53 protein-coding genes and 5 tRNA genes (1 of these 58 only partly in view) are annotated in these 56,749 nt (G+C 72.0%); 14 read left to right on the top strand and 44 right to left on the bottom strand.

The genetic code is table 11. From position 1 onward, the window contains the following. From aroC to mltG (ACZ52R_RS13680), 3 genes are all read right to left on the bottom strand, one after another. Positions 1-753 carry the 5' portion of a chorismate synthase gene (gene aroC, locus ACZ52R_RS13690; protein ID WP_360498513.1) on the bottom strand. It extends 432 nt beyond the left edge of the window, so 753 of the gene's 1,185 nt are visible here — the first part of the coding sequence; it begins with the start codon at positions 751-753; its stop codon lies off the left edge, out of view. 207 nt (positions 754-960) lie between these two features. Next, positions 961-1,791, bottom strand: coding sequence for a shikimate dehydrogenase (locus tag ACZ52R_RS13685; RefSeq protein ID WP_465753486.1), 831 nt, complete (start codon positions 1,789-1,791; stop codon positions 961-963). Positions 1,792-1,825: 34 nt separating this feature from the next. After that, positions 1,826-3,418, bottom strand: coding sequence for an endolytic transglycosylase MltG (gene mltG / locus ACZ52R_RS13680; protein ID WP_465617084.1), 1,593 nt, complete (start codon positions 3,416-3,418; stop codon positions 1,826-1,828). Between mltG (ACZ52R_RS13680) and ACZ52R_RS13675 the strand changes: the two genes are divergently transcribed. After that, a complete protein-coding gene (locus tag ACZ52R_RS13675; protein WP_465617082.1) occupies positions 3,404-3,721 on the top strand; it encodes a hypothetical protein in 318 nt (105 codons plus the stop codon). The two genes, mltG (ACZ52R_RS13680) and ACZ52R_RS13675, sit on opposite strands and share 15 nt — an antisense overlap. Before the next feature lie 185 nt (positions 3,722-3,906). Here the strand turns inward: ACZ52R_RS13675 and mltG (ACZ52R_RS13670) are convergent, their stop codons facing one another. From mltG (ACZ52R_RS13670) to ACZ52R_RS13650, 5 genes are all read right to left on the bottom strand, one after another. Then, positions 3,907-5,202, bottom strand: a complete 1,296-nt coding sequence (mltG, locus tag ACZ52R_RS13670) for an endolytic transglycosylase MltG (RefSeq protein WP_465617080.1) — start codon at positions 5,200-5,202, stop codon at positions 3,907-3,909. A gap of 138 nt (positions 5,203-5,340) precedes the next feature. Continuing rightward, the gene (ruvX, locus tag ACZ52R_RS13665) at positions 5,341-5,820 is read right to left on the bottom strand and encodes a Holliday junction resolvase RuvX (protein WP_360498505.1); all 480 of its coding nucleotides are present in this window, start codon (positions 5,818-5,820) and stop codon (positions 5,341-5,343) included. Next, positions 5,820-8,489: an alanine--tRNA ligase gene (gene alaS / locus ACZ52R_RS13660; RefSeq protein WP_465617078.1), complete on the bottom strand. Its 2,670-nt coding sequence runs from the start codon at positions 8,487-8,489 to the stop codon at positions 5,820-5,822. The genes ruvX and alaS overlap by 1 nt, the downstream gene beginning before the upstream one ends. Continuing rightward, positions 8,489-8,914 (bottom strand): DUF6167 family protein, encoded by a 426-nt coding sequence (locus ACZ52R_RS13655; RefSeq protein WP_465617076.1) that lies wholly within the window; start codon positions 8,912-8,914, stop codon positions 8,489-8,491. The genes alaS and ACZ52R_RS13655 overlap by 1 nt, the downstream gene beginning before the upstream one ends. 4 nt (positions 8,915-8,918) lie before the next feature. Further along, positions 8,919-9,398 (bottom strand): DUF948 domain-containing protein, encoded by a 480-nt coding sequence (locus ACZ52R_RS13650; protein ID WP_360498499.1) that lies wholly within the window; start codon positions 9,396-9,398, stop codon positions 8,919-8,921. A gap of 222 nt (positions 9,399-9,620) precedes the next feature. Here ACZ52R_RS13650 and ACZ52R_RS13645 point away from each other — a divergent pair, with 222 nt between their 5' ends. Both ACZ52R_RS13645 and ACZ52R_RS13640 read left to right on the top strand, forming a co-directional pair. Then, positions 9,621-11,849, top strand: a complete 2,229-nt coding sequence (locus tag ACZ52R_RS13645) for an ATP-binding protein (RefSeq protein ID WP_465617074.1) — start codon at positions 9,621-9,623, stop codon at positions 11,847-11,849. A gap of 64 nt (positions 11,850-11,913) precedes the next feature. Further along, positions 11,914-12,240 (top strand): tetratricopeptide repeat protein, encoded by a 327-nt coding sequence (locus ACZ52R_RS13640; protein ID WP_465617072.1) that lies wholly within the window; start codon positions 11,914-11,916, stop codon positions 12,238-12,240. Positions 12,241-12,362: 122 nt separating this feature from the next. Here ACZ52R_RS13640 and rpsD read toward each other — a convergent pair whose 3' ends face one another. The 8 genes from rpsD to ACZ52R_RS13600 form a co-directional block, all read right to left on the bottom strand. After that, on the bottom strand, positions 12,363-12,977 hold the full coding sequence (rpsD, locus tag ACZ52R_RS13635; RefSeq protein ID WP_360498493.1) for a 30S ribosomal protein S4: 615 nt from the start codon (positions 12,975-12,977) through the stop codon (positions 12,363-12,365). 310 nt (positions 12,978-13,287) lie between these two features. Then, positions 13,288-14,733 carry a replication-associated recombination protein A gene (locus tag ACZ52R_RS13630; protein ID WP_465617069.1) on the bottom strand — a complete coding sequence of 482 codons (1,446 nt, stop codon included), beginning with the start codon at positions 14,731-14,733 and terminating at the stop codon, positions 13,288-13,290. 88 nt (positions 14,734-14,821) lie between these two features. Next, a complete protein-coding gene (locus tag ACZ52R_RS13625; RefSeq protein WP_465617067.1) occupies positions 14,822-15,439 on the bottom strand; it encodes a hypothetical protein in 618 nt (205 codons plus the stop codon). Positions 15,440-15,514: 75 nt separating this feature from the next. Next, entirely contained in the window at positions 15,515-16,318 is an 804-nt protein-coding gene (gene ppk2 / locus ACZ52R_RS13620) for a polyphosphate kinase 2 (RefSeq protein WP_465617065.1), read from the bottom strand. A 105-nt stretch (positions 16,319-16,423) separates the two neighbouring features. Then, complete coding sequence (locus ACZ52R_RS13615; RefSeq protein WP_360498485.1) at positions 16,424-16,870, bottom strand: GNAT family N-acetyltransferase; 447 nt, start codon at positions 16,868-16,870, stop codon at positions 16,424-16,426. Positions 16,871-17,043: 173 nt separating this feature from the next. Next, positions 17,044-18,834, bottom strand: a complete 1,791-nt coding sequence (gene aspS, locus ACZ52R_RS13610; RefSeq protein ID WP_465661841.1) for an aspartate--tRNA ligase — start codon at positions 18,832-18,834, stop codon at positions 17,044-17,046. Beyond that, complete coding sequence (gene hisS / locus ACZ52R_RS13605) at positions 18,831-20,093, bottom strand: histidine--tRNA ligase (protein WP_360498481.1); 1,263 nt, start codon at positions 20,091-20,093, stop codon at positions 18,831-18,833. The genes aspS and hisS overlap by 4 nt, the downstream gene beginning before the upstream one ends. A gap of 11 nt (positions 20,094-20,104) precedes the next feature. Next, positions 20,105-20,812, bottom strand: a complete 708-nt coding sequence (locus tag ACZ52R_RS13600; protein ID WP_360498479.1) for an MBL fold metallo-hydrolase — start codon at positions 20,810-20,812, stop codon at positions 20,105-20,107. Between the two features lie 237 nt (positions 20,813-21,049). On the opposite strand from ACZ52R_RS13600, the gene ACZ52R_RS13595 reads away from it, so the two are divergent. Together ACZ52R_RS13595 and ACZ52R_RS13590 are read left to right on the top strand one after the other, a co-directional pair. Continuing rightward, entirely contained in the window at positions 21,050-21,895 is an 846-nt protein-coding gene (locus tag ACZ52R_RS13595; RefSeq protein WP_465617059.1) for a peptidylprolyl isomerase, read from the top strand. A 285-nt stretch (positions 21,896-22,180) separates the two neighbouring features. Continuing rightward, positions 22,181-23,410 (top strand): DUF349 domain-containing protein, encoded by a 1,230-nt coding sequence (locus ACZ52R_RS13590; RefSeq protein WP_360498475.1) that lies wholly within the window; start codon positions 22,181-22,183, stop codon positions 23,408-23,410. Positions 23,411-23,485: 75 nt separating this feature from the next. On the opposite strand, the gene ACZ52R_RS13585 is transcribed toward ACZ52R_RS13590, so the two are convergent. From ACZ52R_RS13585 to pgsA, 16 genes are all read right to left on the bottom strand, one after another. Beyond that, the gene (locus tag ACZ52R_RS13585; RefSeq protein WP_396287727.1) at positions 23,486-25,915 is read right to left on the bottom strand and encodes a RelA/SpoT family protein; all 2,430 of its coding nucleotides are present in this window, start codon (positions 25,913-25,915) and stop codon (positions 23,486-23,488) included. Between the two features lie 175 nt (positions 25,916-26,090). After that, positions 26,091-26,642 (bottom strand): adenine phosphoribosyltransferase, encoded by a 552-nt coding sequence (locus ACZ52R_RS13580; protein WP_465753485.1) that lies wholly within the window; start codon positions 26,640-26,642, stop codon positions 26,091-26,093. 24 nt (positions 26,643-26,666) lie between these two features. Next, the gene (gene secF / locus ACZ52R_RS13575; RefSeq protein ID WP_465753484.1) at positions 26,667-27,755 is read right to left on the bottom strand and encodes a protein translocase subunit SecF; all 1,089 of its coding nucleotides are present in this window, start codon (positions 27,753-27,755) and stop codon (positions 26,667-26,669) included. 4 nt (positions 27,756-27,759) lie between these two features. After that, positions 27,760-29,559: a protein translocase subunit SecD gene (gene secD, locus ACZ52R_RS13570; protein ID WP_396287728.1), complete on the bottom strand. Its 1,800-nt coding sequence runs from the start codon at positions 29,557-29,559 to the stop codon at positions 27,760-27,762. Between the two features lie 147 nt (positions 29,560-29,706). Beyond that, entirely contained in the window at positions 29,707-30,114 is a 408-nt protein-coding gene (gene yajC, locus ACZ52R_RS13565; protein WP_465661837.1) for a preprotein translocase subunit YajC, read from the bottom strand. 259 nt (positions 30,115-30,373) lie between these two features. Continuing rightward, the gene (gene ruvB, locus ACZ52R_RS13560; RefSeq protein ID WP_465661835.1) at positions 30,374-31,474 is read right to left on the bottom strand and encodes a Holliday junction branch migration DNA helicase RuvB; all 1,101 of its coding nucleotides are present in this window, start codon (positions 31,472-31,474) and stop codon (positions 30,374-30,376) included. A gap of 55 nt (positions 31,475-31,529) precedes the next feature. After that, a complete protein-coding gene (gene ruvA / locus ACZ52R_RS13555; RefSeq protein WP_465617050.1) occupies positions 31,530-32,141 on the bottom strand; it encodes a Holliday junction branch migration protein RuvA in 612 nt (203 codons plus the stop codon). After that, complete coding sequence (gene ruvC / locus ACZ52R_RS13550) at positions 32,138-32,689, bottom strand: crossover junction endodeoxyribonuclease RuvC (RefSeq protein ID WP_360498545.1); 552 nt, start codon at positions 32,687-32,689, stop codon at positions 32,138-32,140. Before ruvC ends, ruvA begins: the two co-directional genes overlap by 4 nt. A gap of 142 nt (positions 32,690-32,831) precedes the next feature. After that, positions 32,832-33,590 carry a YebC/PmpR family DNA-binding transcriptional regulator gene (locus tag ACZ52R_RS13545; protein ID WP_350521269.1) on the bottom strand — a complete coding sequence of 253 codons (759 nt, stop codon included), beginning with the start codon at positions 33,588-33,590 and terminating at the stop codon, positions 32,832-32,834. 100 nt (positions 33,591-33,690) lie between these two features. Next, positions 33,691-34,314, bottom strand: a complete 624-nt coding sequence (gene pdxT, locus ACZ52R_RS13540) for a pyridoxal 5'-phosphate synthase glutaminase subunit PdxT (protein ID WP_465661833.1) — start codon at positions 34,312-34,314, stop codon at positions 33,691-33,693. A gap of 103 nt (positions 34,315-34,417) precedes the next feature. Then, entirely contained in the window at positions 34,418-35,329 is a 912-nt protein-coding gene (gene pdxS / locus ACZ52R_RS13535; RefSeq protein WP_030300161.1) for a pyridoxal 5'-phosphate synthase lyase subunit PdxS, read from the bottom strand. 128 nt (positions 35,330-35,457) lie between these two features. After that, positions 35,458-35,958, bottom strand: a complete 501-nt coding sequence (locus tag ACZ52R_RS13530; RefSeq protein ID WP_360498543.1) for a hypothetical protein — start codon at positions 35,956-35,958, stop codon at positions 35,458-35,460. Positions 35,959-36,046: 88 nt separating this feature from the next. Beyond that, positions 36,047-36,415 carry a 5-carboxymethyl-2-hydroxymuconate Delta-isomerase gene (locus ACZ52R_RS13525; RefSeq protein WP_360498459.1) on the bottom strand — a complete coding sequence of 123 codons (369 nt, stop codon included), beginning with the start codon at positions 36,413-36,415 and terminating at the stop codon, positions 36,047-36,049. An 89-nt stretch (positions 36,416-36,504) separates the two neighbouring features. After that, entirely contained in the window at positions 36,505-37,689 is a 1,185-nt protein-coding gene (locus ACZ52R_RS13520) for a glycosyltransferase family 4 protein (protein WP_465617047.1), read from the bottom strand. Between the two features lie 40 nt (positions 37,690-37,729). Beyond that, positions 37,730-38,692 carry a phosphatidylinositol mannoside acyltransferase gene (locus tag ACZ52R_RS13515; RefSeq protein WP_465617045.1) on the bottom strand — a complete coding sequence of 321 codons (963 nt, stop codon included), beginning with the start codon at positions 38,690-38,692 and terminating at the stop codon, positions 37,730-37,732. A gap of 16 nt (positions 38,693-38,708) precedes the next feature. Beyond that, on the bottom strand, positions 38,709-39,356 hold the full coding sequence (gene pgsA, locus ACZ52R_RS13510) for a phosphatidylinositol phosphate synthase (protein ID WP_360498541.1): 648 nt from the start codon (positions 39,354-39,356) through the stop codon (positions 38,709-38,711). A gap of 254 nt (positions 39,357-39,610) precedes the next feature. On the opposite strand from pgsA, the gene ACZ52R_RS13505 reads away from it, so the two are divergent. Further along, on the top strand, positions 39,611-41,659 hold the full coding sequence (locus ACZ52R_RS13505) for an elongation factor G-like protein EF-G2 (protein WP_465617042.1): 2,049 nt from the start codon (positions 39,611-39,613) through the stop codon (positions 41,657-41,659). 70 nt (positions 41,660-41,729) lie between these two features. Here ACZ52R_RS13505 and ACZ52R_RS13500 read toward each other — a convergent pair whose 3' ends face one another. Next, positions 41,730-42,155 carry a thiol-disulfide oxidoreductase DCC family protein gene (locus tag ACZ52R_RS13500; protein WP_465617040.1) on the bottom strand — a complete coding sequence of 142 codons (426 nt, stop codon included), beginning with the start codon at positions 42,153-42,155 and terminating at the stop codon, positions 41,730-41,732. 205 nt (positions 42,156-42,360) lie between these two features. On the opposite strand from ACZ52R_RS13500, the gene ACZ52R_RS13495 reads away from it, so the two are divergent. Further along, positions 42,361-44,007 carry a hypothetical protein gene (locus ACZ52R_RS13495; RefSeq protein ID WP_465661831.1) on the top strand — a complete coding sequence of 549 codons (1,647 nt, stop codon included), beginning with the start codon at positions 42,361-42,363 and terminating at the stop codon, positions 44,005-44,007. A gap of 73 nt (positions 44,008-44,080) precedes the next feature. Here the strand turns inward: ACZ52R_RS13495 and ACZ52R_RS13490 are convergent, their stop codons facing one another. From ACZ52R_RS13490 to ACZ52R_RS13475, 4 genes are all read right to left on the bottom strand, one after another. Continuing rightward, complete coding sequence (locus tag ACZ52R_RS13490; RefSeq protein ID WP_465617036.1) at positions 44,081-44,641, bottom strand: HIT family protein; 561 nt, start codon at positions 44,639-44,641, stop codon at positions 44,081-44,083. An 82-nt stretch (positions 44,642-44,723) separates the two neighbouring features. Beyond that, positions 44,724-46,703 carry a threonine--tRNA ligase gene (gene thrS, locus ACZ52R_RS13485; protein WP_360498445.1) on the bottom strand — a complete coding sequence of 660 codons (1,980 nt, stop codon included), beginning with the start codon at positions 46,701-46,703 and terminating at the stop codon, positions 44,724-44,726. 88 nt (positions 46,704-46,791) lie between these two features. Then, positions 46,792-47,955, bottom strand: coding sequence for a hypothetical protein (locus ACZ52R_RS13480; RefSeq protein ID WP_465617032.1), 1,164 nt, complete (start codon positions 47,953-47,955; stop codon positions 46,792-46,794). Positions 47,956-47,987: 32 nt separating this feature from the next. After that, complete coding sequence (locus ACZ52R_RS13475) at positions 47,988-48,542, bottom strand: DUF4365 domain-containing protein (RefSeq protein ID WP_465617030.1); 555 nt, start codon at positions 48,540-48,542, stop codon at positions 47,988-47,990. Between the two features lie 167 nt (positions 48,543-48,709). Between ACZ52R_RS13475 and ACZ52R_RS13470 the strand changes: the two genes are divergently transcribed. After that, positions 48,710-49,477 carry an exonuclease domain-containing protein gene (locus ACZ52R_RS13470; RefSeq protein WP_360498439.1) on the top strand — a complete coding sequence of 256 codons (768 nt, stop codon included), beginning with the start codon at positions 48,710-48,712 and terminating at the stop codon, positions 49,475-49,477. Between the two features lie 80 nt (positions 49,478-49,557). Here the strand turns inward: ACZ52R_RS13470 and ACZ52R_RS13465 are convergent. From ACZ52R_RS13465 to ACZ52R_RS13455, 3 genes are all read right to left on the bottom strand, one after another. Beyond that, a tRNA-Val gene (locus ACZ52R_RS13465) sits at positions 49,558-49,629 on the bottom strand. Between the two features lie 210 nt (positions 49,630-49,839). Next, positions 49,840-49,911, bottom strand: a tRNA-Val gene (locus tag ACZ52R_RS13460). Between the two features lie 78 nt (positions 49,912-49,989). Further along, positions 49,990-50,448 carry a TIGR02611 family protein gene (locus ACZ52R_RS13455; protein ID WP_465617026.1) on the bottom strand — a complete coding sequence of 153 codons (459 nt, stop codon included), beginning with the start codon at positions 50,446-50,448 and terminating at the stop codon, positions 49,990-49,992. A gap of 195 nt (positions 50,449-50,643) precedes the next feature. Between ACZ52R_RS13455 and ACZ52R_RS13450 the strand changes: the two genes are divergently transcribed. Next, on the top strand, positions 50,644-51,057 hold the full coding sequence (locus tag ACZ52R_RS13450) for an SsgA family sporulation/cell division regulator (protein ID WP_030056266.1): 414 nt from the start codon (positions 50,644-50,646) through the stop codon (positions 51,055-51,057). 430 nt (positions 51,058-51,487) lie between these two features. Beyond that, entirely contained in the window at positions 51,488-52,057 is a 570-nt protein-coding gene (locus ACZ52R_RS13445) for a CGNR zinc finger domain-containing protein (protein ID WP_465617024.1), read from the top strand. Between the two features lie 53 nt (positions 52,058-52,110). Here ACZ52R_RS13445 and ACZ52R_RS13440 read toward each other — a convergent pair whose 3' ends face one another. Then, positions 52,111-52,566, bottom strand: a complete 456-nt coding sequence (locus tag ACZ52R_RS13440) for a hypothetical protein (RefSeq protein WP_465617023.1) — start codon at positions 52,564-52,566, stop codon at positions 52,111-52,113. Positions 52,567-52,676: 110 nt separating this feature from the next. On the opposite strand from ACZ52R_RS13440, the gene ACZ52R_RS13435 reads away from it, so the two are divergent. Further along, positions 52,677-53,177, top strand: coding sequence for a DsbA family protein (locus ACZ52R_RS13435; RefSeq protein WP_465753483.1), 501 nt, complete (start codon positions 52,677-52,679; stop codon positions 53,175-53,177). A 7-nt stretch (positions 53,178-53,184) separates the two neighbouring features. Here the strand turns inward: ACZ52R_RS13435 and ACZ52R_RS13430 are convergent, their stop codons facing one another. The 3 genes from ACZ52R_RS13430 to ACZ52R_RS13420 all read right to left on the bottom strand — a co-directional run bounded on the left by ACZ52R_RS13430 (position 53,185) and on the right by ACZ52R_RS13420 (position 56,044). Next, positions 53,185-54,030: a GNAT family N-acetyltransferase gene (locus ACZ52R_RS13430; RefSeq protein ID WP_465617021.1), complete on the bottom strand. Its 846-nt coding sequence runs from the start codon at positions 54,028-54,030 to the stop codon at positions 53,185-53,187. Between the two features lie 79 nt (positions 54,031-54,109). After that, positions 54,110-54,940: an aminotransferase class IV gene (locus ACZ52R_RS13425; protein ID WP_465661825.1), complete on the bottom strand. Its 831-nt coding sequence runs from the start codon at positions 54,938-54,940 to the stop codon at positions 54,110-54,112. A 42-nt stretch (positions 54,941-54,982) separates the two neighbouring features. Next, positions 54,983-56,044, bottom strand: coding sequence for a chorismate-binding protein (locus tag ACZ52R_RS13420; RefSeq protein ID WP_465753482.1), 1,062 nt, complete (start codon positions 56,042-56,044; stop codon positions 54,983-54,985). A 390-nt stretch (positions 56,045-56,434) separates the two neighbouring features. On the opposite strand from ACZ52R_RS13420, the gene ACZ52R_RS13415 reads away from it, so the two are divergent. The 3 genes from ACZ52R_RS13415 to ACZ52R_RS13405 all read left to right on the top strand — a co-directional run bounded on the left by ACZ52R_RS13415 (position 56,435) and on the right by ACZ52R_RS13405 (position 56,727). Continuing rightward, a tRNA-Gly gene (locus ACZ52R_RS13415) sits at positions 56,435-56,507 on the top strand. A 40-nt stretch (positions 56,508-56,547) separates the two neighbouring features. Beyond that, a tRNA-Cys gene (locus ACZ52R_RS13410) sits at positions 56,548-56,621 on the top strand. A gap of 34 nt (positions 56,622-56,655) precedes the next feature. After that, a tRNA-Val gene (locus ACZ52R_RS13405) sits at positions 56,656-56,727 on the top strand. Positions 56,728-56,749 lie beyond the last annotated feature (22 nt).

The following is a 56,749-nucleotide window of genomic DNA, read 5'->3' as shown; positions in this document are numbered from 1 at the left end:
GGCCAGCCGCGCGTCCAGGCGGCGGTCCCAGTGCACGTGCGAGCCGAGGCCCACCGGCACGCCGTACGCCAGCACCTCGACCACGCCACCGAGGGTGTCGCCGTCCTTGTGGGCCTGGTCGATCTCGGCGACCATCGCCTTCGAGGCGTCCGCGTCCAGGCAGCGGACCGGGTCGGCGTCCAGCTTGGCCTCGTCCGAGGGCTGCGGCAGCACGCCGGCCGGCGCCTTGGCGGCGGCCAGCTCGACCACGTGGCTGACGATCTCGATCCCGGCCACCTCGCGGAGGTACGAGCGGGCGACGGCGCCCAGCGCGACCCGGGCGGCCGTCTCGCGGGCGCTGGCGCGCTCCAGGATCGGCCGGGCCTCGTCGATCGAGTACTTCTGCATGCCGGCCAGGTCGGCGTGGCCGGGCCGGGGGCGGGTGAGCGCCTCGTTGCGGGCCAGGCCCGCCAGCACCTCGGGGTCGACCGGGTCGGCCGACATGACCTGCTCCCACTTCGGCCACTCGGTGTTGCCGACCATGATCGCGACCGGGCTGCCCATGGTCAGGCCGTGCCGGACACCGCCGAGGAAGGTCACCTCGTCCTGCTCGAACTTCATCCGCGCCCCGCGGCCGTAACCGAGCCGACGGCGCGCCAGCGCGTCGGCCACCACGGCGGTGGTGACCGGTACACCGGCGGGCAGGCCTTCCAGCGTCGCGACGAGTGCGGGGCCGTGCGACTCCCCCGCCGTCAGCCAGCGCAACGTACCCAACGGAGCTCCTTCATCAGCGGACCGGCCCACGGCACCGCCGGGGCCCGCCCGAGCGTGCCTTCTGCCTGAATCCTTTCATGAGCCGGCGGCACCCGGGGGCGCAGTCCGCGTGACGGACGGCAACCGGTCACGATCCGGCCGGGAGACTGCGGGGAGGCGACGAGGAGACCGCCGACGGGCAGCCGACGGACAGCCGGAGGCCCCGGCTCAGTGCCCGGTGAGCGCTTTCTCCCCAGCCTCGCGCATCGCCGCCAGCGGCCCGGGCGTCCGCCCGGTGAAGGCCTCGCTCTGCAGCACCGCCTGGTGCACCAGCAGGTCCAGACCGCCCAGGACGGTCGACCCGCGCTCGGCACAGGCGGCGGCCAGCGCCGTCGGCCACGGGTGGTACAGCACGTCGAACAGCGCCCCCGGCTCGGCGGGCAGCGAACCGGCGAAGGCGTCGGTCGCACCGACCGGTGTGGTGGAGACGGTCAGCGGCTGCGCCAGCGCCTCGGCCCCGCGCTCCCAGTCGGCGGTGCGCACGACCAAGCCCAGTCGCTCGCCCAGCTCGGCCATCTCCCGGGCCCGCTCGGCGCTGCGCACGTAGACCGTCACCTCGCCGGTGCAGATCTGGGCGAGCGCCGCCAGCGCCGAGGAGGCGGTGGCCCCGGCGCCCAGGACGGCGGCGCCGGGCACGTCGATGATCCCGCGCTCGCGCAGCGCGTTGACCAGCCCGGGAATGTCGGTGTTGTCCCCGGTCCGGCGGCCGTCGGCGGTGAACACCACGGTGTTGACGGCGTCCACCGAGCGGGCCGTCGCGCTGACCTCGTCGAGCAGCGGGATGATCGCCCGCTTCAGCGGCATGGTGAGCGACAGCCCGGCCCACTCGGCCTCGTCCAGCCCGGCGAGGAAGCCGGGCAGCGCGGCCTCGTCGACCTCGAAGCGGTCGTAGCGCCAGCCGTCCAGCCCGAGCGCCGCGAAGGCGGCCCGGTGCAGGTCCGGCGAGAGCGAGTGGGCGATCGGCGAGCCGAGGACGGCCGCCCGGTGCTTGCTGGTCAACGCTGCCTCTCCATGGACTGCCTTACGGCCAGGGCTACTTGGTGGTGCAATGGCCGCGCGCCTCGTCGAAGCCCTGCCCGGCCGCCTGGCAGTACTCCTTGACGTTGGCGTAGTGCTCCTTGCTCGTCTCGGCGAACCTGGTGTGCTGCGGGTCCATCGCGATGAAGTACAGCCACTTGCCGTCCGCCGGGTGGAGCACCGCGCTTATGGCGTCGTCGCCGGGGTTGGAGATCGGCGTCGGCGGCAGGCCCGCATTGATGTAGGTGTTGTACTTGTTGGACGCGTCGTCCATGTCCTTCTTGGTGAGGTCCTTGCGGCCCAGCGAGTACTGGAGCGTGGTGTCCATGCCGAGACGGTGGTGCGTCTCGGGCTCGTTGGCGAGCCGGTTCTGGATGGTCTTCGCCATCTTGGCGAAGTCCCCCACGTTGTTGCCCTCGCGCTGCAGGATGCTCGCCTCGATGATCACCTCGTAGCCGTTCTTGAGGCCCACCGAGGCGGCCTGGCCGTCCAGGTTCGCGTACTTGTCGACGGCGTTCTTCACCATCTGCTTGAGCAGGTCCTCGGGCTTCATGCCGTCGGCGATGTTGTAGCGGGTCGGCCAGAGGAAGCCCTCGATGTTGCCGTTCGCATACGCCGGCAGGCCGAGGTCGTTGAGCTGGGCCTTGGCGACGCCCGCCGTGGTGCCATTCTGGAGCTTCAGCTTGTCGTCGATCTTGGCGTAGATCTCGGAGGAGTTCTTGCCCTCCGGGATCACGATCGCCGCGCCGCCCGCCTGGGCGAGCAGCTCCTTGAGCGCGTCGGCGGCCGGCATCTCCTTCTTCAGGCCGTAGAAGCCCGGCTGGACCGTGGTGCACTTGGGCTCGGCGTTGCAGGCCTTGGTGTACGCGTCGACGCTCTTGACCACGCCGGCGTTCTTCAGCGCCAGGCCGATCTGCCCGGCGACCGCGTCCTTCTTGACCTCGACCTGGACGGACTCGGTGCCCGCGCCCGTGAAGTCCGGCGGCGGGCCGAAGTGGTCCTGGTAGAAGCCGTAGCCCCACCAACCGGCCCCGCCCATGGCGCCGAGCAGCACCACCGCGACCAGCAGGCACGCGCCACCGTTGCGGCGCCCGGACTTCTTGCCCTTCTCCTTGCGCTTCTTCTTCGCCTCGCGGGACTCGTCCTGCTCACCGAGGAAGCCGCCCTCGGGGTGCTCGGCTTCCTGTTCCGGGTACCCGTCGTCCTCGTGGTGGCCGTCCTCCCGGCCGTCCCACTCGCCGGTCCCGGCTTCGCGCGCGCCGCCGACCGGGTCGGCGCCGGACTCCAGCGCGGCGGCCTCGGCCTCCCAGTCGATGCCGTCCGGCCCGGGGCCCGAAGCGGGCGCGGGTGCCGGCGCCGCCTGCGGCCGGGCCTGCTGCTGCTGGGCCATCTGCTGCTGCGGCACCGCCTGCTGCTGTGCGCCGGGCTGCTGCTGCATCCCCGGCTGCTCCTGCATGCCGTGCTGCTGGGCGCCCGGGAATCCCTGCTGCTGGTAGCCCTGCTGCTGCATCGGCATCTGCTGCTGGTAGCCCCCCTGCGGCATCTGCTGCGGGGGCATCTGCTGCTGGTAGCCCTGCTGCTGCATCGGCTGCTGGTGGCCCTGCGGCATCTGGTGCTGCGGATATCCCTGCTGGGTGCCCGGGAACCCCTGCTGCTGGTACCCCTGCTGCTGCATCTGCTGCTGGGGGTAGCCCTGCTGGGACATCTGCTGCTGGGGGTACCCCTGCTGCACGTCCCCGTACGGCTGCTGGACCTGCTGGCCTTGCTGAACCTGCTGGCCCTGCTGCGGGTACTGCTGCTGCCACTGGCCGTCCTGCTGGCCGGGGACCGGCTGCCGGCCGTCGTACCCGGGATCACCGGGGTGCCACGGCTCGCCCTGGGGGGCGTAGCCCCCACCCAGATCGGTCATTGATCCCCTTAACCGACGGTGACGGCCGGCGGATCGGACCGGCCGTCCGGGACGACGCCGTCCCGGCTGATTCTCGAACCGGCGTGCTAGCGCAGCGCCTGGAGGGAGACGTTACCGTACCGCAGCCTTGCCCCCGCCCGGGCGGACGCACCGTCAGTGGGCGACCTCACGGACGGCACACAACACCGTTACGGAGTCGCCGCACCCGAACCGGAACCGGCCTCGGGCGCCGGACCGGGCGCGGACGCGGAGCCAGGAGCCGACGCGGGACCCGAGGCGGAACCCGAGGCGGCCGCCGAAGTGGAAGCCGAGGCGCTCGGCTTCGCCGCCCGGTTGGCGTTGAACTCGGCCACGTTGCGCTGCTGCACGTCGAAGTTGTCGGTGAACCGGGTGTCGCCGGGCTTCACGGTGACGAAGTACAGCCAGTCCCCCGGTGTCGGGTCCAGCGCCGCCATGATCGCCTGCCGCCCCGGGTTGGAGATCGGTGTCGGCGGCAGCCCGGGGTGCAGGTAGGTGTTGTACGGGGAGTCCAGTTTGGTCTCGGTGACCGTGGTGTTCAGGGTCGATCGGCCGAGCGCGTAGTTGATCGTGGAGTCCAGCTGCAGCGGCATGTGCTTGGCCAGCCGGTTGTAGATCACCCGGGCCACCTTGCCCATGTCCTCGGTGTTGTCGGCCTCGCCCTGCACCATGCTGGCCACGGTGACCAGCCCGTAGACGCTCTGCCCGAGGTTCTGCGCGACGACGTTGGCGTCGTCGCGGGTGAACTCCTTGCCGGCCCGCTCCACCATCTGCTTCAGCAGGTCGATCGCGGTGGTCCCGTCGGTGACGCTGTACGTCGCCGGGAACAGGTAGCCCTCGGGGCTGCCGTTGGTGAAGTCGGGCAGGCCCAGTTCGGCGCCCTGGTCCTGGGCGGTGCGCTGGGTGGTGCCGTCGGGCAGGCCGAGCTTCTTGTCGATGGCGGCGTAGATCTGGTAGCCGCGCCAGCCCTCGGGGATGGTGAGGCCGTTGGCGTTGGCCGGGTCGATCAGGATGGCCAGCGCCGCGACGGCGGACATCTTCTGCTTCAGCGTGTACGTGCCGGGCTGGATCCGTCCGGCGGCCGCCGCGCTGCCCTTCGCGGCCCGGGTGAAGGCGAGCGAGCTGGCCACCACGCCGTTGCGGACCAGCGCGGACGCGATCTGGGACAGGCCGGCGCCCTCCGGCACGGAGACCTGGACGCTGCCGCTGCCCTGCCCCGCGAAGTCGGCGGCGGCCGGGGGCTTGCGCTGTGACTGGAGCCAGGTGTATCCGGTCAGCCCGATGCCGCCGAACACCGCGATCAGCGCGAGCGCGGTGAGCCCGCAGGCCAGTCCGTTGCGCCGTCGGTGCGGATCCGGCGCATCGAAGCGCGGACGGGGCGCGGACGGCGGACGGCCCTCCGGCTCCAGTACCGGCGCACCCAGGTGTCCGGGTGTGAGCCCGGGGTGGAAGTCCTGGTCGGTCATGGCTCGCGCCCCTCAACGGTCCCAGATCGATCCGGATCGATCTCAAATCGATCCAAAACGGAATCGGAAACGAACGAAAAGAGGTCCGTGCGAACGCGTCCGCACGGACCCCTCAACCGGGACGTTAGATCAGGCTCCTCAGCCGAGCGCCTCGACGCTCTCACCGGGCGGGCGTCCGCTCACCCGTTCGGACTCAAGGGCGGTCTGCAGGATCACCACCGCGGCGGCCTGGTCGACCACCGAGCGACCCTTCTTCGCCTTGACGCCCGAGGCGCGCAGCCCGTGGGTCGCGGTGACGGTCGACATCCGCTCGTCCACCAGCCGCACCGGCACCGGGTAGAGCCGGTTGGCCAGCCGCGCCGCGTAGGCGCGGACCTTCTCCGCCGCCGGGCCCTCCTTGCCGCTCAGCGAGCGCGGCAGCCCGACGATCACCTCCATCGCGTCGTACTCCTCGACGATGGCGGCGATCCTGGCCTGCGACTTCACGCCGGCCGGGACGGTCTCCACGGGCGTGGCGAGCACCCCGTCGGGGTCGCAGGACGCGACCCCGATCCGGGCGTCACCGACGTCGACGGCGATCCGCCGCCCACGCCGGAAGGGCCTCTCCTCGTGCTCCATCAGCTGGCGCGCTCCGCGACCAGGCCGCGCACCGCGGCGATGGCCTCGCCGACCGCGGCCGGGTTGGAGCCGCCGCCCTGGGCGACGTCGTCCTTGCCGCCACCGCCGCCGCCGAGGGTCTTGGCGGCGGTCCGGACCAGCTCGCCGGCCTTGATGCCACGGCCGCGGGCGTCCTCGTTGGTGGCGATCACGGTCAGCGGGCGGTCGTTCGCCACGGTGAAGGCGGCGACCACGGCCGGGCGCGCGCCGAGGCGGCCGCGCACGTCCAGGACCAGCTTGCGCAGCTCGTCCGCACCCACACCGTCGGCGACCTGCGCGGCGACCACGGCGATGCCGTGCACGTCCTCGGCCGAGTCGGCCAGGCCCGCCGCGGCGGCCAGCACCTTCTCGGCGCGGAAGCGCTCGATCTCCTTCTCGGCGTCCTTGAGCTTGGCGAGCATGCCCGAGATCTTCTCCGGCAGCTCCTCCGGGCGGCCCTTGACCAGCTCGGTGAGCTGGGAGACCACGGTGTGCTCACGGGCCAGGAACTTGTACGCGTCGACGCCGACCAGCGCCTCCACGCGGCGCACGCCGGAGCCGATCGAGGACTCGCCGAGCAGCTTCACCAGGCCCAGCTGGGCGGTGTTGCCGACGTGGGTGCCGCCGCACAGCTCCTTGGAGAAGTCGCCGATGGAGACGACCCGGACCTCGTCGCCGTACTTCTCGCCGAACATCGCGATGGCGCCGGCCTTGCGGGCCTGGTCCATCGTCATGACCTCGGCGGTGACGTCGAGCTCGCGGCCCAGCACGTCGTTGATCTTCTGCTCGACGTCGACCAGCACGCTGCCCGGGACGGCGGCGGGCGAGCCGAAGTCGAAGCGGAAGCGGCCGGGGGCGTTCTCGGAGCCGGCCTGGGCGGCCGTCGGGCCGAGCGCGTCGCGCAGCGCCTGGTGGGTCAGGTGGGTGGCCGAGTGGGCGCGGGCGATCGCCCGGCGGCGCTCGATGTCGATCGTGGCGTACGCCGAGGCGCCCAGCACGACCTCGCCGAACAGCACGCCACCCGAGTGCACGATGACGCCCGGGACGGGCTGCTGCACGTCCCGGATCTCCACCACCGCGCCGGACTCCAGCCGGATCCGGCCGTGGTCGGCGAGCTGGCCACCGCCCTCGGCGTAGAACGGGGTGCGGTCGAGGATGATCTCGACCTCGTCGCCCTCGGAGGCGGCCGGCGAGGGAACGCCGTCCACCAGCAGGCCGACCACGGAGGCCTCGCCCTCGGTGAGGGCGTAGCCGGTGAAGACGCTCGCGCCGGACTTGTCGGCGACCTCGCGGTACGCGGCGACGTCGGCGTGGCCCATCTTCTTGGCCTTGGCGTCCGCCTTGGCGCGGTCCCGCTGCTCCTGCATCAGGCGGCGGAAGCCGGCCTCGTCCACCTGGAGGCCCTGCTCCTCGGCCATCTCCAGGGTCAGGTCGATCGGGAAGCCGTAGGTGTCGTGCAGCTTGAACGCCTGCTCGCCGGAGAGCACCGCACCGCCGGCCTGCTTGGTCTCGGTGACCGCGACGTCCAGCAGGTTGGTGCCGGCCTTCAGGGTCTGCAGGAAGGCCACCTCCTCGCCGACGACGACCGTCTCGACGCGCTTGCGGTCGGTCTCCAGCTCCGGGTACTGCGGGGCCATCGCCTTGATGGCGACGTCGATGAGCTCCTTGGCCACCGGCTCGGTGGCGCCCAGCAGACGCATGTTGCGGATGGCGCGGCGCAGGATGCGGCGCAGCACGTAGCCGCGGCCCTCGTTGCCGGGGGTGACGCCGTCGCCGACCAGCATCAGCGCGGTGCGGATGTGGTCGGTGACCACGCGCAGCGAGACGTCCGACTTGTGGTCGGCGCCGTAGGTGTGGCCGGTGAGCTCGGCGGCGCGGTCGAGGATCATCCGGCTGGTGTCGATCTCGAAGAGGTTGTCGACGTCCTGCAGGATGGCGGCGAGGCGCTCCAGGCCGAGGCCGGTGTCGATGTTCCTGCTCGGCAGGTCGCCGAGGATCTCGAAGCCGTCCTTCCCGTCGCCGTGGCCGCGCTCGTACTGCATGAAGACCAGGTTCCAGATCTCCAGGTAGCGCTCGCCGTTGACGGCGGGGCCGCCCTCCTCGCCGTACGCGGGGCCGCGGTCGTAGTTGATCTCCGAGCACGGGCCGCAGGGGCCGGGGACGCCCATCGACCAGAAGTTGTCCTTCATGCCGAGGCGCTGGATCCGCTCGGAGGGGACGCCGATGACGTCACGCCAGATCTGCTCGGCCTCGTCGTCGTCCTTGTAGACGGTGATCCAGAGCTTCTCCTTCTCCAGGCCGTAGCCGCCGTCCGCGACGGGAGTGGTGAGCAGCTCCCACGCGAACTTGATGGCTCCTTCCTTGAAGTAGTCGCCGAAGGAGAAGTTGCCGCACATCTGGAAGAAGGAGCCGTGCCGGGTGGTCTTCCCGACCTCCTCGATGTCCAGGGTGCGCACGCACTTCTGGACGCTGGTGGCGCGCGAGAACTGCGGCTTGACCTCGCCCAGGAAGTAGGGCTTGAACGGCACCATGCCGGCGTTGACGAGCAGCAGGGTGGGGTCGTCGGCGACCAGGGACGCCGACGGAACGACGGTGTGGCCGCGCTCCTCGAAGAAGCGCAGCCAGCGGCGGCGGATCTCAGCCGACTCCATTAGTGGTCCTTCCGGTTCGGGGTGCCGCCCCGCGGCGGCAGAGCGCGGCGGGGCGTTTCTTCAGTGGCATGGGGGGTGGTGCGGGCACTGCGGGCGGGGGGCAGGGCGGCGGCCGGGCTGCCGGGCGCCGCCGAGATAGCTCGGTACTGCGGCTCGCCGCGCAGGACGCGGCGCGCGCTCCGGGGTTCCACCACGGCGGTGCCGCGCAGTCCGAGGTCGTCCTTCAGCTGCTCCTCGCGCTCGACCATGCCGGCCTTCACGTCCTGGGCGAACTGCTTGGCCAGGTCGCCCAGGTGCAGCGCACCGCGCGCCGCGGTGCCGGAGAGGCTGTCCGGGGTGAGCCGGTGCACGGCCTCGTTGGCCTTGTTCATGGCCCAGACGGTGGCGCCGGCGCCGACCGCCATCCAGAAGATGCGTCGCACCATGCCGTCAGCCCCTCACCGCTCGCCGGACCCTGGAGAGCAGGCCGCCCCTGGGCGCGGTCGCGGCACGCACCTCGGCGCGGATCAGCCGGGCCAGTTCCTCGCGCTCACCGGTCTGCAGCGGCACGGAGGGCAGGCTGCCCTGCTGCTTGGAGACCGCCTTGCGGACGCCGTAGCTGAAGGCCGCGACCTTCACCAGCGGTCCGCCCAGGGTGGCGGCCACGGTGGAGGAGAGCGCGTTGGCGTTGGCGGCGGCGTCCTGCACGTTGGCGGTGATCTCGTCGACCCGCTCCAGCTGCTCGTTGGCGCTGCGCACCGCGGCGCCCGCGTCGGTCAGCAGCGGCACGGCCTGCTCGGTGACCGCGGAGACCAGGACGGCGGCCTCCTTCAGCACGCGTGAGAGGCGGACCAGCACAACCGCGAGCAGGGTGACCAGGACCGCCCAGAACACGGCGACGAGCAACCCGGCCAGCTCTCCCACGGACACCTTTGCGCGCTCCCTCGCCTTGCTGTTCTCCCAGACGGAACCCTATCGCGCCCACGCCCGGTTTCCGGACCGGGTGGTCGGCGCGGGCGACCCGACCGGGTGTGCGAACCGCGCGCGTAACCTACCGTCCGGTCACCTCGTTCTGCCAGGCAGGTCGTCGCGCGGACGGCCCGAGCACGTCCGGACCGCGAGCGGTCCGGCCTGGAACACGGGGAGCAGCGCTTGGCCGGCGACTGGACAGCACAGCCCTGGGAGACCGCGGCGGGGCCGCGCGAGCCGGAGCACGGCCGGCTGCCGGCCGAGGTGACCGGCTTCGTCGGGCGGCAGCGGGAACTGGCCGACCTGGCGGACCTGCTGGCCGCCGCCCGGCTGGTGACGGTGACCGGCCCGGGCGGGGTGGGCAAGAGCCGGCTGGCACTGCGCGCGGCGGCCCGCGCGGACGGCGTCTTCCCGGACGGCACCTGGCTGGTGGACATCGCGCCGGTGCAGGACCCGCTGCTGCTCGGCCACGCCGTGCTGGAGGCGCTGCGGCTGACCGACGGCACCGCCCGTCCGCCGCTGGACGTGCTGGCCGAGCGGCTGGCAGGCCGGCGTCTGCTGCTGGTGCTGGACGGCTGCGAGCACCTGGTCGAGGCCTGCGCCGAGCTGGCGGACGCCCTACTGCGGGCGCTGCCCGGCCTGCGGGTGCTGGCCACCAGCCGCACCGCCCTGCGGGCCTCCGGCGAGCACCTGCTGACCCTGACGCCGCTGCCGGTCGACCCGTCGCCCGGCGACCCCCCGGCGCCCGGCTCGCTGCCGGACGCGGTGCGGCTGTTCGCCGACCGGGCCAAGGCGGTGCTGCCCTCCTTCGAGGTGACCGAGGCCAACGCTGAGGCGGTCGGTCTGCTCTGCCGACGGCTGGACGGCATCCCGCTGGCCGTGGAGCTGGCGGCCGGACGGTTGCGCGCGCTGTCGGTGGAGCAGATCACCGCCCGTCTGGACGACCGCTTCCGGCTGCTCACCGGCGGCTCCCGGACGGCCCTGCCGCGGCACCAGACACTGCGCACGACGATCGGCTGGAGTCACGAGCTCTGCACGGTGCAGGAACGTTTACTCTGGGCCCGCCTGTCGGTCTTCGCCGGCAGTTTCGACCTCGAGGCCGCCGAGTACGTCTGCGCCGGCGACGGCGTCGAACCCGAGGACGTCCTGGACCTGCTCGACGAACTGGTCGCCAAGTCCGTGGTGCTGCGCGAGGACAGCAGCTTCGGCGTCCGCTTCCGCCTGCTGGACACCCTGCGCGAGTACGGCGGCCACTGGCTGCGCGCCGCCGGCGAGGAGCAGCGGCTGCTGCGCCGCCACCGCGACTGGTACCTGGGCGTCGCCACCTGGGGCGAGGTCGAGTGGTTCGGCCCCCGCCAGGCGGAGACCGCCGAGCGCACCGAACTCGCCCACACCAACCTCCGCGCGGCGCTGGAGTTCTGCCTCGCCGAGCCCGGCGAGGAGCAGATCGCCCTGCTGCTGGCCGGCACGCTCTGGTTCTACTGGGTCGGCTGCGGCCACCTCGGCGAGGGTCGGCACTGGCTGGACCGCGCGCTCGCCCTGGACCGCGAACCCACCGAGGCCCGCGCCAAGGCGCTCTGGGTGACCGGCTACATGGCCACCCTCCAGGGCGACCTGGCCGTCGCCCGTCCGGCCCTGGAGGAGTGCCGCCGCCAGGCCCTGGACACCGGCGACGACCGGGCCCTCGCCTACGCCGTCCACCGCCAGGGCTGCGCCGCCCTGATCGGCGACGACCCGGACCGCGCCGCCGAGCTGTTCGAGGAGGCGCTCTGGCACTACCGGACCATCGGCGAGCTCAACAGCAACGTGGTGATGGCCATGCTGGAACTCGGCCTGGCCTACCTGTTCCAGGGCGACCTCGACAGCGGCGAGCTCTGGTTCGGCCAGGCCCGCGAGCTGTGCGAGGAGCACGGCGAGCAGTGGGCGTACGCGTACGTGCTGTACGCGACGGCCTACTCGCACTGGCTGGACGGCGCCGTCCAGCCGGCCCGCGCGCTGGCCCGGGAGTGCGTGCGGCTGAACCACCGCTTCCACGACCTGCTCGGCATCGTGCTGGGGATCGACCTGCTGGCGCTTCTGGAGACCGAGCCGAGCGGCCCGGGCGAGCCGGGCAACCTGCGCGAGGCCCGGGTGCTGCAGGGTGCCGCGCACCGGATCTGGCGCACGGTCGGGACCCCGTTCCTCGGCTCGCGGAACTTCTTCGGCACCCACCAGGAGTGCGCCGAGCGGGCTCGGGCCGGGCTGACCGAGCGGGAGTATGAGGAGTGCTACGAGGCCGGCACCCGACTGGACCTGGACGAGGCCGTCTCCCGGGCGCTCGGCGGCGGAGGCTCGGCGGACGGTCCGGAGCCGGGCCCGGGTCCCTGCTCGGTGCCGCCCGCTCCCGCTCCCTCGCCGGTCCGCAACAGCTGAGGTCCGGAATAGTTGAAACTTGTCCATTGCTTGAGGGGGCAAGGATCCACCCGGAAGGAGCACCATGGCCGTCCACAACACCGCCGACGAGTACCGCATGGCGACGTTCTACTTCGACTCCAAGGCGTACACCGACGCCGCCCGCATGCTCGAGGGCGTACTGGCCGAGGAGCCGGCCAACCTCTCCGTCCGGCTGCTGCTCGCCCGCAGCTACTACCACTCCGCCCGACTCGGCCGCGCCGAGGCCGAGTTGCTCCGGATCCTGGATGCCGACCCGACCGAGGACTACGCCCGGATGATGCTCGGCCGCACCCTGGAGCGCCAGGGCCGCGCCGCGGAGGCCCGCCCGCACCTGCGGCTGGCCGCCGCGATGGCCGGCGAGGCCGTCTGAGCGGCGAGCACCGGAAGGTGAGCGCCTGAACGGCCGGCACCGGAAAAGGGGCGAGCCCCCGCCGCCTCGAAAGGCGACGGGGGCTCGCTTGTGGTCCTGCGAAGAGCGGAACCGCTCGCGGGTCAGCGCGAGTAGTACTCGACGACGAGCTGCTCGTCACAGATCACCGGGACCTCCTTGCGCTGCGGCGCGCGGTCCAGGCGGAAGGCCAGGGCCTTCAGGTTGACCTCGAGGTACTTCGGGGTCTGGCCCTCACCCGCGTAGCCACCCTCACGGGCGACCTGGAAGGGGACCTTCTCCTTGCTGCGCTCGCGGACGGTGACCACGAAGCCCGGCTTCATCTGGAACGACGGCTTGTTGACCTTGCCGCCGTTGACCTCGATGTGGCCGTGGACGACCATCTGGCGGGCCTGGTAGATGGTGCGGGCGATGCCCGAACGCAGGACCAGGGAGTCCAGACGGCTCTCCAGGTCGGCGACGAGCGCCTCACCGGTCTTGCCCTCGGCCTTCTTCGCGCGGTCGAACGCGCGCGCCATCTGCTTCTCGCTCAGGTCGTACTGAGCGCGCAGACGCTGCTTCTCGAGCAGACGGACCTTGTAGTCCGAGTTCTGCTTGCGACCACGGCCGTGCTGGCCGGGCGGGTACGGGCGGGCCTCGAAGTACTTGACGGACTTCGGGGTCAGCGGCACGCCGAGCGCACGCGCGATCTTGACCTTGGGACGCTTCTGGTTCGCCATGAACCAAACCTTCCTTGCTTACGAATACGGCTTCACCAGGTGTTGACGGAGGTCGCACGTCGCGACCCGGAGAAAACCCCGCCGCCTGCGCGATGGGATCAGCCGCTCTCCGGAGCCGGGCACGAAAGTGCTTGTCACACGGACCGGCCCGGAATCCGGGCCGCCCGCGACACCGAAACGGTGCGCGACGCTCCTGCTGCGGGCCCCTCGGAAGAGGCCTACCGCCGATGTCCCGCTGGTGCGGCCGGTCGGTGGGGTCTCCCCCGCCGCCGTCCCGAGACATGGCACTCCGATCGAGTATAGCCGCCGATCACTCGCCCTTTTCCCCGGGCGTCTGCTCGGCCGCCTTCTCGACTGCCTTCTCGGCCGACTTCCCGGGCTTGCGCTCCGTCTGCTTCTCGCTGCGGCGCTCCCCGCGCAGCCGCCCCCGGGTCCAGTCCACGACGTCCGCGTAGCGGGCCTCGCCGCCGCGCCGGGTCGGCTGGTAGTACTCCTTGCCGTGCACCGCGTCCGGGGCGTACTGCTGGGTGGCGATGCCCTCCGGCAGGTCGTGCGGGTACTGGTAGCCCTGGCCGTGGCCGAGCTTGCCCGCGCCGCCGTAGTGCGCGTCCCGCAGGTGAGCCGGGACCGCGCCCGCCAGGCCCTGCCGGACGTCCGCCAGCGCCGCGTCGATCGCCAGGTAGGCCGCGTTGGACTTGGGTGCCAGGGCCAGCGCGATCGCCGCCTGGGAGAGGATGATCCGCGCCTCCGGGAAACCGATCAGCGCCACCGCCTGCGCGGCCGCCACCGCCGTCTGCAGTGCCGTGGGATCGGCCAGGCCGATGTCCTCGCTGGCCGAGATCATCAGCCGGCGGGCGATGAACCGCGGGTCCTCCCCCGCCTCGATCATCCGGGCCAGGTAGTGCAGGGTGGCGTCCACGTCGCTGCCCCGGATCGACTTGATCAGCGCGCTCGCCACGTCGTAGTGCTGGTCGCCGTCCTTGTCGTAGCGCACCGCGGCCTGGTTGACGGCCGTCTCCGTGGTGGCCAGCGTGATGCTGGACTCACCCTTCTCCAGCGCCGCCCCGGCCGCCGCCTCCAGCGTGGTGAGCGCCCGCCGGGCGTCCCCGCCGGCCAGCCGCACCAGGTGGTCCTCGGACTCCTCGGTCAGCTCCAGCGCGCCCCCCAGGCCGCGCTCGTCGGCCACCGCGCGGCGCAGCAGCGCGCGGATGTCCTCGTCGGTCAGCGACTCCAGGGTGAGCAGCAGCGAGCGGGACAGCAGCGGGGAGATCACCGAGAAGTACGGGTTCTCGGTGGTCGCCGCGATCAGGGTGACCCAGCGGTTCTCCACGGCCGGCAGCAGCGAGTCCTGCTGGGCCTTGGAGAAGCGGTGGATCTCGTCCAGGAAGAGCACCGTCTCCCGGCCGGACATCCCGACCGCCCGCCGGGCGCCGTCGATCACCGCCCGGACCTCCTTGACCCCGGCGGTGATCGCGGACAGCTCGACGAAGCGCCCCTCGACGGCCTGGCTGATCACGTGCGCCAGGGTGGTCTTCCCGGTGCCGGGCGGCCCCCAGAGGATCACCGAGCTGGTGGCCGCCGGGCCGCGCGAGCCCGCGACCAGCCGCCGCAGCGGCGAGCCGGGCTTCAGCAGCTGCCGCTGCCCGGCCACCTCGTCCAGGGTGCGCGGGCGCATCCGTACGGCCAGGGGCGCCCGCCCGGGCTCCTTGGCCTGGCGTTCCTCGGCGGCGGCGGTGAAGAGGTCCGGTTCGTCCACACCGGAAGCCTATGCGAGGGCTGCGACACTCCTCACTGCCCGCTCCTCACCGCCCACCGCTCAACGCTCACCGCTCACCGCTCACCGCTCACTGCTGCGGCGGACGGCGGTCCATCAGGACGACGTCGAACTCCTCCACCGACCGCAGGGTGGCGCCGGCCACGGCGATCGCCTGGGCCCGGGCGTCGGCCTGCGGTCCGCGGGAGGCCACCAGGCTGTCCCGGTCCGCGAAGACCGCGCCCACAGAGCCGTGGCCGGTCGCCCGGTCGACCAGCAGCGCGCCGGTCACGAATCCCGGCATCTTCTCCAGCGTGGGCAGCGCGCGCTCTCGGAAGACGTCGGCCAGCCGGTCCACCCCGGCCGGGTCGACGTCGACCCGCACCAGCCGGAACCCGGCGCCCGGTCCGGCCTCGCCGGGCGGGGCCACCACCACGGCCTCCCAGACCTCGGTGGTCACGGTGCCCGCGAGTGTCGCCAGGAGCTCGGCGCGGCGGCCGCCCAGTTCCCGGTCGCTGTCGCGCTCGGCCTGGGCGGACTCCCACCAGGAGCCCATGGCGATCTTGCCCAGCTCCCGGTCGGCGAACAGCCCGTAGCCGCGGTAGCCCGGCCGGCCGGAGAGCAGTGCGAGGGCCTCGGTGCGGAGCGCGTCGAGGGTCTGCTCGATCCGGTCCGGGTTCCCGGTGGCATAGACAGTGCGAACGAACATGAGCGTGCCTCCTGAGGACGTCCGGACGCCACGCGGGGCCGTTTCTCGGATGCGGCGTCCGGAGAAACCCCGTCTTCAGTCCAGTTTGGCAGCGTGGTCCGGAACGTACTTCTGGAGGTCGCGCGGGGGCCGCTGGTAGCCGCGCGAGGCCGGGCGGGGCGGCAGCTCGATCCGCGGCGCCTTGATCTCGTGGTACGGCAGGCTGGAGACCAGGTGGGCGATCATGTTGATCCGGGCCCGGCGCTTGTCGTCGCTCTCCACCACGTGCCAGGGCGACTCGGGGATGTCGGTGTGGACGAACATCTCGTCCTTGGCCCGCGAGTAGTCCTCCCAGTGGATGATCGACTCGATGTCCATCGGGGAGAGCTTCCAGCGCTTCATCGGGTCCTCCAGCCGGTCCCGGAAGCGCTGCTCCTGCTCGGTGTCGCTCACCGAGAACCAGTACTTGCGCAGCAGGATGCCCGCCTCGATCAGCATCCGCTCGAAGGTCGGGCAGTGGTGCAGGAACTGCCAGTACTCCTCGTCGGTGCAGAAGCCCATCACCCGCTCGACCCCGGCGCGGTTGTACCAGCTCCGGTCGAACAGCACGATCTCCCCGGCCGCCGGCAACTGCTCGGCGTACCGCTGGAAGTACCACTGGCTCTTCTGCCGCTCGGTCGGCGTGGGCAACGCCGCGACCCGGGCGATGCGCGGGTTCAGGTACTCCGTCACCCGCTTGATCGCTCCGCCCTTGCCCGCGGCGTCACGTCCCTCGAAGACCACCACCAGCCGGGCGCCCTCGACCCGCACCCATTCCTGGAGCTTCACCAGCTCGTGCTGCAGCCGCAGCAGCTCCCGCTCGTACGGCTTCCTCGCCAGTCGCTCCGGCTTCGCGGCCACGCTCTGCTCCTCCGTCCGACCGACGCTGATGCACACTCACCGTAGGCGCAGCACGGCGGATTCGCAGGCCGGAACGGAACAGGGCCGACGGCGAGGAGCGGCGGCCTAGACCGCGACGAAGGGCTCGGGGTAGCGGCAGAGCCCGCGCGGGCCGCCGTCGTACGCCGCCAGCGGCAGCGTCTGGAAATAGGCCTCCGGCACCTCGAACGGGCCGGCGACCTCGTACCGCCCGGCCGGCGCGAAGCCGAACCGCCCGTAGTACCCGGGATCGCCGAGGACGACCACGAGCTTCTCCCCGGCTTCCTCGGCCGCCGACAGCGCGGCCCGGACGACGAGTTCGCCGACGCCCCTGCGCTGCCACTCGGGCGCCACGGCGACCGGTGCGAGCGCCAGCGCCTCACCGTCCCCGACCCACAGCCGGGTCAGCAGCGCGTGGCCGATCACCAGTCCGGTCTCGTCGACCGCGACCAGGGACAGCCCGGGCAGCCAGGCGGGATCGCGACGCAGCGCGTCCACCAGGTCCGCCTCGTCCGGGCCGGGGAACGCGGCCATGTGGACGCGTCTGGTCGCCGGGGCGTCCTGCGGACACTCGACTCTCGTGGTGACTTCTGTGACTTCTGTGACCTGCATGAGTCAACCCTCCCTGTGTCACACGTCGTTGTGGACCGGCCCCGGACGGTGGGTGGACCGTCCGGGGCCGTTGCAGGTTAGCGGATGACGCTTCGTCAGGACTTCGGCTGAGCCTCGGACTTGGCGTCCTCGCGGACCTTGGGCTGGGCGTCCACGCCGGCCTCGCGGCGCTGCGCCGGGGTGATCGGGGTCGGGGCGCCGGTCAGCGGGTCGCCACCGGTGGACGTCTTCGGGAAGGCGATGACGTCGCGGATGGTGTCGTACCCGCCGAGCAGGGTGACGATCCGGTCCAGACCGAAGGCGACACCACCGTGCGGCGGCGGGCCGTAGTTGAAGGCGTCCAGCAGGAAGCCGAACTGCGAGGCCGCCTCCTCCTCGGAGAGGCCGATCGCGTCGAACGCCCGCTTCTGCACGTCGCGCTGGTGGATACGGATCGAACCGCCGCCCAGCTCCGAGCCGTTGAGGACCAGGTCGTACGCGTTGGACAGCGCCGAGCCCGGGTCGGTGTCGAAGGTGTCCAGCGACTCCGCGGTCGGGGCGGTGAACGGGTGGTGCACCGCGTGCCAGCCCTGGAAGGCGCCCTTGTCGTCCTCGATCGGCTCGAACATCGGGAAGTCGACCACCCAGAGGAAGGCCCACTTCGACTCGTCGATCAGCTGGCAGCGGCGGCCGATCTCCAGACGGGCGGCACCGAGCAGCTCCTGCGAGGCGCGCTCCTTGCCGGCCGCGAAGAAGACCGCGTCGCCGTTCTTGGCGCCCGCGGCGGCGGCGAGGCCGGCCAGGTGCTCCTCGGAGAGGTTCTTGGCGACCGGGCCGCGCAGCTCGCCGGTCTCGGCGTCGATGAGCACGTAGGCCAGGCCCTTGGCGCCGCGCGCCTTGGCCCAGTCCTGCCAGGCGTCCAGCTGCTTGCGCGGCTGCGAGGCACCGCCGGGCATGACCACGGCACCGACGTACGGGGCCTGGAAGACGCGGAACTCGGTGCCCTTGAAGTACTCGGTGAGGTCGGTGAGTTCCTGGCCGAAGCGGACGTCCGGCTTGTCGGAGCCGTAGCGGCCCATGGCGTCCGCGTAGGTCATCCGGGGCAGCGGGTTCGGGATCTCGTAGCCGTGCACCTCGCGCCAGACGGCACCGATGATCTTCTCGCCGAGGGCCAGGATGTCCTCCTGGTCGACGAAGGAGGCCTCGATGTCCAGCTGGGTGAACTCCGGCTGCCGGTCGGCGCGGAAGTCCTCGTCGCGGAAGCAGCGGGCGATCTGGTAGTAGCGCTCCATGCCGGCCACCATCAGCAGCTGCTTGAACAGCTGGGGCGACTGCGGCAGCGCGTACCAGTGGCCGGGCTGCAGGCGGACCGGGACGAGGAAGTCGCGGGCGCCCTCGGGGGTGGAGCGGGTGAGGTACGGCGTCTCGATGTCGAGGTAGTCGTTCTCCTCCATCACCCGGCGGATGATGTTGTTGACCTTGGAGCGCAGCCGCAGGCCCTTGGCCGGGCCCTCACGGCGCAGGTCCAGGTAGCGGTAGCGCAGCCGGACCTCCTCGTTGACCGTGCCCGGCTCGTACTCGGCGACCGGGAAGGGCAGCGGGGCGGCCTCGGAGAGCACCTCGATCCCGCTGACGACGACCTCGACGGCACCGGTCGGGATGTCGGGGTTCTCGTTGCCCTCGGGGCGGACGCGGACGTCGCCGACGACCTTGACGCAGTACTCGGCGCGCAGGCCGTGCACCGAGTCGAGGTCGCGGACCACGATCTGCACGGTGCCGGAGGCGTCGCGCAGGTCGATGAAGGCCACGCCGCCGTGGTCGCGGCGGCGGGCGACCCAGCCGGCCAGGGTGACGGTGGTGCCTGCGTGCTCCGGGCGGAGCGTGCCCGCGTCGTGCGTGCGGATCACAGCTGCTTCTCCTTCAGGGTGGTGACGAGTGCGTCGAGGACGACGGGGGTCTGCTCGCCGGTGCTCAGGTCCTTGAGCTGGACGACGCCCTCGGCGAGGTCCCGGTCCCCGGCGATCAGGGCGAAGCGGGCGCCGGACCGGTCGGCGGACTTCATGGCGTTCTTGATGCTCTTGACGCCGAAGGCGAGGTCGGTGGCGACGCCGGCCCGGCGCAGCTCGATCACCTTGGCGAACAGGATGTTCTTGGCCTCCTCGCCGAGCGCGACCGCGTACACGGCGGTGGCGGCGGGCAGGTCGAGGGTGACGCCCTCGGCCTCCAGCGCGAGGAAGGTGCGGTCCACGCCGAGGGCCCAGCCGACGGACGGCAGCGCCGGGCCGCCGATCATCTCGGACAGGCCGTCGTAGCGGCCGCCGCCGCCGATCGCGGACTGGGCGCCGAGGCCGTTGTGCACGAACTCGAAGGTGGTGCGGGTGTAGTAGTCCAGGCCGCGGACCAGCTTCGGGTCGTCCACGAAGGCCACGCCGGCCGCGGTGAGCAGCTCACGGACCTTCTCGTCGTACGCCTTGCACTCCTCGCACAGGTAGTCGCGGAGCTTCGGGGCGTCGGTGAGCTGGGCCTGCACCGACTCGCGCTTGTCGTCGAGGACGCGCAGCGGGTTGATCTCGGCGCGGCGGCGGGTGTCCTCGTCCAGGTCCAGGCCGGCCAGGAACTCGATCAGGGCGGCGCGGTAGACCGGGCGGCACTGCTTGTCGCCGAGGCTGTTGAGCAGCAGCGAGTAGTCGCTCAGGCCCAGCGAGCGGAAGGCGTCGTCGGCGAGGATGATCAGCTCGGCGTCCAGCGCCGGGTCCTCGGCGCCGATCGCCTCCGCGCCGACCTGGGAGAACTGGCGGTAGCGGCCCTTCTGGGCGCGCTCGTAGCGGTAGTACGAGCCGGAGTACCAGAGCTTGACCGGCAGGTTGCCCTGCTTGTGCAGGTTGGCCTGGAGCGCGGCGCGCAGCACCGAGGCGGTGCCCTCCGGGCGCAGCGCGAGCTCGTCGCCACCCTTGGTGGTGAGGTTGTACATCTCCTTGGTGACGATGTCGGTGGACTCGCCGACGCCGCGGGAGAACAACTTCACGTCCTCGAAGACCGGGGTCTCGACGTAGCCGTAGCCGGCCCGGCGGGCGGGCGCGGCGATGCGCTCGCGGATCGCCAGGAAGGTCGCGGAGCTGGGGGGCAGCAGGTCGTAGGTGCCCTTGGGGGCGGTGAAGGTGCTCAACTTCTCTTCCGTCACATTCCTCGTCGCGGGAAAGCCGGGGCGCCGACCGCCCCCGCTGCCTGTCGGAGGTAGGGGTTGGTGGCGCGCTCGCGGCCGATGGTGGTCTGACCGCCGTGGCCGGAGAGGACCACGGTGGAATCGTCGAGGGGCAGGCACACCCGGGCCAGCGAGGTCATGATCGCCTCGCTGTCCCCGCCCGGGAGGTCGGTACGCCCGATGGAGCCGGCGAACAGCAGGTCGCCCGAGAACAGCACCGGGGGGAGGTCCTCGGCACCGGGCGTCCGGAAGGTCACCGACCCCCCGGTATGGCCCGGGGCGTGGTCCACGGTGAGATGCAGGCCGGCCAGCTCCAGCACGCTGCCGTCGGTGAGCTCGCGCACGTCGTCGGGCTCGCCGACGGTGAGCTCGCCCATCAGCTGGGTGCCCAGGGAGCGGCCGAGCGCCTTCTCCGGGTCGGACATCATGTACCGGTCCTCGGGGTGGATCCAGGCCGGGACGCCGCGGGCGCCGCAGACCGGGACCACCGAGGCCACGTGATCGATGTGGCCGTGCGTGAGCAGCACGGCGACGGGCTTGAGCCGGTGTTCGCGGATCAGTTCCTCGACGCCGGAAGCCGCCTGGTGGCCGGGGTCGACGATGACGCACTCCTCGCCCGCCGCCGGAGCGACCAGGTAGCAGTTGGTGCCCCAGGCTCCAGCGGGGAATCCGGCGATGAACACGCGCGTCCTTCGTGATGCGGTCGGTGGCGACGAGGATGGAAAGTCAAGTGGTGTACGGGCAGCCTACCGGCGGTACGGCTCCGGTTGCGAACCAGATGGGGGTGGCGGGACGCGGCCTTCTGACAGGTTCACCGCGTCCTTACGGGCCCGGTCCCTACACTTGGCCGCCGAGGGATGCGATGATCCGCTCCGGAATCCATCCACTTTTTCCCCGCACATCCGTAGGAGACACGGCCGGTGGTCAGTAGCGAACAGCGGCGGCGGCAGCTCGCCCGCGAGAAGTACGAGCGCCAGTTGGAGCGCCGGGTCGAGGCGGCGGCCGCGCGTAGGCGCCGCAACACGATCCTGGGCTCCTCATTGGCCGTCGTGGTCCTGGCCGGCGGCGGGACCCTGATCGCCACCGGCGCGTTCAGCTCGGACGACAAGGACAAGAGCACCTCGGCCGCGAGCACCCCGCAGGCCGCGCCGACCCAGGCCGGCGAGCCGACCACCCCGACCCGCAAGCCGGTCGAGGGCTGCGCCGACCCGGCGCCGGGCGCCCCCAACGGCAAGAAGTGGCAGGCCGAGCCGGCCATGTCGATCGACCCGGGCGCCGCGTACACCATGGCGCTGGACACCAACTGCGGCAAGGTGACGATCGCGCTGGACGCGGCCAAGGCCCCGCACACCGTGAACTCCTTCGCCTTCCTGGCCGGCGAGAAGTACTTCGACCACACCAAGTGCCACCGCCTCACCACCGACGGCATCTTCGTGCTGCAGTGCGGCGACCCGACCGCCAGCGCGACCGTCCCGGGCGGGACGGGCGGCCCCGGCTACAAGTTCGCGGACGAGAACCTGGCCGGCGCGACCTACCCGGCGGGCACCGTGGCGATGGCCAACTCCGGCCCGGGCACCAACGGCAGCCAGTTCTTCCTGGTCTACAAGGACACCAAGCTGCCGCCGAACTACACCCCCTTCGGCAAGATCAGCGGCGGCTTGGACGCGGTGCAGAAGATCGCTGCCGCCGGCACCCTGGAGGGCTCCCCGGACGGCCACCCGATGGCCGACGTGACCTTCAACTCCGTTACGGTGTCGAAGGGTTGATAGGCTCCGGGGCCGTCGGCGGCCGGCGTCCACGCCGCCCCCGCCCGGCCCCGGACCGAAATCGCCCGGCCCCGGACCGAAATCGCCCGGCCCGGATGCGGACAGCACCGGGCCTGGTCGCCTATGTTGGCGTTGTATAGGGTGCCCGCACCCGCCTGGCCGTCACCCTCGGCAGAAAGGCACGGCGGACGGGGACGGCGGACTCATCGGTCCGCCGCACATCAACTGTGGACGACGGACGCGCGCCGCCCCGGCGCGGGCGCGACGTCATGTGGAGGACGCGCTATGAGCAGCGACCCGTGGGGCCGTGTGGACGAGCAGGGCACGGTCTACGTCAGGACGGCCGACGGCGAACGCGTCGTGGGTTCCTGGCAGGCCGGCTCGCCCGAGGAGGCCCTCGCCTACTTCGAGCGCAAGTACCAGGGCATCGAGGTGGAGATCGGCCTGCTGGAGAAGCGGGTGCGCACCACCGACCTGGCCGCCAAGGACGCCCAGACCGCGCTGGAGCACCTGCGCGCGCAGGTCGTCGAGGGGCACGCGGTCGGCGACCTGGACGCCCTGGCCAAGCGGCTGGACACGCTCGCCGGCGAGATCGAGAGCCGGCGCGAGGAGCGCAAGGCCGCCCGCGCCAAGGCCCAGGACGAGGCCCGCGCGGCCAAGGACGCCCTGGTCTCCGAAGCCGAGCAGCTCGCCGAGTCCACCCAGTGGCGGGAGGCCGGGGACCGGCTGCGCGCCCTGGTGGACACCTGGAAGGGCCTGCCGCGCCTGGACCGCAAGAGCGACGACGAGCTGTGGCACCGCTTCTCGCACGCCCGCTCGGTCTTCTCCAAGCACCGCAAGGCGCACTTCGCCACCCTGGACGCCGAGCGCGAGACGGCCCGGCAGACCAAGGAGGCGCTGGTCGCCGAGGCCGAGGCGCTGTCCTCGTCCACGGACTGGGGCACCACCGCGGCCTCCTACCGCGACCTGATGGCGCGCTGGAAGTCCGCCGGCCGGGCCCAGCGGGACATCGAGGACGAGCTGTGGGCGCGGTTCCGCGGCGCGCAGGACGTCTTCTTCCAGGCCCGCTCCGCGGTGTTCAGCGAGCGGGACGCCGAGCAGGTGGAGAACCAGAAGCTCAAGGAGGCGCTGGCCGACGAGGCCGAGGCGATCCTGCCGATCACCGACCTGAAGGCCGCCAAGGCCGCGCTGCGCGAGGTCAACGAGCGCTGGGAGGCGATCGGGCACGTGCCGCGCGAGGTCCGTCCGAAGCTGGACGGCCGGCTGAACGCGGTCGAGCGGGCCATCCGCGAGGCCGAGGACGCCGACTGGAAGCGCTCCAACCCGGAGGCCAAGGCCCGCGCGGCCGGCATGGTCGGCCTCTTCCAGGCCAAGGCCGACAAGATCCAGGCCGACCTGGACAAGGCCCGCGCCGCCGGCAACGCCTCCAGGGTCGCCAAGCTGGAGTCCGAGCTGACCGGCGTGCAGACCCTGCTGGAGCAGGCGCACCGCAGCCAGGAGGAGTTCAGCGGCTGATCGGACGCCGCAGGAACACCGAAGGGGCCCCGGGTCGATCCCGGGGCCCCTTCGCGTGCGGCTGCTCGCGCGCGGCTACTTGCGCGCGGAGGTGACGCGGTAGACGTCGTACACGCCCTCGACGCCGCGCACCGCCTTGAGCACGTGGCCGAGGTGCTTCGGGTCGCCCATCTCGAAGGTGAAACGGCTCATCGCCACCCGGTCGCGGGAGGTCTGCACCGCCGCCGACAGGATGTTGACGTGCTGGTCGGAGAGCACCCGGGTGACGTCCGAGAGCAGGCGGGAGCGGTCCAGCGCCTCGACCTGGATGGCCACCAGGAAGACCGAGGACTGGGTGGCCGCCCACTCGACGTCGATCATGCGCTCCGGCTGCTGGCTCAGCGCCTCGACGTTGACGCAGTCGGCGCGGTGCACCGAGACGCCGTTGCCGCGGGTCACGAAGCCGACGATCGGGTCGCCCGGCACCGGGGTGCAGCAGCGGGAGAGCTTGACCCAGACGTCCTCGACGCCCTTGACGATCACGCCCGGGTCGCCCTTGGCCCGGCGGCGCGCCGCGCGGCGGGTGTCGTGCGTCGGGGTGGCGGTCTCCGCCAGGTCCTCGGTCGCGCCCTCCTCGCCGCCGAGCGCCTGGACCAGCTTCTGGACGATGTTCTGCGCGGCGACGTGGCCCTCGCCGATCGCGGCGTAGAGCGAGGAGATGTCGGGGTAGCGCATCTCGTGGGCCAGGGTGACCAGCGAGTCGCCGGTCAGGATCCGCTGGATCGGCAGGCCCTGCTTGCGCATCGCCCGGACGATCGCCTCCTTGCCGTGCTCGATCGCCTCCTCGCGGCGCTCCTTGGAGAACCAGGCGCGGATCTTGTTGCGGGCGCGCGGCGACTTGACGAAGCCCAGCCAGTCCCGGGACGGCCCTGCGTTCTCCGCCTTGGAGGTGAACACCTCGACGGTGTCGCCGTTCTCCAGGGTCGACTCCAGCGGCACCAGCCGCCCGTTCACCCGGGCGCCTATCGTCCGGTAGCCGACCTCGGTGTGCACCGCGAAGGCGAAGTCGACCGGGGTCGCGCCGGCCGGCAGGGCTATCACGTCGCCCTTGGGCGTGAAGACGAAGACCTCGTTGCTGGCCAGGTCGAAGCGGAGCGACTCCAGGAACTCGCCCGGGTCGGCGGTCTCCTTCTGCCAGTCCAGCAGCTGCCGCAGCCAGGCCATCTCGTTGACGGCGCCGGCCTTGTCGTCCTTTCGGACCTGGGTCGGGGTGTCGGTGCGGACCTTGGACGCCCCGGCGACCGCGCGCTGCTTGTACTTCCAGTGCGCGGCGATGCCGTACTCGGCCCGCCGGTGCATGTCGAAGGTGCGGATCTGGAGTTCGACGGGCTTGCCGCCGGGGCCGATCACCGTCGTGTGCAGCGACTGGTACATGTTGAACTTGGGCATCGCGATGTAGTCCTTGAACCGCCCCGGCACCGGGTTCCACCGCGCGTGGATGGTGCCCAGCGCCGCGTAGCAGTCGCGGACGGTGTCGACCAGGACCCGGATGCCCACCAGGTCGTAGATCTCGGCGAAGTCCCGGCCCCGGACGATCATCTTCTGGTAGACCGAGTAGTAGTGCTTCGGCCGACCGGTGACGGAGGCGGTGATCCGGGCGCCGCGCAGGTCCGCCTGGACCTGGTCGATCACGGTCGCCAGGTACTCATCCCGCTTGGGGGCGCGCTCGGCGACCAGCCGGACGATCTCGTCGTACATCTTGGGGTAGAGGATCGCGAAGGCGAGGTCCTCCAGCTCCCACTTGATGGTGTTCATGCCCAGCCGGTGCGCCAGCGGGGCGTAGATCTCCAGCGTCTCGCGGGCCTTCTTCTCCTGCTTCTCCCGCTTGAGGTAGCGCATCGTGCGCATGTTGTGCAGGCGGTCGGCCAGCTTGATCACCAGGACGCGCGGGTCCTTGGCCATCGCCACGACCATCTTGCGGACGGTCTCGGCCTGCGCGGCCTCGCCGAACTTGACCCGGTCCAGCTTGGTGACGCCGTCGACCAGCAGGGCCACCGAGTCGCCGAAGTCCTTGCGCAGGGTCTCCAGGCCGTAGTCGGTGTCCTCGACGGTGTCGTGCAGCAGCCCGGCCATCAGGGTCGGGGCGTCCATGCCGAGCTCGGCCAGGATCGTCGCGACGGCCAGCGGGTGCGTGATGTACGGGTCGCCGCTCTTGCGCTTCTGCCCGCGGTGCCACTTCTCGGCCACCGCGTACGCCTTCTCGATGTCACGCAGCAGCGCCGGGTCGGCCTTGGGGTCGTTGGCCCGGATCGAGCGGAACAGCGGCTCCAGGACGGGGTTGAGCACGCTGGTGCGCTGGCCGCCGAGGCGGGCCAGGCGGGCGCGCATGCCACCGGTGGAGCCCCGGCCGGACGGGGCGAGCGAACGCGAGGAGGTCGGCGCCGGGCGTGCCGGGGTGGCCCCCGAGGGCGTGGGACTGTCTTCGGGGGCGGCCGCTGCGGCCGTGGGCACAACCTCGTCGGGCAAGGACTACTCCTCGGGGCACCGGGCCGACCCCTGCCGTGGCCCGAACGGACGGACACAACCGGGAGGGGATGAATCTTCATGGTACCGAGCCGGGCGCCCCGGTGTTCATCCGGCCGGGCCACGAAACGGAAGGGCGGCGGTCGGATGTTCCGACCGCCGCCCTTCCGCAGTTGCCTCAGACCGTGACCAGCGTCTCCAGCGGAGCACCGTTCAGGTGCCCGGCCAGCCGCGCGCGGCCGTCCAGGAAGCCCAGCTCCATCAGCACCACGACGCCCGCCAGCTCGGCGCCGGCCTCCTTCACCAGGTCCAGCGAGGCGCCGATGGTGCCGCCCGTGGCCAGCACGTCGTCCACCACCAGCACCCGCTCACCCGGTGCGAAGGCGTCGCACTGCACCTCCAGCGTCGCCGCGCCGTACTCCAGCTCGTACGAGCGCCGGAACACCTCGCCGGGCAGCTTGCCCTGCTTGCGGATCGGCACGAAGCCGAGCCCGGCCGCGAAGGCCGCCGGGGCCGCCAGCACGAAGCCGCGCGCCTCCAGGCCCACCACCTTGGTCGCCCCGAGCTCCTTCGCCCGGTCCGCCAGCGCCCGGGTGAGGGCGCCGAAGGCCTCGGCGTCGGCGAGCAGCGGCGCGATGTCCTTGAACAGCACACCCGGCTTCGGGTAGTCCGGGACGTCCCGGATCCGGCTGTTCAGCAGCTCGGCCAGTGCGGTGTCGGCGGTGGTCACGGTGTCGGTCCTTAGGGTCGGGGCTCAGCTCTTGGTGGACGGACGGCCCTTGGCACGAGTGCCGGCCGAGCGACCACGCTGACCGACCATACCCGCAGGCTGGCCCTCGTCCGCGAGCTCGTCCGCGGGCACCGCGTCCTCGGCCTTGGCGGCCGAGGCCCGGTGCTGCAGGACCCGCTTGCGCAGCGCCTTCATCGTCGGCTGCTCCTCCTTGAGCTGCGCCAGCAGCGGGGTGGCGACGCAGATCGAGGAGTAGGCACCGGCCGCGAGACCGATGAACAGCGCGAGCGAGATGTCGTTCAGCGTGCCGGCGCCCAGGAAGCCGCCGCCGATGAACAGCAGCGCGGCCACCGGCAGCAGCGCCACCACGGTGGTGTTGAGCGAGCGCACCAGGGTCTGGTTGAGGCCCGCGTTGGCCGCCTCGCTGTAGGTGAGCTTGTTCTGCTTGGTGAGCCCCTTGGTGTTCTCCTTCACGGTGTCGAAGACGACGACCGTGTCGTAGAGGGAGTAACCGAGGATCGTCAGGAAGCCGATCACCGTACCGGGGGTGACCTCGAAGCCCACCAGGGCGTAGACGCCGATGGTGATCAGGAGGTCGTGGATGAGGGCGACCAGGGCGGCCACCGCCATCCGCCACTCGAAGGCGATCGCCAGGTAGACCGTCACCAGGATCATGAAGACGATCAGACCGGTGAGCGCCTTGTTGGAGATCTGCTTGCCCCAGCTGGGGCCGATCACCTGGGCCTCGACGGTGTCCAGCGGAACGCCGATCTTCTCGGCGAGCTGCGAGCGCACCTCGTCCGAGCTCTTCGGCTCCTCGGTGCTGACCTGGATGCGGATCTTGCCGTTGTCGGTCGACTGCACCAGCGGGTGCGAGGAGACGACCTGGTCGGCCTTCTCCTGCGCCTGCGAGACGGACAGGCCGGGCTTGGCCACGGTGTAGACCGAGCCGCCCTTGAACTCGATGCCCAGGTGCAGGCCCATGGCCAGGCCGATCGCCGCGACCAGCACGATCGCACCGGAGATGGAGTACCAGAGCTTGCGGCGCCCGACGAAGTCGAAACTGACCTCGCCCTGGTAGAGCCGGTGACCCAGATTGGAGAAGCGCGACACGGTGTCAGGCCTCCTTCACGGCGGCAGAGGAGGAGTTACGGCGACGGCTGCTGCGCAGCGGCGGGCGGGCGCCCAGCCGCTTGGGGTCCAGGCCGGACCACGGGTGGCCGTTCAGGAAGAACTTGCGGCGGGCCAGCAGTGTGATCAGCGGCTTGGTGAAGAGGAAGATCACCACGACGTCGAGCGCGGTGGTCAGCCCCAGGGTGAACGCGAAGCCCTGGACCTTGCCGACCGAGACCACGTAGAGCACGGCGGCACAGAGGAAGGAGACGAAGTCCGAGACCAGGATGGTGCGCCGGGCGCGCGGCCAGGCCCGCTGGACCGCCGGGCGCAGCGGGGCGCCCTCGCGGACCTCGTCGCGGATGCGCTCGAAGTACACGATGAAGGAGTCGGCGGTGATACCGATCGCGACGATCGCACCGCAGACCGCGGGCAGGTTCAGCGCGAAGCCGATCCCGCCGCCGAGCAGGCTCATGATCGAGTAGGTCAGGATCGCGGAGACGATCAGACCGGCGATCGAGACCAGGCCGAGGCCGCGGTAGTAGACCAGCGAGTACGCGACGACCAGCAGCATGCCGATCGCGCCGGCCACCAGGCCGGCCTTGAGCTGGTCGCTGCCGAGCGCCGGGGAGACGGTGGTGATGTCGCTCTTGGCGAACTCCAGCGGCAGGGCGCCGTAGCCCAGCACGTTGGCGAGGTCCTGCGCCTCGGTCTGCGAGAAGCGACCGGTGATGACCGCGCTGCCGCCCGGGATCGGGCCGTTGACCTGCGGGTGCGAGACGACCTGGTTGTCCAGCACGATGGCGAACTGGTTGGTCGGCGGGGCCTGGGTGGCCAGCTGGCCGGTGATCTTGGAGAAGGCGTCCGTACCGGTGCCGTTGAACTGCAGCTGGACCTGCCAGCCGGCGCCGGTCTGGGTGTCGAGCGAGGGCTGGGCCTTGGTGACGTCCGAGCCCTTCACGGCCACGGGGCCGAGGGCCAGCTTCTCGTAGTAGCCGTTCTCGGCCTTCTGGGAGCAGGCGACGACGGCCTTGTCCTCGGGGCCGGTCTGGGTGGCGCGGACCTCGGGCTTGGTGCAGTCGAGGGCGGCGAAGGCGGCGGACAGCTCCGGCGGGACGGTGCCCTGGGTCATCGCGGCGCTCAGGTCGGCGGCGCTCGGCGGGGTGGCCGGGGCGCTCGGAGCGCCGGTGGCGGCCGGGGCGGCGCTGCCGGTGGCGGGGGCGGACGGGCTGGCGCCCTCGGCGGCCAGCGCCTCGCCGACGGTGCGGCCCTGCTTGGTGGCGCTCGCGGTCGCGGACGGCGTGCCGGTCGCGGCACCGGCCGGCGGGGTGGCACCGGCCGACGGGGTCGCGCCCGGGGTGCCGGTGGCGGCGGCGGACGGGGTGCCGGTGGGCGTCGGAGCGGTGACACCGCTGGGAGCCACGGCCAGGACCGGGCGGAAGAACAGCTTGGCGGTGGTACCCACCTGGTCCGCCGCGTTCTGCTGGTTGCCGCCCTTGGGGATGTTCACGATGATCGTGTTGTCGCCCTGGGTCTGGACCTCCGCCTCGGAGACACCCATACCGTTGACACGGCGCTCGATGATCCCGGTGGCGATGTCCATGTTGGACTTGGTGATCGCCTTGGGGTCGGTCGACTTCGCGGTCAGCGTGATGCTGGTGCCGCCTGCGAGGTCGATCCCGAGTCGGGGCTTGGTGTTGCCCGTCCCGAACATGAGGGCGACCAGTCCGACGGTGACGACCAGGATGAGGGCCAGCGCCCGCCCTGGGTAGCCGTCGCGCGGGCGCGACTTGGGTGTTGCCACCTTGCTCGTTTCTCCCTGTCCATGCCACCTCCCCGACCGGACCCCCGTCCGGCTCGTGGCTGAACGGGGGTACGGAGGTTCTGCGGCCCTGAGGTCCTGTGGGCTCGCGGCACTGCGCCGCGCGGCCGAGCGGATTGCCCGGCCGTACTACTTGCTCGCGGGAGCCCCGCCCTCGACGTCGCCCTTCTCGGCGCCGTCCTTGGTGAGCGACAGCGGCTTGTCCTCGACCGGCTCGGCGTCGGCGTCCTCGGCCTCCGGCTCGGGAAGCTCGTCGTCGGCGGGGCGACCGTTGATGATCGCGTCGTACTCCTGGGGGTCCAGGACGGCCGCGATCGCGCTCTTGGTGAAGTGGGTGACCACGCCGGGCGCGATCTCCAGCTCGACGGTCTCCTCGTTGACCGCCTTCACCTGGGCGTACAGACCGCCGATGGTGCGCACTCCAGCCCCGGGCTCCAGCGCGGTCTGCATGCTCTGCTGCTGCTGCTGGCGCTTCTTCTGCGATCGGAACATGAGCACGATCGCGACGACCGGGAGGAGAAGGATGATGAGGTTCACTGCAGCCAGGGTCCTTTACGGGCCGCCGGCCGGCGGCCTGTGTGGTATTGGTCGGCCCGTCAGGTGAGAGGGGCGGTCCGGCGGAGTCTATGCAACCCCGAATCGATCGGACAACGCCAAGCATCGCATCCTGTTGCCGAAAGTGGCGAGCCTCCGCCTGCACAGATTCCCCGGGCTTCCCTCGTGACTCCTCCTTGCGGTGCGGCGGCTGCACGGGCGGGGACGGCCCGGTACGGCTCACCCGTTCAGCCGATGACGGTCAACTTTCGTCGGCCGGGAAGAGCTCCGGTTGGGGCGGGACGCCGACGCGGGTCGCCTGGAGCGGCGGGGTCTGCGCCCGCGAGGTCTGCGCCGGAGGAGTCAGGCCGAGGTGCTGCCAGGCGGCGGCGGTGGCGATCCGCCCGCGCGGAGTCCGGGCGAGCAGGCCCTCGCGGACCAGGAAGGGCTCGGCGACCTCCTCGACCGTCTCGGCCTCCTCCCCCACCGCGACCGCGAGTGTCGACAAACCGACCGGTCCGCCGCCGAACAGCCGCAGCAGCGCGTCCAGCACCGCACGGTCCAGCCGGTCAAGGCCGCGGGCGTCCACCTCGTAGACGGCCAGCGCCTGGGCGGCGATCCCGGCGTCGACCTGGCCGTCGTGCCGGACCTGCGCGTAGTCGCGGACCCGGCGCAGCAGCCGGTTGGCGATGCGCGGGGTGCCGCGCGAGCGCCCGGCGATCTCGGCGGCGCCGGCCGTGTCTATCTCCACGTCCAGCAGCGCGGCCGAGCGGTGCACCACCCGCTGCAGCTCGGCCGGGGCGTAGAACTCCATGTGGCCGGTGAAGCCGAAGCGGTCACGCAGCGGGGGCGGCAGCAGGCCGGCCCGGGTGGTGGCGCCGACCAGCGTGAAGGGCGGCAGCTCCAGCGGGATGGCGGTGGCGCCCGGGCCCTTGCCGACGATCACGTCGACCCGGAAGTCCTCCATCGCCATGTAGAGCATCTCCTCGGCGGGCCGGGACATCCGGTGGATCTCGTCGAGGAAGAGCACCTCCCCCTCGGTGAGCGAGGAGAGGATCGCCGCGAGGTCGCCCGCGTGCTGGATGGCCGGGCCGGAGGTGATCCGGATCGGGGCGCCCAGCTCGGCCGCGATGATCATGGACAGGGTGGTCTTGCCCAGCCCGGGAGGCCCGCTCAGCAGGACGTGGTCGGGCGCGCTGCCGCGCTTGCGGGCGGCCTGGAGCACCAGGGACAGCTGCTCGCGCACCCGTTCCTGACCGATGAACTCGTCCAGCAGCTTGGGGCGCAGCGCCGCCTCGACCGCCTGGTCCTCACCGTCGGCGGCGGCCGTGACCAGCCGGTCGGCGGGTTCCGAGTCGTACATCGTTACGGGCTCCCAAGTCTCCAGAGTCGACAAACGGACAGATCGTCAGATGGCCTCAGCGGGCGCGGTTGAGGCCGCGCAGCGCGAGTCGGAGCAGGGCGCCGACGTCCGGCGTCGACTGGGCCTCCGCCTCCGGGGTGACGGCCGCGACCGCGTCGTCCGCCTCGCGCGGGGCGTAGCCGAGGCCGGTCAGCGCGGAGTGCAGCTGCTCGCTCCACGGCGCCGGGCCGGCCGCGACCGGCTTCTGCGCCGGCACCGAGCCGTGCGGGGCGCCCAGCTTGTCCTTGTACTCCAGCAGCAGCTTGGCCGCCTTCGCCTTGCCGATGCCCGGGACGGCGACCAGCGCCTTCTCGTCGCCGTTCGCGACCGCGGCCCGCAGCGCGTCCGGGCTGTGCACGCCGAGGATCGCCTGCGCCAGCTTGGGGCCGACGCCCGGCGCGGCCTGCAGGATCTCGAAGACCGCGCGCTCGTCGTCGTCCGCGAAGCCGAACAGGGTCAGCGAGTCCTCCCGGACCACCAGGGAGGTCGCCAGCCGGGCCGGCTCGCCCAGGCGCAGGCCGGCCAGCGTGTTCGGGGTGCACTGCACCGCCATGCCCACCCCGCCGACCTCGACCACCGCGAGCCCGGAGGAGATGGCCGCCACGGGCCCTTGCACGAAGGCGATCACCGGAAGGTTCCTTTCACGGGGGTGGAGCGCGTTGTGGCGCGGGCGGCCCGGACGGCGGCCTCCAGGCGGTTGGTCGCCCCGCCGCGCCAGATGTGGCAGATCGCGAGCGCCAGCGCGTCGGCGGCGTCCGCGGGCTTGGGCGGGGCGTCCAGCCGCAGCAGGCGCTGCACCATGGCCGTGACCTGGGCCTTGTCGGCCCGGCCGGAGCCGGTGACGGCCGCCTTGACCTCGCTGGGGGTGTGCAGGGTGACGGGGATGCCGCGGCGTGTGGCGCAGAGCATCGCGACCGCGCTGGCCTGGGCGGTGCCCATCACGGTGCGCACGTTGTGCTGGGCGAAGACCCGCTCGACCGCGACCAGATCGGGCCGGTGCTCGTCCAGCCAGGCCTCGATGCCCTCCTCGATCTGGAGCAGCCGCTGCCCGATCTCGGCCTCGGCGGGGGTGCGAACCACCCCGACCCCGACCATCCGCAGGGGCCGGCCCGGCGCGCCCTCGACCACGCCGACCCCGCACCTGGTCAGCCCCGGGTCCACACCCAGTACCCGCACCACTCGCCCCGCCTTCCGTCTCCGACCTGCGAAGGCTACCGTCCGGGTCCGACAACCCGACCGACGACACCGGCCCGGCGGTCCTGGGACCACCGGGCCGGGCAGTGGGAACGATCACTCAGCGAGGATCAGCCGCCGAGGATCACTCGGCGTCGAGCTCCGCACCGACCTCGTCGGAGATGTCGAAGTTGGCGAAGACGTTCTGCACGTCGTCGCTGTCCTCGAGGGCGTCGATCAGCTTGAGGATCTTGCGGGCGCCGTCGACGTCCAGCTCGACCTGCATGCTCGGGAGGAAGTTGGCCTCGGCCGAGTCGTAGTCGACGCCGGCGTCCACCAGCGCGGTGCGCACGGCGACCATCTTGGAGGCCTCGGAGACGATCTCGAACGAGTCGCCGAGGTCGTTGATCTCCTCGGGCTCCTGGTCGAGGACGACCTCGAACAGCTTGTCCTCGTCCACGCCGTCGGCCTTGGGGACGATGACGACACCCTTACGGGTGAACAGGTACGACACCGAGCCCGGGTCGGCCATCGAGCCGCCGTTGCGGGTCATCGCGACGCGCACGTCGGAGGCGGCCCGGTTGCGGTTGTCGGTGAGGCACTCGATCAGGACGGCGACACCGTTCGGGCCGTAGCCCTCGTACATGATGGTCTGGTAGTCGGCGCCGCCGGCCTCCAGACCGCCACCGCGCTTGACGGCGCGGTTGATGTTGTCGATCGGGACCGAGCTCTTCTTCGCCTTCTGGATGGCGTCGTAGAGGGTCGGGTTGCCCGCCGGGTCGGGTCCGCCGGTGCGCGCCGCCACCTCGATGTTCTTGATCATCTTGGCGAAGAGCTTGCCGCGCTTGGCGTCGATCACGGCCTTCTTGTGCTTGGTGGTAGCCCACTTAGAGTGGCCGGACATCGCCAGCTCCTTTACGTCGCCAAAGGGAAATGAACAGATGAGATCTTACCGGTGTCGTCACCGGTAAGGCGCACACGGTCAGCACGCTGTCAGGACGCGCTCAGCGCGCGGCCGCCGCGAGGTGCTCCTCGACCATCTTGACGAAGTACGCGTGCACCCGGTGATCACCGGTCAGCTCCGGGTGGAACGAGGTGGCCAGCAGGTTGCCCTGGCGCACGGCCACGATCCGGCTGTCCGGACCGTCCGCGGCGGGCAGTTCGGCCAGCACCTCGACGCTCGCGCCGACCGCCTCGACCCAGGGGGCGCGGATGAAGACGCCGTGCACCGGCGCGTCGTCCAGGCCCTTGAAGGCGATCCCGGACTCGAAGGACTCGTTCTGGCGGCCGAAGGCGTTGCGACGCACCGTCATGTCGATGCCGCCGACGCTCTCCTGGTCCTCGCGGCCGTCCAGGATCTTGTCCGCCAGCATGATCATGCCCGCGCAGGTGCCGTACACCGGCATGCCGGCGGCGACCCGCTCGCGCACCGGGTCCATCACGCCGAACAGCAGCGCCAGCTTGGACATGGTGGTGGACTCCCCGCCGGGGATCACCAGCGCGTCGACCTCGGCCAGTTCCTCCGCACGGCGCACCGGACGGGCGAGCGCGTCGGCCTCGGCCAGCGCCACCAGGTGCTCGCGGACGTCGCCCTGCAGGGCGAGGACACCGATGACTGGAGTGCTCACGGTCTTCAACCTCAATCGATCGTTACTACGGAAGTACGTGGCACGGCCCGCCGCAGCGCCGAAGCGCTGGGGCGGGCCCGGGCCCTCGGAACCTGCGGGGCGACTACCAGCCGCGGTTGGCGTAGCGCTCGGTCTCCGGCAGGGTGTCGCAGTTGATGCCGACCATGGCCTCGCCGAGGTTGCGGGAGGCGTCCGCGATGATCTTCGGGTCGTCGAAGAAGGTGGTGGCCTTCACGATGGCGGCGGCGCGCTTGGCCGGGTCGCCCGACTTGAAGATGCCGGAGCCGACGAAGACGCCCTCGGCGCCCAGCTGGCGCATCAGCGCGGCGTCGGCCGGGGTGGCCACGCCACCGGCGGAGAACAGCACGACCGGCAGCTTGCCGAGCTCGGCGACCTCCTTGACCAGCTCGTACGGGGCGCGCAGCTCCTTGGCGGCGGCGTACAGCTCGTTGTTGTCGAAGCCGCGCAGCTTGGCGATCTCGTTCTTGATCTGGCGCAGGTGGCGGACGGCCTCGACGACGTTGCCGGTGCCGGCCTCACCCTTCGAGCGGATCATGGCCGCGCCCTCGGCGATGCGGCGCAGCGCCTCGCCCAGGTTGGTGGCGCCGCAGACGAAGGGGGTGGTGAAGGCGAACTTGTCCGAGTGGTTGACCTCGTCGGCCGGGGTGAGCACCTCGGACTCGTCGATGTAGTCGACACCGAGCGACTGCAGGACCTGGGCCTCGACGAAGTGGCCGATGCGGGACTTGGCCATCACCGGGATGGAGACCGCGGCGATGATCTCCTCGATCATGTTCGGGTCGGACATGCGGGCCACGCCGCCGTCCTTGCGGATGTCGGCCGGAACCCGCTCGAGCGCCATGACGGCCACCGCGCCGGCGTCCTCGGCGATCTTGGCCTGCTCGGCGTTGACCACGTCCATGATCACACCGCCCTTGAGCTGCTCGGCCATGCCCCGCTTGACCCGGGCGGTGCCGATCTGGGGCTGGTCTGCGGTGGTGGGGGTGGTGGACACGTGAGACCTCACTCGAAGATGAACCAGTGCTATCGCCCTATGGTAGGCGGAACGGGTGGCCCCTCCATGCGCCACCGAGTCCAGCCAGGGCGAAGGGATACGACAAACGGGCCGTATCCGTGGACACCCTAAGCAGGCGCCCCTTCCGGCGTGAGAGCGGGCGGCGGGGCGTCGTCCATTTCGAACGCCATCGGGAACGGGGCCTTCCCGGCCAGCCGGAAGTACCGCACCAGCCGGTGCTCGCGCACCGCGCGCGCCGCCCGCACCGCGTCGTTGTGGAACCGGCGGGCCATCGGCACCCGGCGCACCGCGGCCGTCAGGTCACGAACCGCGTCATCGCCGCCCGGCTCGGCCACCAGCGCCGCCACCTGCTCCGGCTCCTCGAGCACCGCCCGCAGCGCCAGGCTCAGCTGGCTCTCCGCCACCTCGCGATGCTCGTCCTCGGCCTGCCGGGCCGCGTGCGCCGCGTCCAGCAGCAGCAGCGAGGCCGCCGGATCCAGCAGCGAGGACGTCGCCAGCTCGATGGCCACCGAGGCCCGGCGGACCAGCTGCGCGTCCAACGCCGCCCGCGCGGCGTCGATCCGGGCGTGCAGCCGGTCCAAGCGACCGGCCGTCCAACTCAGGTACATGCCGAAGAGCACCACGGCCACGGCGGCCCAGATCCAGGTAGTCACGGGCCGCTACGTTACCGGGTGTCACCGGCCGGCCCGACCGGCGTCAGCCGGCCACGACCGCGTTCCGGTAGCTCTCCCGCTCGATGTCCGCCAGGTTGACGGCGGTGAACAGCCGGGCGCCCGGCGCCGGCTTCACGTGCTCGGCCAGCAGCGCCAGGACACCCGCGCCCAGCGCCGCCTTCGCCTCCGGCGTGCGGCCCGGGAACATCTGGACCTCGACGTACACCTGGACGTCGGACGGGGTCCCGCTCGTGCCGACCACGAGCTCCTCGCTCTGCCGGAACAGCGTCTTGCAGGACTCCGGCTTCGCGTCGATCGTCTCCTCGGCGAGCCGGTTGATCGCCAGGCCCAGCGCCCGGCGGTCGAAGCCGCCGGCCAGGCCGGCCGAATAGTCGACGGAGATGTGCGGCATCGGTTTCCCCCATGCAGTGAAGCGATACGGTCGCCCGACCCTAACCCCACCCACACCGGGGCCGACCACGCCCCCGCCGCGGCCCCGGATCAGTCCCTGGCCAGCCCGAACCGGCCGCGCCGCCCGCTGCGCTCGTCCTCCTCGACCACCGCCGCGGCCCCCGCCGTCACCGTCTCGTACACCGACAGGATGTCCGCGCCCACGGTCGACCAGTCGAACCGCCGCACATGCCGCGACGCCGCCACCCGCAGCTCCTCCAGCCGCGCCGGATCGCCCAGCAGCCGCAGCGCCGTACGGGCCAGCGCCTCCGCGTTCTCCACCGGGAACAGCTCGCCGGCGTCCCCGCCGTCCAGCACCTGCTTGAACGCGTCCAGGTCGCTCGCCAGCACCGGGGCACCCGCCGACATCGCCTCGACCAGGATGATCCCGAAGCTCTCGCCACCGGTGTTCGGCGCCACGTACAGGTCCACGCTGCGCAGCAGCCGGGCCTTCTCCGCGTCGCTCACCATGCCGAGGAACTCCACCTGCCGACGCACCTCCGGCGCCAGGCCCGCCACGGCCTCCTCCTCGTCGCCCTTACCCGCCACCAGCAGCCGCACCCCCGGCCGCTGCGCCAGGATCCCCGGCAGCGCCGCCAGCAGCGTCGGCAGGCCCTTGCGCGGCTCGTTGATCCGGCCGATGAAGCCGATCGTGCCCGGCTCCCCCTTCGCCGCGTGGCCCATCCAGCGCTCGTCCGGCTCTGCGTCCGCGAAGAAGCCCACGTCCACGCCGTTCGGGATCACCACCGCGTCCCCGCCCAGGTGCTCCACCAGGGTCCGCCGGGCGTACTCCGACACCGCGATCCGGGCCCGCATCTTCTCCAGGCCCGGCTGCAGGATCGGCGAGGCCGCGATCATCGCCCGCGAGCGCGGGTTGGAGGTGTGGAACGTCCCCACCATCGGCCCGGTCGCCGACCAGGCCGCCAGCATCGACAGGCTCGGCGAGGCCGGCTCGTGCACGTGCAGGATGTCGAAACGCCCGTCGTGCAGCCACCGCCGCACCCGCGCCGCCGACAGGATCCCGAAACTCAGCCGCGCCACCGACCCGTTGTACGGCACCGCCACCGCCCGCCCGGCCGAGACCACGTACGGCGGCAGCGCCTCGTCGTCCTCGGCCGGCGCCAGCACCGACACTTCGTGCCCCAGGCCGATCAGGTGCTCGGCCAGGTCCCGGATGTGGAACTGCACCCCACCGGGGACGTCCCAGTCGTACGGGCAGACGATGCCGATCTTCACGGATTCCTCAAGCTCCTTCGGACAGTCGTACGGGCCGGACTCAGGACCCGGAGGCCTCGGCCGCGGGCTCGGGGGCCGCCTCCGCGCGCACCGCGGAGGGCTCCTTCACCGTCTCACGGACCGCAAGGTCGGCCAGCCAGAACTTCTGCAGCATGTGCCAGTCCTGCGGGTGCTCGCGGACGCCCTGCTCCCACACGGCCGCCATCGCCTGGGTCATCGCCCGCGTCCCCTCCTTGCGGTCGCCCTCCTCGGGCACCGCCACCTCGGGGTGGATCCGCGCCCGCAGCACCGGGCCGTCGTACCAGAGCGTCACCGGCAGCAGCGCCGCCCCGGTCCGCCGGCACAGCGCCGCCGGACCGGCCGGCATCCGGGTCGCCTCACCGAAGAACGACACCTCGATGCCCGCCTCCGACAGGTCCCGGTCCCCCACCAGGCACACCAGCCGGCCCTCGCGCAGCCGCCGCGCCAGCGTGCCGATCACGTTCACCGAACCGCCGGTCAACGCCAGGACCTCCATGCCCAGGCCCTCCCGGAACGCCACGAACCGGTCGAACAGCCGCTCCGGCTTCAACCGCTCCGCGACCGTGGTGAACGGATAGCCCTGCTGCGCCACCCAGGCGCCCGCCAGGTCCCAGTTGCCCATGTGCGGCAGCGTTATCACCGCGCCCCGACCGGCCTCCAGCGGCGCCCGCAGGTGCTCGAAGCCCTCCACCTGGACGTCCCGCGCCACCCGCTCCCGGCTCCACACCGGCAGCCGGAACGACTCCATCCAGTACCGCAGGTACGAGCGCATCCCGGCCCGCGACAACGACCGCAGCGCGGCCTCGTCCAGCCCCGGACGGACCCGGCGCAGGTTCGCCTCCAGCTGCCGCACCCGCTTGCCGCGCTTGCGCCACGCGTAGTCCGCCAGCCGGTCGAACAGCCCCCGCGCCCACGACTCCGGCAGGTGCTTCAGCAGCCCCCACCCCAGCGCGTACGCCCAGTACACCAATCGGTCGGTCACCTCAGGACGCCCCCCATCAGCTCCCGGCCGCCGCTCGGTCGGCCTCGAACGCCTCCCGGCGCACGGTCAGCATCCGCTGGAACACCGTCACCAGGCTGCCCACCGCCACCAGCCACAACGCCACCGGCAGCAGCCACTCCACGTACGGCACGCCGAACGTGTGCAGACCCGCGACCCCGGCCGCCACCAGGCTGGCCACCAGCCGCTCGGCCCGCTCCACCAGCCCCGACACGTCACACGGCAGGCCCTGGCTCTCCGCCCGCGCCTTGGTGTACGACACCACCAGACCGCTCGCCAGGCAGAAGATCGCCACCGCGCACAGCAGGTTGTCGTCCCCCTTGCCCGCGTACCACATCGCCAGGCCGCCGAAGATCGCCGCGTCCGCGACCCGGTCCAGCGTGGAGTCCAGGAACGCCCCCCACTTGCTGGTCCGGCCCAGCTGACGGGCCATGTTCCCGTCCACCAGGTCCGAGAAGATGAACAGCGTGATCGTGATGGTGCCCCAGAAGAACTCCCCACGCGGGAAGAACACCAGCGCACCGGCCACCGAACCGGCGGTACCGACCAGCGTCACGGCGTCCGGGCTCACGCCCAGCCGGATCAGGAACGCGGCGAACGGGGTCAGAACACGTGTGAAGAAGGCACGCGCGTATTTGTTGAGCATGGCCTTCCCAGCCGCTCCGATCTCCCAGATACCCGCCTGGCGCAACACACGCGGCAGACGGCCGAACGAATCAGCCCGTCCGGCGCACCCATCGTAGCCACGCCGACGACACGCTCCGCCGCACGCACCGCCGAACGACGCGCCCGCGACCGCACGCACACGTACGGTCACCGACCGGCCGTACGACACGCGCCACCGCGACACCCGACCCTAGACTGCGATGGACAGCCTCGGCGCCACGGGAGGAGACCCCGATGCCCGACCGCAGCACGGTACGAGCCGGCCAGGCACCCGCCGTCACCGGCCCCCGGGACCTGCGTAACGTCGTCCTCATCGGCCCCAGCGGTGTGGGCAAGACCACCCTCGCCGAATCCCTCGCCCACGCCGCCGGAGCCACCGGCCGGGCCGGCCGCGTCACCGACGGCACCACCGTCTCCGACCACGAGGACATCGAGCACCAGCAGCAGCGCTCCGTCCAGCTCTCCGTGCTGCCGCTCGAGTGGAAGGGCGTCAAGATCAACCTGATCGACCCGCCCGGCCACCCCGACTTCACCGCCGACCTGCGCGCCGCCCTGCACGCCGCCGACGCCGCCGTCTTCGTCGTCTCCGCCACCGACCCGGTCACCGCCCCCACCCGCGCCCTGTGGCGCGAATGCGCCGCCGAGGGCATCCCCCGCGCCATCGCCGTCGCCAAACTCGACGTCGCCCGCACCGGCTTCGACGACATCCTCACCGCCTGCCACGACGCCTTCGACCTGGGCCCGGACACCCTCCGCCCGCTCTTCCTGCCCGTCCTCCACGACGGCCGGCCCGACGGCAGCGTCGACCTGCTCACCGGCGACACCTACGGCGACGCCACCCCGCTCCCCGACACCGGCCCCGCCCACGACAGCCTCGTCGAGGCCATCTCCGGCCAGGACGACACCCTGATGGAGCGCTACCTCGCCGGCGACACCCTCGACGCCGACGCCCTCGAAGCCGGCCTGCGCCGCGAAGTCCTCGACTGCACCCTCCACCCCGCCGTCCCCACCAGCGAGAACGGCCTCGGCGCCGCCGAACTCCTCGACCTCATCGCGCACACCTTCCCCGACCCCACCGAACGCACCCGCCCCGGCCCCGCCTGCGACCCCGACGCCCCGCTCGCCGCCCAGGTCGTCCGCGTCACCGGCGACGCCTACGTCGGCCGGATCAGCCTGCTGCGCGTGTACGCCGGCACCCTGCGCCCCGACACCAAGATCCATCTCGTCGGCCCCGCCCACACCGCCGACCAGAACGGCGACGAACGCGTCACCGCCCTCACCAGCCCGTTCGGCAAACTCCAGCGCCCCGTCCCGCACGCCGTCGCCGGAGACCTCGTCTGCGCCGCCAAACTCACCACCGCCCGCGCCGGCGACACCGTCCACGACCCCGGCCACCCCGTCGAACTCGACGGCTGGACCCTCCCCGAACCCCTGCTCCCGATCGCCGTCGAAGCCCACAGCAAGGCCGACGACGACAAGCTCTCCCAGGCCCTCAACCGCCTCACCGCCGAGGACCCTGCCCTACGCCTCGAACAGAACCCGGACACCCACCAGCTCGTCCTCTGGTGCACCGGCGAGGCCCACGCCGAAGTCGTCCTCGACCGCCTGCGCAGCCGCCACAACGTCCACGTCGACACCGTCGAACCCAAGGTCGCCCTGCGCGAGACCTTCGGCACCGCCGCCGCCGGCCACGGCCGCCTCGTCAAGCAGTCCGGCGGCCACGGCCAGTACGCCATCTGCGACCTCGAAGTCGAACCCCTCCCGGCCGGCTCCGGCTTCGAGTTCCAGGAACACGTCGTCGGCGGCGCCGTCCCCAAGCACTTCATCCCCTCCGTCGAGAAGGGCGTCCGCGCCCAGCTCGCCAAGGGCGTCTCCACCGGATACCCGCTCATCGACGTCCGGGTCACCCTCACCGACGGCAAGGCCCACTCCGTCGACTCCTCCGACGCGGCCTTCCAGAACGCCGCCGCCCTCGCCCTGCGCGACGCCGCCGAGCACGCCGTCATCCGCCTGCTCGAACCCGTCGCCGCCGTCAGCATCCTGCTGCCCGACGACTACCTCGGCGCCGTCCTCGGCGACCTCTCCGCCCGCCGCGGCCGGGTCCTCGGCACCGAGACCGGCGGATCCGGCCTCACCCTGCTGCGCGCCGAGGTCCCCGAACTCGAACTCGTCCGCTACCCGGTCGACCTGCGCTCCCTCACCCACGGCACCGCCGAGTTCACCCGCGCCTACCTGCGCCACGAACCCATGCCGACCGCCCTCGCCGAGCGCCACACCGGCTGAACAGCCCTACCACCGGGCGGACTTACGGCCGACCGGGCTCACGGCCGGGAGGACCGACGGCCGGACGGACCTACGGCTGGACGGCCTTGCGGTTCGGCAGCGCGCACGCCGCCGTACCCCCCGGCATCCGGTGCCGGTTACGCGCCACCCACCGGTACGCCAGAGCCGCCACCGGCCGCACCGGCGGCGCCGTCAACACCGCGCCCAGGTACGCCCACACCCCACCGGAGCGCATCAGCAACCGCGCAACCGCCTGCGCGCCCCCGTACACCCGCCCGGTCGGCGTCACCCACAACACCTCGCGCTCCGCCCGCTCGGCCGACACCTCGCCCCGGCCGCCCGCGTGTTCGTCCCACGCCCCGAGGTCCGCGAACTGGAACGCCACCGCCTCCCAGCCCCCCGAGGCCAGTGTCTGCCGCAGGTAACGCTCCGCCCACCGCACGCAGGACGAACAGAACGCGCAGTCCCCATCGAAGACCAGCACCGGATCCTTCACAGCGGCTCCCCTTTCCTCGCTTCTCCCACCATCCTCCTCCGCCCCACCCCGGCCCGCTCCGCCGGGTATCGACCTGCCCGAACCTGGGCATCATGCCTCTCAGGACCGGTACGGCCGGATCGTGACGGTACTTCAGACGATCATCCGCGCCGGGGTGCCACGGCACGGTAACCTGCCGCTGACAAGGGGAGGAGGGGACGCCACCGTGACCACACTCGACATGACCCCGGGTGCGCAGATACCCCGGACCGACGCCGGCCCGCAGACCGCCGTCACCCAGGCGCTCTCCTCGGCCGCCTACCGCGACGGCGAGATCGGCGGCTTCGTCGCGGCCGTCACCGACGCCAAGGAGAAGAAGGGCCGCTTCGCCCTCTTCCGCCCCAACGTCGGCGAGGCCTTCAGCAAGGCGCTGGTCTCCCGCGCCCTCGGCGGCGACCGCAAACCCATCGTCCCGTCCTTCGGTGTCGACACCCGCCAGGTCGTCGAACACTGCCTGGCCGCCGAGGAACTGCGCACCACCCGTGACCGGCAGCTCACCACCGTCACCCTGATCACCGGCGGACTCTTCCTCCCCGGCACCCTGCTCTGGCTCGCCGCCTTCCAGGTGCGCGCCTGGCTCAAACGGGACAACCCGAAGAACGCCGCCGCCTACGGCGGCATCACCCTCGCCCTGGCCGCCGCCCTCGCCGTCTTCCTCGTGCTGCGCCCGCAGGCCGCCGGCCTCCTCGGCATCTACCTGCGCGTCACGATGCTGGCCCCGGTCATCGGTTGGTACCTCGCCCGCCAGATCGTCGAGCGCTTCGCCAAGGACCTGCGCGGCCGCTGGCAGTCCCTGGTCGAGGGCTCCGCCGTCGCCGCCACCGTCGCCAAGGCCGTCCCCCGCGACGACCTCGACAAGAAGGCCACCGACCTGCGCGACAAGCTCGGCCGCCTGGACGCCGAGCAGGAGACCAACGTCCACCACTACGCCGGCCCCAAGGGCATCCTCGGCGCCGGCCGACGCTGGGGCGAGTGGCGCCTCGCCGACACCCTCCACCCCGCCGAGGGCCACGTCGACTTCCGCGCCTTCCACCCCTGGGACCTGGTCCGCCGGATCTCCTCCCACCTCAAGGGCCTCGGCATCAGCCACGTCGCCAACAGCGGCATGCCCAACGTCACCATCAAGCAGTGGGTGGTCTTCGACATCGGCGAGGGCGCCGACGAGATCAGCCGCCCCGGCAACGCCGACATGGACGGCGACCGGATGCGCGACTTCGCCGTGCAGACCATCGCCGACAAGCAGACCTTCTCCGGCGGCCCCCGGCACTACCTCGCCACCCAGTTCATCACCCACGACGGCAAGCTGGTCCTCACCTTCACCATCACGGTGACCCTGCTCGCCGACGTCCTGACCATCGCGGTGGCCGGCTACGCGCTCGGCCCCGTCAAGGGCGTCTTCTTCGACAAGCCCAAGGACAAGGAGAAGACGGTCGCCAAGACCGTGAAGTTCTGGGAGGAGCGCACCATCAAGCTCCCCCTGATCGACAACGACGAGGTCGTCCGCCAGGCCGTCCGCGCCCCCTTCTACCGGATGCCCGGCCTGCTCGGCTGGCTCGGCGGCGGGCTCGGCCTGCCCGAACCCTTCGGCCTGCGGCACGTCTGGGTCGGCCGCGCCTGGGACAACCGCTCCATGGTCGACAACGCGATGAACGCCTCCGTCCCGGTGCTCAACGCGGTCCACAGCGCCACCCTGGAGTTCCTGCGGGAGCACGACCTCGACGCCGACCGGTTCTTCAAGAACCGCACCTCGATCATCAAGTCCGAGGCGCAGAGCCCCCGGCCGTACGACGTCGACACGTTCAACGCCGGCTGAGCCGGCCGCGCACGACGAAGGGGCCCGCCACCGATCGCCTCGGTGTCGGGCCCCTTCTCGCGTCCGCTCCGGGTCAGCCCTGCGGCCAGACCTCGGCCAGCATCTTGCGGGTGTCCGCCAGCAACTGCGGCAGCACCTTGGTGTGGCCGACCACCGGCATGAAGTTCGTGTCCCCGCCCCAGCGCGGCACCACGTGCTGGTGCAGGTGCGCCGCGATCCCGGCACCGGCCGCCGCACCCTGGTTCATCCCGATGTTGAACCCGTGCGCCCCGGAGGCCGCCCGCAGCGCGGTCATCGCCTTCTTGGTGAAGTCCGCCAGCTCGGCCGTCTCCGCCTCGTCCAGGTCCGTGTAGTCGGCCACGTGCCGGTACGGGACCACCATCAGGTGCCCGCCGTTGTACGGGTACAGGTTCAGCACCGCAAACACGGCGTTCCCCCGGGCGACGACCAGCCCGTCCTCGTCGTTCAGCGACGGGATCGAGCAGAACGGACAACCGTCGTCCGGAGCCGGGCCGGTGGGCTTGTTCTCACCCTGGATGTACGCCATCCGATGGGGGGTCCACAGGCGGCGGAAGCCGTCCGGCTCCCCGACGCCCCGCTGCAGTTCCGGCTCAGTCGTCATGCTGATCAGCATATTCGCCCGACGGTGCTTGCAAAGCCGCGCGGGGCAGACTCGTTTCAGAGCCTGCCCCGCGCGTGACGGTACTGCTACCGGATCACACCTGGATGCGGTTCTTCACCGCGTCCACGATCTCGGCGACGGCGTCCGCCACCGGCACGCCGTTCTTCTGCTCGCCGTTGCGGTAGCGGAACGACACCGCGCCCGCCTCGACGTCGTCGTTGCCGGCGATCAGCATGAACGGCACCTTGGTCTTCTGGGCGTTCCTGATCTTCTTCTGCATGCGGTCGTCCGAGGTGTCCACCTCGACCCGGATCCCGTGCTTCTTGAGCTCGGCCGCGACCTCCAGCAGGTACGGCACATGCTCGTCGGTGATCGGGATGCCGGTCACGGTGACCGGGGCCAGCCACGGCGGCATGGCGCCGGCGTAGTGCTCCAGCAGCACCGCGAAGAACCGCTCGATGCTGCCGAACAGCGCGCGGTGGATCATGACCGGCCGCTGACGCGAGCCGTCCGCCGCGGTGTACTCGAGGTCGAAGCGCTCGGGCAGGTTGAAGTCCAGCTGGATGGTCGACATCTGCCAGGTACGACCGATGGCGTCCTTGGCCTGCACCGAGATCTTCGGGCCGTAGAAGGCCGCGCCACCCGGGTCCGGCACCAGCGGCAGGCCCTGCTTCTCGGCCACGGCCGCCAGGACGCGGGTGGCCTCCTCCCAGGTCTCGTCCGAACCGACGTACTTGACCGGGTCCTTGGTCGACAGCTCCAGGTAGAAGTCGGTCAGACCGTAGTCACGGAGGAGGTTGAGCACGAAGGTCAGCGTGGAGTCGAGCTCCTCCGCCATCTGCTCGCGGGTGCAGTAGATGTGGGCGTCGTCCTGCGTGAAGCCGCGGGCGCGGGTCAGACCGTGCACCACACCCGACTTCTCGTACCGGTACACCGTCCCGAACTCGAAGAGGCGCAGCGGCAGTTCACGGTACGAGCGGCCGCGCGCGTCGAAGATCAGGTTGTGCATCGGGCAGTTCATCGGCTTGAGGTAGTAGTCCACGCCCTCGTCGAGCTGCATGGGCGGGTACATACCGTCCGCGTACCAGTCGAGGTGGCCGCTCTTCTCGAAGAGCTTCCCCTTGGTGGCGTGCGGGGTGTAGACGAACTCGTAGCCCTCTTCCTCGTGCCGCTTGCGCGAGTAGTCCTCCATCGCGCGGCGGATGATGCCGCCCTTGGGGTGGAAGACGGCGAGGCCGGAGCCGATCTCCTCGGGGATGGAGAAGAGGTCGAGCTCGTTGCCGAGCTTGCGGTGGTCGCGCTTCTCGGCCTCGACGAGGAAGTCCAGGTGGGCCTTGAGCTCGTCCTTGGTCGGCCAGGCGGTGCCGTAGATGCGCTGGAGCATCGGGTTGCGCTCGCTGCCGCGCCAGTAGGCGGCCGCGTTGCGCATCAGCTTGAACGCCGGGATGTGCCGGGTGCTGGGCAGGTGCGGGCCGCGGCAGAGGTCGCCCCAGCACTGCTCGCCGCTCTTGGCGTCCAGGTTGTCGTAGATGGTGAGTTCGCCGGCGCCGACCTCGACGTCGGCGCCCTCGCCGGCGGTGGCGGCGGAGCCCTTGAGGCCGATCAGCTCGAGCTTGTACGGCTCGGCGGCCAGCTCCTCGCGGGCGGACTCGTCGGTGACCACGCGGCGGGAGAACTTCTGCCCGCGCTTGATGATCTCCTGCATGCGCTTCTCGATGGCCTTGAGGTCATCGGGGTGGAAGGGCTTCTCGACGTCGAAGTCGTAGTAGAAGCCGTCCTTGACCGGCGGGCCGATGCCGAGCTTGGCCTCGGGGTAGAGCTGCTGCACGGCCTGGGCCATGACGTGCGCGGTGGAGTGGCGCAGGATGTCGAGGCCGTCCTTGCTGCCGATCGCGACCGGCTCGGCCTCGTCGCCGTCCTGGAGGACGTAGGCGAGGTCCTTGAGCTGGCCGCCGACGCGGGCGGCGATGATCGAGCGGTCGTCGGCGAAGAGCTCGGCGGCCGTAGTGCCCGTGGTCACCACGCGCTCTTCCCGATCGGGTTCGCGGTTGATGATTACCCGGACGTCCGTCACCGGTCTCTCCTGACGTGCTGGATTTCAGAGGACGCAACACTGCGCTGCGCGTGACGATGGTACCGAGAGCGCCGCCCCCGCCGTCCACCTACGTCCCTTCTCCCCCTTCCTCCGTCCCCTCTCCGAGCGACTTCAGCAGCCGCTCGCGGTCCTCTTCCTCCCAGCCGCACAGTTCCAGTCCGTGCGGGCGGGTCAGCCGGCGGAAGCCGCCGTGCCGCTCGAGCCGGCCGGAGATCCGGACCGGCAGCCCGGCGAGGTGGGCCTCGGCGGCGAGCCGGTAGTCGGGGTCGGGCAGTCGGAGCTTGAGTTCGCGGACCTCGGCGCCGCCGAGGACGCGCAGCCGTACCGAGCCCGGGCCGGCCGGGTCGGCGCGCTTGAGCCGGGTGACCACGCCGACCACGGTGACGGCGACGGCGGGCTCGATCCGTTCCAGCAGTTCGGCGGCCTCGGCCAGGGCGGGCAGGTCGCCGGGTGAGAAGTCGAGGACGACCCGGCGGTCCCCGAAGCCGCCCGGGGTGCCGGCGGCGGGCGACCAGGCGACGGTGAGCCGGGCCGCGGTCGCGCCGCGTACGAGTTCCTCGACGGATTGGACGAGTTCCCGGCTGACCCCGGCCTGGACGGCGTTCTCGAAGGCCTCGGGCCCGCCGCTGACCCGGCGGTAGTCGACCGCGTCGCGCAGCGCCTCCAGGGCGCGGACGAGGGTGGTGACGGCGGCGCGGCCTTCGGGGGCGGGGGTGTGGGCGGTGAGGGCGGTGCCTTGTTCGACCACCAGGACGCGGTCCAGGAAGTCCCCGGCGGGGCCGTCCAGCCGGGCTCCGAAGTAGGCGGCCCTGGTCCGGGCGGCCTTGGCTCCGGCGGCGAGCATCCCGCGTGCCGCCTGCCGGAGCCGCTCGGCGTCGTCCCAGGGGGTGGCCTCGGCGGAGCCGGGCGGTTCGCGGCGCCAGCGCAGTTCGTCGCCGGGGACGGCGAGGGCGAGCAGGATCGATCGGGCCGAGGGGGTGCGGGACCGGGAGAGCGCGGTGACGGCGTCGGCGAGGAGTTCGACGGCGTCGTCGAAGCCGTCTCCGGTGGGGACGAGGAGGCTGGTGCCGGGTTCGTCGTCGGGCGGGGTCCAGCGGCCGTAGCGGGCGGCCGGTCCGCCGCGGCGGACCCAGCCGTGCCGGGCGAGCAGGGTGGCCAGCACCGCGGGGTCGACGGTGGCCGGGTCGGGCAGGGCCTGGGCCGGCTCACCCGGTCCGTACGGCGGTGTCATGGGGTCGGCTCCTCGCTGCCGGGGCCGGGCGGTCACGGGCTGCCGCCCGCGCCGACCCGGGCCATGATGTCGCAGAGCGCGCGGTCGTCGAAGACCTTGTCGGTGGGCACCCGGACGTTGGTGCGCCGCTGTCCGGTGACCGGGTGGCCGGCCAGGTTGACCCAGTAGCAGCAGTGCCGCAGCTCCAGGGCGTCCGGGCGGGCCCGCAGCCAGTGGTCGACCCGGCTCGGCAGCAGCATCACGACCAGGATCCGGGGCACGGCGACCCGGGCCCGGGCGAGTTTGCGCAGGTGGTCGTTGTCCAGCGTGAAGCTGAAGAACCGCCCGGCCGGGTCGGGCGCGATCTGCTGGGTGGCCTTGAGCTGGATCTTGATGGTGACCTCGTCGTCCACCTCGTGCGCCCGGGACCCGTGGTTGACCTGCCAGTCGATGCCGTTGTCCGGGAACGGCTGGGAGAGCGAGCAGCCGGCCGCGGCGGCGACCGCGTGCAGATAGCCGACCTGCAGCGTCTCCATGCAGGCGGTGACCGCGAGGTTCCCGCGCAGGACGGCCGCCGCTTCTTCGGGCTGCGGCTGTGTCAGTGCCATCGCCCGTGGCCTCCCCCGGCTCCGGGCCCGTCCGGATTCGAACGGGACAGTCGATTCGAACGGGACGGTCATGGGCAGGATCCCCGGTCCGGCCTGGGCCAAACGGGTTGAAGGGCCGTCAGAACCGGGTATCAAGCGGGCGCGGAACGCTTGCCTGAGGGGCAGTCATGCAGCAGCACTGGTACACCGGCCCACTCGCCTCCTTCGACACCGAGACCACCGGCGTGGACGTGGAGCACGATCGGATCGTCTCCGCCGCCCTGGTCGTCCAACTCGCCCCGGGCGCACCGGTGCGGACCACCACCTGGCTCGCCGATCCGGGCGTTCCGATCCCGGACGGCGCCCGCGCGGTGCACGGCATCACCGACGAGCACGTCCGGTTGCACGGCCGGCCGGCCCGCTCGGTGGTGGCGGAGGTCACCCGCGCGCTGGCGGCCGAGGCCCGGGCCGGGCACCCGGTGGTGGTGATGAACGCGCCCTACGACCTGACGCTGCTGGACCGGGAGTTGCGCCGCCATCACGGGCTGACGCTGGTCGGCGGTCTGGCGGCGGCCGGGCTGCAGGTGCTGGATCCGCGGGTGCTGGACAAGCACGTGGACCGCTACCGCAAGGGCCGCCGGACCCTGACCGACCTGTGTGCCCACTACGGCGTGGAGCTGGCCGGGGCGCACGACGCGGGGGCGGACGCGACGGCGGCGCTGGCGCTGACCCGGCGAATAGGCGCCCGCTACCCGGCGGCGCTCGGCGGGCTGACGGCGGCTGAGCTGCACCTGCGACAGGGGGTCTGGCACGCGGCGCAGGCACGCGGGCTGCAGAGCTGGTTCGACCGCTCGGGGGTGGCGGAGCGGGTGGACCTCTCGTGGCCGCTGCGGCCGGCCCGGTGCGGCTGCGGGCGCCGGTTGGAACCGGAGCACGGCTGCGAGGCGGCGGCGTAGCGGGCGGCCCCGGAAGCTCGGGCCCGGAACGCGCCGCAGGCCCTGACCGGTTTCCTGGTCAGGGCCTGCGTGCTGTCCGGTGGGCGATACTGGGATCGAACCAGTGACCCCTTCGGTGTGAACGAAGTGCTCTCCCGCTGAGCTAATCGCCCGGGCAACGAGAAGAACTGTAGCACCATTCGGGGGGTGTCGTACAACTCGCCCGTTCCGGGGTACCGCCGACACATCCACAGAACTCGCGCTCCACGCGGAAGGTGACTGTGCTTCAGCCGATTACCGACGGCCCTTCAGGCGGATTCCGGAAATACATGTAAGGCCCAGCCGATAATCGGCCGGGCCTCACATATCACAATGCATTCCGGTGGGCGATACTGGGATCGAACCAGTGACCCCTTCGGTGTGAACGAAGTGCTCTCCCGCTGAGCTAATCGCCCGGGTGCAGGGAAAACATTACCGCATCCCGGAGGGTGGTCCGAACACCCTCCCTGGTCGCCGGCCCGGGCCCGGGCCGCTCAGCTCTCGTCCAGCCGCCAGGGGACGACCAGGCCGTAGCGGGCGAGGTACCAGGCCCCCACCGCGACGACGGCGGCCAGCCCGATCGCGGTGACCGTCAGGTTGCGGCGGCGCACCCGCGGGTCCAGGGCCCGCCGGGCGGCCTCGGCGACCTTGTGGCGGGTCCAGCGCAGGGCCAGCCGGGCCCAGACGAACTCGGTGGCCCAGATCCCCATGCCCAGGAAGATCACCACCCAGCCGGGGCCGGGCAGCGGCAGCATCACCACGCCGAGCCCGACCACGGCGAGGCCGACCAGGAAGACCGCCACCTGCCAGGCCCGGTGCAGAGCGCGGGAACGGCGCACGAAGGCCGGAGCCCGGGAGCCGACCGCCCGGGAGCCGCCGACCGCCGTGTCATCCGGCGTGACGGCTTCACCCGTTCTCGTGTTCCCGCCCGTCTTGTCGTTTCGCACAGTCATGCCAGGAAACTAACCAAGAAGTGGCTCGGTAATGCCCGGCCCGGCCGCTCCGCGACGATTCCGCAATGCGCCGTAAGGGGTACGACTCGCGCCCGAATCGGGACAGAGGGGTTTACATCGGTCTTGGGGGTGGGATGGTCCGTTCGCCGACGTGCGATTCCCCGAGCGCACACTGAGCGAAAGGCCATGGCGCTTATGAACACCACGGTCAGCTGCGAGCTGCACCTGCGCCTCATCGTGTCCAGCGAGTCCTCACTGCCCGTCCCCGCGGGCCTGCGCTACGACACTGCCGACCCCTACGCCGTGCACGCGACGTTCCACACGGGCGCCGACGAGACCGTGGAGTGGGTGTTCGCCCGAGATCTCCTCGCGGAGGGGCTGCATCGACCCACCGGTACCGGCGACGTCCGGGTGTGGCCGTCGCGCAGTCACGGGCAAGGGGTGGTCTGCATCGCGCTGAGCTCTCCGGAAGGAGAAGCCCTGCTGGAGGCCCCTGCCCGGGCGCTTGAGTCGTTCCTCAAGCGGACGGACGCCGCGGTGCCGCCCGGCACCGAACACCGCCACTTCGACCTCGACCGGGAGCTGTCCCACATCCTCGCCGAAAGCTGACCCCGACCGGAGGCGGTCACGCCCCGCCGACGGCGGAGCAGCACCCCCTGCCGTCATCGCAGCCGTCCTACTCGGGGGCACGGCAGCGGACTGAGCCGCGCACGACGCGGTCTCGGGGCCGGCGGATGGCCCGCTCCCACCGGAGCGGGCCCACAGCACCGCAGGCGCCCGGCACCGGAGCCGGCCATCCGAACGGGTGGCCGGCCTCGGTGCCGGGCGCCGACGTCTGTCCGGGGTCGCGCCCAGCCGCGGTCTCCGTACGCCGATCCGGGGGCGCAGCGGCGGGACGGCGCCCGGTTTCGGATGCTCTGACGGGATCCGTACACGCATTCGAAAGGACGCGCCGCCCTTCTGGCACAAGGCCCGGTATGGTCTGGGGGTAACCGTGGACGCGGGGTATCGGAGTCCCCCTGCGCGAGGAGCCCCCAACGTGCTGATCACCCATGACACCGAGTGCGCGCTGAGCATCCTCGTGGAGCTGCTCAACACCGCACCCGAGGTGTGCGGCGCCGAGCGGCTGCCGGACGTCGCCGCGCTCGACGCCTTCGTGGTCCGCCAGGAGATCAGCGAGATCGACTCGCTGACGGAGGGCGACCTGCGCCGGGTGCACGAGCTGCGCACCCGGCTGCGCGAGGTGTTCGGGACGGAATCCACCGCAGAGGCCGCCGAGCTGGTCAACGCGATCGTCGCGGCCGCCGGGACGACGCCCCGGCTGACCAACCATGACGACCACGACTGGCACATCCACTACTTCGCGCCGCACGCCGCGCTCGGCGACCACCTGGCGGCCGAGCTGGGCATGGCGCTGGCCTTCATCCTCATGGCGGGCGAGCGGGAGCGGCTGCGCCGGTGCGAGGCGCCGGACTGCGCGCGGGTCTTCGTGGACCTCTCCCGGAACCGCTCCCGGCGCTACTGCGACAGCCGCACCTGCGGCAACCGGCTGCACGTCGCCGCGTACCGGGCTCGCCAGCGCTCGGCCGAGGCCGTCCCCTCCGCCTGAGCGGGATCCCGCGTTCGGGATCCCGCCCTCGGATCGGCGGTCGGATGCGGCGGTCAGATCCCGCGCTTGCGGAGGATCTCCTCGATGTCGTCGAAGTCGCCGAGGCCGTCGTCGCGCTTGCCGCCACCCTGCTTCTTCGCCGCCTTGGGCGCCGGTGCCACCGCCGGGCGCTCGGGCGCCGGTCCGGCGGCCGCGGGGCGCTCCGGCGAGGCCTCGACGGCGCTGCGGCGGCCCACCCAGCGGGTGGTGACCAGCAGGACGGCGGAGACCCCGAGCAGCACGATGCCGGCCCACACCCGGGGGTCGAAGACCAGGTTCGCCGCCCAGTCGGCGAACGCCCGGCCGATCGTGCTCGCCAGCGGGAACAGCCCGGTCAGGTAGAGCCCGGCGGGCAGCAGGGCGACCGCGAACCAGCGGGTCGCCGACAGGAAGCGCCGCTTGTAGGCCCGCAGGCCCGCGACGGCCACCCCGCCCGCGGTGAGGATGAAGCTGATCGCCGCGCTCAGCACGGGGCCACCCCTTCGCGTCCGGTCGTCCTGGTCATCGGTGCCTCCCTGTCGGTCCGCCCTCGGGCGCACCACCGGCCGGAGCGGGCGCCCACTAGTGGAACACTGGGGGAATGATCGATGGTTCCCTCCCCCGCCTTGAGTTCTGGTGCGACCTGCAGTGCCCGGACTGCCGTACCGCGCTGGACGACGTCCGGGCGCTCCGCGCGCAGTACGGCGACGCGCTCCCCGTGGAGCTGCGGCACTTCCCGCTGGAGAAGCACAAGCACGCCTACGCCGCCGCGGAGGCGGCCGAGGAGGCGTTCGCCCAGGGGCTCGGCTGGCCGTTCGTGGAGGCGCTGCTGGCCCGGGTCGAGGAGCTGGACGCGCGGGGGCAGCAGGTGCTGCTGGACGTCGCCCGCGAGGTCGGGGTGGACGTCGAGGAGGTCGACACCGCGCTGATCGACGGCCGGCACATGCTGACCGTCGACTCCGACCAGGCCGAGGGGAAGGCGATCGGGGTCACGGGCACGCCGACGTACGTGATCGGCGGCGAGCGCCTGGACGGCGGGCAGAGCCAGGACGGTCTGCGGGAACGGATCACGGCCGTCATCGAGGCGGCGCGGGCTTCCTGACGGCACGTCAGAGTGCCTTGCCGTAGAGGCGCTCGGTGGCCGAGTAGCCGAGCGAGTCGTAGAGCCGGATGGCGATCTCGTTGTCGGCGAAGACGTTGAGGCCGAGGTTGCGCACGCCGGCGGCGAGGCACTCCCGCTCGGCGAGCAGCATCAGGGCGCGGCCGTGTCCGCGGCCCCGGTGGGCCGGGAACACCTCCACCACCATCACCCAGGCGAGCGGTTCGCCGTCCGGCAGGTCGCGCAGGTGGAGGGCCACCCAGATCGAGCCGCACGGCTCCGGCCCGCCGGCGGCGTCGTACAGACTGCTCAGGACGGCGCCGGGGGTCTCGGCGCCCTGCGGGAGCAGGTTCCGCCGATCGCCGCCCGACTTGGCGCGCGCCTGCTCCTCGGTGAGGCCGGAGGCCACGAGCGAGTGGGCGAAGCGCTCCGCGCCCCCGTCGAGCCAGGCCTGAAGTGCCGCGGGGTCGATCGGGCGCGCGGTCAATCCGGCGGGCAGGGCGGGGGCGTCGGTCAGGCGCTTGTTCAGGGTCCGCATCCGCTCGGTGTAGCCGAGGGTGGCGGCGAGGGCGCGGGCGATCGGCGCCGATTCGGGGATCCTGGCGTCCACCCGGACGCAGCCCCAGTGGCGCAGCACCTCCTCCGCGGCCAGCGCGCCGAACGTGCCGCGGCCCCGGCCGCGCCCTTCGGTGACTTCCAACTCCGATATATCACCCCAGAGTTGGCCGCCGTACGGGGTAGAGGTGGTGCGCAGTGTGCCGACCGGGTGGCCGTTCGACAGGATCCGCCAGCGTCTGGTGCGGCCACCGGCCGCGGTGGGTGTCTCCGGGCCCTCGGGGCGCAGCGTGGTGGTCATGTGGTGGTCCCTTCCCCTTGCTCGGGAGGTTATCCACGAGGCCGTCCACGCGGCCGGTTCCGTCTCCCGGAGGCGGGCATCACGGGTCGAGGTCGTCGCCGCTGCGCTCGGTGAAGACGGCCATGGCCTTCGCGGTCACGGGGCCGATGCCGGGCAGTTCGCGGTCGTCGACGCGGGTGACGGCCTGGACGTCGCGGGTGGTGGAGGTCAGGAAGACCTCCTCGGCGTCCTGGAGGGCGTCGAGCGGGAGGTCGGCCTCCTCGGCGCCGCACCAGTCGATGACGAGCCGCCGGGTGATGCCGGCCAGGCAGCCGGAGGCGAGGGCCGGGCTGAGCAGGCGGCCGCCGATGACCACGAAGACGTTGGAGCCGGTGCCCTCGCAGAGTCGGCCGGCGGTGTTGGCGAACAGGGCCTCGGAGGCGCCGGCGCGATGGGCGGCGGCCAGGGCGACGACGTTCTCGGCGTACGAGGTGGTCTTGAGGCCGGCGACGGCGCTGTGCTCGTTGCGGCGCCAGGGGACGACGGCGACGGCGGTCTCGTCGGGGCGGCGGTTGATGGCGCCGAGGGCGACGACGAGGGTGGGGCCGGTGGTGCCGCGCTCCGAGCCGAGCGGGGCCTGCCCGCCGGTGTAGGTCACGCGCAGGCGGCCGAGCGGCGCGGGGTTGGCGGCGAGGACCTGGGCGCAGGCCTCGCGGACCAGGTCGTGGTCGGGGTCGGGCAGGCCGAGGCCGCGGGCGGAGCGGGTGAGCCGGTCGAGGTGGCGGGTGACCGCGAAGGCCTTGCCGTCGACGGTCTTCATGGTCTCGAAGACGCCGTCGCCGGTGGTGAGGCCGTGGTCGAGGACCGAGACGGCGGCGTCGGCGGAGTCGACGAGGGTGCCGTTGACCCAGCTCGTGGTGCGGTTGTGCATCGAGGTCTGCTCCTCAGCGGTGGGCGCGGTGAGCGGTGCGGCTCATTCCCCGGTCTGGTCGGGTTCGCGGCCCGACGCTATCGCGACCAGTCGGGCGGCCTTCAGTTCGGTTTCCGCCCACTCGCGGTCGGGGTCGGAGCCCCAGGTGATGCCGGCGCCGGTGCCGAAGCGCAGGACGGGCGTGCCGGGGTCGGTCCGGTCGAGCCAGAAGGTGCGGATGCCGACGGCGAGTTCGCCCTCGCCGCGGTCGGCGTCGACCCAGCCGACGCCGCCGCAGTAGGGGCCGCGCGGGGCGGTCTCCAGGGCGTCGATGATCCGCAGCGCGCTGGATTTGGGGGCGCCGGTGACGGAGCCGGGCGGGAAGGTGGCGGTGAGGAGTCCGGGCCAGCCGACGTCCTCGCGCAGGGTGCCCTCGACGGTGGAGACCAGGTGGACCAGGCCGGGGTGCTTCTCGACGGCGCAGAGGTCGGGGACGGTGACGCTGCCGGTGTCGCAGACGCGGCCGAGGTCGTTGCGGACCAGGTCCACGATCATCACGTTCTCGGCGTGGTCCTTGTCGAGGAGGTCGTCCTCGGTGCGGCCGGTGCCCTTGATCGGGCCGGAGGAGACGGTGCGGCCGGTGCGGCGCAGGTAGAGCTCGGGTGAGGCAGTGGCGATCTCGACGCCGTGCCCGGGCAGTCGGATGGTGCCGGCGTAGGGGGCGGGGTTGCCGTGGGCGAGGAGGCCGGTGAGGGCGTCGATGTCGCTGAGCTCCGGGTCGGGCAGCGGCGCGGACAGCACCCGGCAGAGGTTGGCCTGGTAGACCTCGCCGGCGGCTATGTGCTCGCGGATGCGGCGTACGCCCGCGGTGTAGGCGGTGCGGTCCAGGGAGCTGTGCCAGCTGCCGGCGTCCGGGCCGCGCCAGCCGGCGCCGGAGGGCGGGGCGGGGGCGGGGCGGACCTCGTCGAAGCGGGCGCAGGTCAGTCGGCCCTCGAAGTCGTAGGCGACGGCCCAGTAGCCGGAGGAGTCGAGGGCGGCCGGGTCCGAGGTGACGTCGCGCAGTCCGGTGGCCAGGCGGCCGCCGAAGCGGGCGAGCGGGGTGCTGGGGTCGGGGTGGCCGGACACGGTTCTCCTGCGCGGTGTGCTGGGCGGCGGTGCCTGAAGTGTAGGTCGGGGGCACGGGCCCGGCCCTGGTGAGCCGCCGTGCGACGGCGCGCGAGCCGGGGCGTGAGCCTGGAGGTGGCCTCCGGCCCCTGGTGCGGGTCCGGAGACAGGCCCGCGGACGAGCGGCCTCGGGCGTCGCGCAGGTGTGCGTCGGGTGGCGTGCGGATGATCGTCCGGGAGCGCCGCAGGTAGCGGCCGTGGCCGCCCGTGAGGGCTGACGGAACGGCACGCGGGGGGCATCCCCTCGGCACGCTGCGGGAACGGATTTTTAGCTGGCCCAGGAATCCGCTAGAGTTCAACACGTCGCCAGGGAGCGCAGCCGAGAAAAACGGTGAAGATCCCGGGAGACAGGCGGACGTGGCTCAGTTGGTAGAGCATCACCTTGCCAAGGTGAGGGTCGCGAGTTCGAATCTCGTCGTCCGCTCGATGGAGAACAGTGTAAGATCGTTCTTCGTGTGTTGCCTGGTGGAGTGGCCGAGAGGCGAGGCAACGGCCTGCAAAGCCGTGTACACGGGTTCAAATCCCGTCTCCACCTCCAAGAGGTTCACCCGGTTCCACCGGGAGACCTCCCCGCGCGATTAGCTCAGCGGGAGAGCACTACCTTGACACGGTAGGGGTCACTGGTTCAATCCCAGTATCGCGCACGTCGGGCCCTTCGGGGTCTGC

The sequence above is a fragment of the Kitasatospora sp. NPDC034023 genome (assembly GCF_055575795.1).
This window is presented reverse-complemented; position numbering and strand designations above follow the sequence as displayed.

Coding starts and splice junctions, on each gene's coding strand:
- mltG (WP_465617084.1), bottom strand. CDS start 3,418: ATGCCGCAGGGCCACCAGCAGCCGATGCAGCAGCAGGGCTACCAGCAG.
- mltG (WP_465617080.1), bottom strand. CDS start 5,202: ATGACCGACCAGGACTTCCACCCCGGGCTCACACCCGGACACCTGGGT.
- ruvX (WP_360498505.1), bottom strand. CDS start 5,820: ATGGAGCACGAGGAGAGGCCCTTCCGGCGTGGGCGGCGGATCGCCGTC.
- alaS (WP_465617078.1), bottom strand. CDS start 8,489: ATGGAGTCGGCTGAGATCCGCCGCCGCTGGCTGCGCTTCTTCGAGGAG.
- ACZ52R_RS13655 (WP_465617076.1), bottom strand. CDS start 8,914: ATGGTGCGACGCATCTTCTGGATGGCGGTCGGCGCCGGCGCCACCGTC.
- ACZ52R_RS13640 (WP_465617072.1), top strand. CDS start 11,914: ATGGCCGTCCACAACACCGCCGACGAGTACCGCATGGCGACGTTCTAC.
- rpsD (WP_360498493.1), bottom strand. CDS start 12,977: ATGGCGAACCAGAAGCGTCCCAAGGTCAAGATCGCGCGTGCGCTCGGC.
- ACZ52R_RS13625 (WP_465617067.1), bottom strand. CDS start 15,439: ATGTTCGTTCGCACTGTCTATGCCACCGGGAACCCGGACCGGATCGAG.
- ACZ52R_RS13615 (WP_360498485.1), bottom strand. CDS start 16,870: ATGGCCGCGTTCCCCGGCCCGGACGAGGCGGACCTGGTGGACGCGCTG.
- ACZ52R_RS13590 (WP_360498475.1), top strand. CDS start 22,181: ATGAGCAGCGACCCGTGGGGCCGTGTGGACGAGCAGGGCACGGTCTAC.
- ruvB (WP_465661835.1), bottom strand. CDS start 31,474: ATGTACGACTCGGAACCCGCCGACCGGCTGGTCACGGCCGCCGCCGAC.
- ACZ52R_RS13545 (WP_350521269.1), bottom strand. CDS start 33,590: ATGTCCGGCCACTCTAAGTGGGCTACCACCAAGCACAAGAAGGCCGTG.
- ACZ52R_RS13530 (WP_360498543.1), bottom strand. CDS start 35,958: ATGTACCTGAGTTGGACGGCCGGTCGCTTGGACCGGCTGCACGCCCGG.
- ACZ52R_RS13525 (WP_360498459.1), bottom strand. CDS start 36,415: ATGCCGCACATCTCCGTCGACTATTCGGCCGGCCTGGCCGGCGGCTTC.
- pgsA (WP_360498541.1), bottom strand. CDS start 39,356: ATGCTCAACAAATACGCGCGTGCCTTCTTCACACGTGTTCTGACCCCG.
- ACZ52R_RS13505 (WP_465617042.1), top strand. CDS start 39,611: ATGCCCGACCGCAGCACGGTACGAGCCGGCCAGGCACCCGCCGTCACC.
- ACZ52R_RS13490 (WP_465617036.1), bottom strand. CDS start 44,641: ATGCTGATCAGCATGACGACTGAGCCGGAACTGCAGCGGGGCGTCGGG.
- ACZ52R_RS13480 (WP_465617032.1), bottom strand. CDS start 47,955: ATGACACCGCCGTACGGACCGGGTGAGCCGGCCCAGGCCCTGCCCGAC.
- ACZ52R_RS13475 (WP_465617030.1), bottom strand. CDS start 48,542: ATGGCACTGACACAGCCGCAGCCCGAAGAAGCGGCGGCCGTCCTGCGC.
- ACZ52R_RS13470 (WP_360498439.1), top strand. CDS start 48,710: ATGCAGCAGCACTGGTACACCGGCCCACTCGCCTCCTTCGACACCGAG.
- ACZ52R_RS13455 (WP_465617026.1), bottom strand. CDS start 50,448: ATGACTGTGCGAAACGACAAGACGGGCGGGAACACGAGAACGGGTGAA.
- ACZ52R_RS13450 (WP_030056266.1), top strand. CDS start 50,644: ATGAACACCACGGTCAGCTGCGAGCTGCACCTGCGCCTCATCGTGTCC.
- ACZ52R_RS13435 (WP_465753483.1), top strand. CDS start 52,677: ATGATCGATGGTTCCCTCCCCCGCCTTGAGTTCTGGTGCGACCTGCAG.
- ACZ52R_RS13430 (WP_465617021.1), bottom strand. CDS start 54,030: ATGACCACCACGCTGCGCCCCGAGGGCCCGGAGACACCCACCGCGGCC.
- ACZ52R_RS13425 (WP_465661825.1), bottom strand. CDS start 54,940: ATGCACAACCGCACCACGAGCTGGGTCAACGGCACCCTCGTCGACTCC.